Here is a 57,671-nt window from a genome sequence, read left to right as displayed (position 1 = left end):
GCGAGTGGGCGGCACGGTCAAGTTGCGCTACCACCAGTCCTCGGCCGCGTGGCGTCTCCAGCCCAACGGTCTCGGCGCGGGCTGGAAGCTCCGGGTCAAGGTCGATCTCGCCGCCCCGAAGCAGCACCAGACGGCTGTCGTCGACACCATCACCGGCGGGACCCACAGCCTCCAGCTGATCAAGCTGAACAAGAAGGGCAAGGGCAGCGTGACCGTGCCGTTCGTGTCCGGGCAGAACCAGGTGGCCTTCACCCTGGTCAACGCAGGCACCGCCTACAAGTGCTGGAAGAGGACGATCTTCGCCTGCCAGGGCAAGTCGAAGAGCAACAACATCAAGGGGAAGATCACCTTCACCACGGTGCAGTAGCACCGGGCCGCTTCAATCCCGGGCTGCCCCACGGCGAGCTGCCTTGTGACCGAGGGCCCCTCCCGACTGCGGGAGGGGCCCTCGGTCATGAGCGGACCGGCCGGCTCGAGTTCAGCGGTGCGCGATCCGGTCCAAGAAGGTGTCGACCAAAGCCTGAGCACGGGCGCACGCGGCGGCTTCCTCGGCCCAGGTGGCCTCGCGAAGCAGGTCGGGGTCGAAGCCGCTGGCCCGCGCCACGGCGTCCCCGCCGTTGTCGAGCCATCCATGCAGCATCCCGGAGGTGAGCTCGGGATGGAACTGCACCGCCAGGTTGCGACGCAGCATGAATGCCTGGGAGCTGGTCGCGTTGCGAGCCACCTCCTCGGCTCCGGGCGGCAGCGTCCAGCGATCGTAGTGCCAGGCGAACCACGGCCCGTGCGGCACCAGCTCCGGGTCGTCGGAGTCGATGGTGACCCAGCCGATCTCGGCCGCCGGCGACCGTTCGACACCACCTCCGTGGGCCTGGGCCAGCAGCTGCCCGCCGAAGCAGATGCCGAGCACAGGGATATCGGCGGCGTCGGCTTCGCGCAGCAGCTGCGCCTCGGGAACCACCCACGAGCCGATGAGCTCCTCGTCGTAGACCGACCAGGCCGAGCCCATCACCACCACCATGTCGTAGTCGGTCACTGTGGGGAAGCGAGGCGCGACGCCCGGGGCGTCGTACTGCTCCTCGGGCACCACCTGGTGCAGGTCCATGTCGACCAGTCGCTCGGTCAGCCGATCTCCGACCGGACCTGGTGGGGAGACGTGGTCGTGCTGGATCACCAGTGCCCGCATGCGGTGCGCTCCTTCTCGCCGTGTCCCTCGAGCTGTCCCTCGAGGTGTCCCTAGCCGGGTCTCGTCGCGGTCGTCGTCGTGGCAGGTTGGGACCGGTCACGGCCGAGTCGGGCCCCGACGAGTCGAGGCCACCGGGGAGGCTTGTCGTCGCACCCGGCGGCCATTATCGTTCGGATCCTAATGGTCGCGTGCCGGTCGCGCGACCATCTGCTCACCCCCGACACTCATCGGGGCCGTCGTGGACGTGGAGTGTGGAGATGAGTCAACCGACGGTCGTCAGCGAGTACGAAGCCGACGTGATCGTGTCCGGGCTGAGTCACCCGGCCGACGACGTGGTCGAGGTGACGCTCGCCCATGCCGACGGATCGCCGCTGCCGCCCTGGACACCCGGCGCGCACATCGACCTGATGCTCGCCGATGGCCTGGTCAGGCAGTACTCCCTCTGCAGCAGCCCGGCCGAGCCGACGTCGTACCGCGTCGCCGTGCTGCGCACCCCCGACAGCCGAGGCGGCTCGGCGCAGGTCCACGAGTTGGCGCAGGGCCAGACGATCCGCATCCGGGGGCCGCGCAACAACTTCCCGCTGGTCACCTCGCCTCGCTACGTCTTCATCGCGGGAGGCATCGGAATCACCCCGATGCTGCCGATGATCGAGGAGGCCGATGCCGCGGGCGCCGAGTGGCAGCTGCACTACGGCGGGCGCACCCGCGCCTCGATGGCCTACCTCGACGTCGTCGAGAAGTATGCCGACCGCGTCAGCGTCGTGCCGCAGGATCAGGCGGGGCTGCTGGATATCGGCGGCATCCTCGGCGCTCCCGACCCCCGCACCCTGGTCTACTGCTGCGGCCCGGAGCCGCTGCTGACAGTGGTCGAGCAGCAGGCCGCCGCCTGGCCCTCGGGGGCGCTGCACCTGGAGCGGTTTGCCGCGAAGGAGATCGAGCGCGACGGTGAGGACGGCTCCTTCGAGCTGGTGCTGCAGCGGACGGGCATCTCGGTGACCGTCCCCGCGGACAAGACCGTCTTCGACACCATGCGTGACGCCGGCGTCCCCGTGCTCGGCTCCTGCCTCGAGGGCATCTGCGGCACCTGCGAGACCGGTGTCCTCGAAGGCGAGGTCGACCATCGCGACTCCGTGCTGGATCCCGACGAGCAGGAAGCCCACGATTGCATGATGGTCTGCGTCTCTCGCGCCAAGGGCCCCCGGCTCGTGCTGGACGCGTGAGGAAGGAGTCACGATGACCACCCGTCCCGGCCGCGGCCGCCCCCAGATCCCCCACTCGGCCTGGTATCCCCTCGCCCTCTCCGACGAGGTCGGCCGGACACCGCTGGCGCGGCGGGTGCTCGCCACGTCGGTCGTGCTCTACCGCACCACCTCCGGCGCACCGGTCGCGCTGGAGGACCGGTGTGCGCACCGACCCGTTCCACTCAGTGGTGGACGAGTCGACGGGGACGACATCGTCTCCGGCTACACCGGCTTCCGGTACGCCCCCGACGGCCGCTGCGTCGGCGTGCGCACCCAGGTCAACGTGCCGTACGGCGTCGCCGTGCGCGCCTTCCCCAGCCACGACGACGGCTCGTTCGTCTGGGTCTGGACCGGCGATCCGAGCCTGGCCCGGCTCCGGCCCCCGCCGGACACCTCCTGGCTCCGCGATCCCGCCTGGTCCTCCTTCGGCGACGCCTGGGAGACCCGAGCGTCGGTGCGTCTGCTCATCGACAACTTCTCCGACATCACCCACGTCGTCAACGTCGATCCCGAGATCGCACCGCCGGCGTTGGATGCCGGGCCCACCCCACCGCTGAACGTCACGGTCAGCGAGACGACGATGCGCTTCACCCGGGACTTCCCTCCCGGACCGGTCTCAGGGTGGCACTCGATGGTGGCCGGCCTCGACCCTGACGTGGCCTTCGCCCAGCGCGAGGAGGGCGAGTTCTGCTCACCTGGCCTTTGGGTGGACCGCTGGCACATCGAAGCCGGGGACCAGACCCTGAGCTTCCTGTTCACCCATGCGCTCACCCCCGTCGACGAGGCCAGCACCCGCCACATCTGGCGAGTCAGCCGCAACTTCTCCCCCGGCGCCGCCGCGACCGGCACCCTGGCGCCCATGTTCGACCGCTACTACCGCCGGGTTCGCGACGTGCTGGAGACCATGCAGCAGGTCGTCGACAGGGACGGCGACCGCCCCGAGGTGAGCGTGGCCGCTGACGCAGCGGCCGCCGCCGTCCGCCGCATCCTCGACCGCCTCGTCGCCGACGAGAGCGGAGTCCGCTGACGGAGCCGTAGAGCCGTCGCCGCGCTGTCGGGTTGCGGCCCGCCCAGACTGCGACGCCGCCTGTCGCGCTGCCGTCCGGCGGCGCGTCAGGCGGCCGTGACCTTGACCGGGAACTTCTTGATCCCGTTGACGAAGTTGGAGCGGACCCGGGTGACGTCGCCGGCCAGCTCGATGTCGGCGAGGCGCGGGAGGAGCTCCTCGAACATCAGCCGGATCTCCATCCGGGCCAGGTTGTTGCCCAGGCACAGGTGCGGGCTGCCCTTGCCGAAGGTCATGTGGTCGACGTTCTTGCGGGTCACGTCGATGCTGTAGGGGTCCTCGAACATGGCGTCGTCCCGGTTGCCCGAGCCGAACCACATGACGACCTTGTCGCCCTCCTTGATCTGCTTCCCACCGAGCTCGACGTCCTTGGTCGCCGTACGCCGGAAGTGGTAGACCGGCGAGGCCCACCGCAGCAACTCCTCGACCGCGTCGGGGACCAGCGCGGGCTCCTCCTTCAGCCGAGTGAGTTGGTCGCGCTGCTCGATCAGTCCGAGCATGGAGTTCGAGATCGCGTGGCGGGTGGTCTCGTTGCCGGCGATCACCAGCAGCGAGAAGTAGTTGTTGAAGTCCTGCTGGCTGAGCGGGACGCCGTCGGCGGGCATCTGGTTGGCCAGCATCGAGACCAGGTCACCGCCGTCGCCGCCGATGCGCTTGCTCTTCAGGTCCTGCCCGTAGTCCCAGACCTCCTGCACCGTCGGCGACCGGAAGGGCAGATGGCGGTACTCGTCGGACTCCGCCAGGTCGAACCGCACCTTGGCGTAGTCCGGGTCGGTGTTGGCGACCAGCTCGTTCCCCCAGGCGATCAATTGCGCGGTGTCACCTTGCGGCACGTCGAGCAGTCGGGCCAGCACGTTGATCGGGAAGTCCGCGCTGATCTTGTCGACGAAGTCGATCTGGCCGTCGTTGTCCGCGGCTTCGGCGAACGCCGCGTCGACGGTGCGCTTGGTCAACTCGCGCAGGAACGCCTCGTAGTTCTTCATCAGGTTGCGCGGGGTGAACTCGCGCTGTACGAGCCGCCGCAGAGCGGCGTGCCGGGTGCCGTCGGTCTCCAACAGCGACCGACGGAAGTCCATCAGGTCGTCGTCGACCTCCTCGATGTTGACGAACTTCTCCGAGGTGAACGTCTCCGGGTCTCGGTCGACAGTCCAGATGTCGTCGTACTTCGTGATCGCCCAGAATCCCTTGTTCGGCGCATCCTCCCGGTTCCAATGCACCGGGTCCTCGGCGCGCAGCGTGTCGAGCTGGCTGAAGCCACGGAGGTCGGCGAAACCGTCGATGTCGGAGAGGTCGACGTCCTCGAGGGCGACAGGGACGTGTCGTGGCACAGCGACTCCTTCGGATATGGGCTCATTCGGACACCACGGACCAGCCCGCTCGGCGGCTCAGGGCGCCGAGGGGGATCGCCCAGGATGCCTCAGCGGCCTAGAGGTGATAGGTGTACTCGTGGAACTCCCAGTCGGTGATCCAGGTGTTGAAGCGCTCGATCTCGTCTCGCTTGTAGGTCAAGAACGCGTTGACGAACGTCGGACCCATGACCTCGGCGAACTCCGTGTCCGCCTCGAGCGCGTCCAGCGCCTTGCCCAGGCTGTTGGGCAACTGCGCGGACTTCGCGAGGTCGTAGCCGTAGCCGACCAGCGGCTCCGCAGGCTCGATCTTGTTCTCGATGCCGAGCAGGGCCGCGGCCAGCATCCCGGCGATGGCGAGGTAGGAGTTGGCGCTGGCATCGCCCAAGCGCAACTCCATCCGCGAGGCGGAGCCCCGCTCCGGCGGGATCCGGACCATGGCTGAGCGGTTGTCCATGCCCCAGTCGATCAGCCACGGCGCGAGGGTGTCGGGGCCGAACCGCTTGTAGGAATTGATCGTGGGGTTCGCCACCGCAGCCAGCGCGGGGGCGTGGGCAAGGATCCCCCCGACCGCGTGGCGTGCCAGCTCTGAGAGTCCGTGTGGCCCGTCGGGGTCGTCGAACAACGCGGTGGCCATATCCGGCGACCACATCGAGAAGTGCAGGTGGTAGCCAGAGCCGCCCTCGTCGTTGAATGGCTTGGGCATGAAGGTGGCCAGCCGGCCCTCCCGGAGCGCCAACTCCTTCACAGCGTGCTTGAAGCGGTGTGCTCGGTCGGCGGCGCCCAGGGCGTCACCGTGCCAGAGGTTGATCTCGAACTGGCCGGAGGAGAACTCGTGGTTGGCTGCGATCGCCTCGATGCCGTACTCGCCGAGCATGCGCAGCGAGGCCAACAGCACGTTCTGCGGGTCGCCCTTGAAGCCCGAGACGTAGACGTTGCCGGTGCCCTCGCCGTACCGCTGCCAGCCCGACGCCGACTTCTTCGACTCCTCCAGGATGTAGAACTCCAGCTCCGGTCCGACGATCGGCTGCATCTCCAGCTCGCCGAACCGCTCGATGACCGAGCGCAGCACGTAGCGGGGGCTCTCCTGCGAGGGCGACCCGTCGGGGTTGAACACGTCCGCGATGCAGTGCGCGACGCCTGGCTCCCAGGGGATCGGGAGCAGGGTGTCGACGTCCGGGAACGCCACCACGTCGGGAAGGCCCGCGGAGAGCCCGCCCTCGATGTCGACCACGCCACCGCGAGGCGTGGTCCCGAACACGGAGCGGCAGAAGGCGACGCCACTGCCCACCGTTCGGGGAAAGCGATTCACCAGGACGTCACGACCCCGGTCGGTGCCGATGATGTCGGCGTACCCGAGCCGCACGACGTCGATTCCCTGTTCGGTGAGCCGATCCGCCGCGGGTTGGAGGCCGGAGGTGTCGAAGTGCGCCATGGGCAGGCTCCTTCTGATGGAGGACATGGGCCAGATCACTCAGCATGTCGTTTGGGTCCGAACAGTACCGACGCTCCCGGGAGCGGGCAAGAGGTTCCCCGGGCACGGCGCGGCGGCTATCGTACGGACCCGAACGTCTTTCCACGGCCACCTCCGTCGCGCAGACCCCGACCTGGCAATCCGCTTCCACCTCACGATCAGGAGCACCCGGCATGACCGAACTGAAGGGCTTCTTCTTCCCCCGTACGGCGTCCGGCCAGGCTTCCCTGATCCCGTCGCCGCCGTGGTACTACTCCGGCGATCTACTCACCGTGGAGTACCGCACCGACCCGGCCCGCGTCGCCGAGCTCCTTCCGGCACCACTCGAGCTCGCCCCCGAGGACCCCGGCGCGGTCGCCCTGATCTGGGCAGATTGGCAGTCCTGTTCCGCTTCACGCGAGGAGTTGCTGGACCCGGTCCGGTCGCAGTACAAGGAGTGCTTCGTCGTGGTCCGCTGCTCCTTCCGCGGCGAGGTCTACTCCCGGTGCGTCTACATCTGGGTCGACAAAGACTTCGCGATCGCCCGCGGCATGCACCAGGGATACCCCAAGAAGCTCGGCACCATGTGGCAAACCCGGCCGCACGCCTTCCCGCACGCCTCGCCGGTGATCGGTCCCGGTGGCCAGTTCGGAGCGACGCTCGCGGCCGGCGACCGCCGCCTAGCCGACGTCGTGCTCACCTTGCGCGAGCAGTCCGACGGCAACGGCTTCGTCAACGGCCACCCGATGGCCCACCACCGCATCTACCCCGACATCGCGGGTGGCCGCGACGTCTACTCCGAGCTGATCCGCTCTGGCGGCGCCGAGTTCGAGGGTGGCCAGTCCTGGCGCGGTGACGTCGAGGTCAACCTCTACGACTCCCCTACCGAGGAGCTCTCCCGGCTCACCGTCGATGAGATCATCGGCGGCTACTACCGCCAGGTCGGCGTCGTCTGGAACGGCGGCACCACCCTCGAGCGCCTCATCTGACCTCTCCGCGACGGCCGCGCTGACGAACGTTAGCTGCGTTGCGATTGGCTCTTCTGGCCAATCGCAACGTCACCGCACTCAGTCGAAGACGACGGTGCGGGCGCCGGTGAGGAAGACCCGGTCCTCGGCGTGCAGCCGCACGGCGTGGGAGAGCACCCGACGCTCCACGTCGCGGCCGATCGAGACCAGGGTGGAGGCGTCGTCGGCATGACTGACCCGGACGACGTCCTGCTCGATGATCGGGCCCTCGTCGAGATCGGCGGTGACGTAGTGGGCAGTGGCACCGATCAGCTTGACGCCCCGCGCGTAGGCCTGGTGGTAGGGCTTGGCACCCTTGAAGCCCGGCAGGAACGAGTGGTGGATGTTGATCATCCGGCCCGACAGCGTGCGGCACAGGTCATCGGAGAGCACCTGCATGTAGCGGGCCAGCACCACGAAGTCGACGTCATGCTCCTCGACCAGCCCCAGCAACGCCGCCTCCGCCTCGGGCTTGGTCGCCCCGGTCACCGGGATGTGTTCGAAGGGCACACCCGCGCGCTCCACGATCTCTCGGCAGTCCTCGTGGTTGGAGACCACCACGGGCAGCTCGACCGGCAGCTCGCCGATCTGCCACCGGTAGAGCAGGTCGACCAGGCAGTGGTCGAACTTCGAGACCATGATCAGCGCGCGCCGTCGTACCTGCACGGGCCGGATCGTCAGCATCGGTTGGTACGCCGCCACCTGCGCGGCAAGCGCCGCGCGCACACCATCGGTGTCGTCACGGTCGGCCTCGAAGTGGGTGCGCATGCAGAAGATGCCCGTCACCGGATCGGAGAACTGTGCGTTCTCCACGATGTTGCCGCCGACCGACACGACTCCCTCGGCCAGCGCCCGCACGATGCCGGGACGGTCGGGACACGAGAGGGTGAGGACGTAGTGCACGCGAGGACGCTACCAACCCTGCGGTGACGCCCGGGCACCGCTCCGCGACGGTAGTACGGTCCCGATTGGCTGGACTTCTGTGGAGGGCCCAGCCAATCGGGACCGTACTACCTCTGACCGGGGCGCCGAGTAGGGTCGACGCATGCCGGATCAGCACACCCTCGAGGAGACCGAGAGGGCGATGAACGCGCGCGTCGCCGATCTGGCGCTGAACTTCCACGCTGCCCATGCGATCTCCAGCCTCTACCGGGCCGCCAACGCGGCACGCCAGCACCTGACGAACTCGGTCCTGCGGCCCAACGACCTGACCTGGACCGGCTTCTTGGTGCTGTGGCTGCTGTGGATCTGGGAGAGCATGCAGACCCGCCACGTCGCCGAGAACGTCGGCATCTCGAAGGCGACCCTGACCGGAGTCACCGACACCCTGGTCGGCCGTGGCCTGGTGGTCCGCATCCCCAGCACGGTCGACCGCCGACTGGTGGAGCTGACCTTGACCCCGGCCGGGAAGTCCCTGATGGCCGAGATCTACCCCCAGTTCAACCTCGCCGAGGCGGATCTGGTCGAGCAGTTCACCGCAGCCGAGGTCGACACCCTCACCCGGCTCCTCCGACAGATCGTCACCAGCAGCGAGGACTGCGCAGACGACTGACCGCGGGGCATCGCCGGCGGGCGTCACCGGGCAGGTCCGCTAGTAGCGGACCGAGATGGTGCGCTCCGCGCCGTCGAGGCGGACCAGGCCGCCGTGGGGGACGACGAGTTGAGGGTCGGTGTGGCCCAGGTCGACGTCGAAGACAGTGGGGACCTCGACATGATATTCACGCAAGACCTCCAACACGGCCTCGCGCTGGGCGGTCACGTAGCCCGCCCGTCGGGTAGGGCTGTGGCGTCGCTCCAGCGACCACGCCTTCGGTCGGCCGATCAAGATCCCCGCAAACCGCTGCAGCAGATCGCGCTCGGCCATGCACATAAGGACGCGCCAGACGTACTCCGAGGAGGGCAGCTCCTCTGAGGTCTCCAAGAACAGCACCGCGCCGTCGTACTGCTCCTCGGGCAGGACGTAGCGGCTGGCTCGCAGCTGGAAGTCGACGATCTCCAGCGAGCCTCCCCACAACCTGCCCTCGACTTGCTCGGCGGGGCCGTGCCAGATCCACTCGGTGCCCGGCATCATCTCTGGCGCGGAGCTCGCCCAACCCGGCTCGGCCCAGTCGCGCTCCATGTCGGTGTAGACGTCGGCGGGGCGCAGGTCGTACCACTCCGAGGTGAACATCGCCATCGTGAAGGCATAGGCGCTGTGGTCGTTGAGGGCACCGGGCCGACCGAGCATGGTCATCACCGTGCCGCCGTAGTAGGACACCAGACCCAGGTTGAAGAGATAGTGATGCAGGTTGGTGTTGTCGCTGATCCCGAAGAACGGCTTGGGGTTGTCACGGATCAGGTCGGCGTCGAGATAGCGCAGGATTTTGAGCTGGTCACTGCCACCGATGCTGGTCACGATCGCCTTGATCTCCGGATCGGCGAACGCCGCCATCACATCCGCGGCGCGTGCCCGCGGGCTCGACCACCGTCGGGTGGTGGGGTACTCCACCGGCCGCAGCCCGAAGTCTCGCTGGAGCCTGCGCAGGCCGAGCTCGTACGGCGCCGGGAAGACCTCCGGCAGCGCGGCCCCCGGCGACAGCACCGCCACCTGGTCCCCCGGCTGCGGCTTGGGCGGGTAGAGCGGCATGGCGGAACGGTAGACCGGTGTGTGTCGGCGGGGAACCCCGGGGCTTCGTCAACCCCGGGCGGCGTCGACGAAGGCGCGGAGCACGGCCAGCTGCTGGGGGTCGACGTCCCAGGTGTCCTCGGGATGCCACTGCACGCCGAGGAACCAGCCACGAGCCTCGGGGATCTCGACGGCCTCGACCACGCCCTCCTCGGAGCGTGCGGTGACGACCATCCCGGAGCCGAGCTCGGCCAGACACTGGTGGTGGTAGCAGGAGACCTCGACGGCATCGCCCAAGACGGTGGCCACCCGGGACCCCGAGTCGATGCTGACACGGTGGACCCGGTTGCGGTGATGGCCGATCTCCCCGCCGTGCTCGTCCATGTCCTGCACCACGGTGCCGCCGCGGACGGTGTTCACGACCTGGGTCCCGCGGCAGATCGCCAGCAGAGGCACGCCGGCGGCGAGCGCCACGCGGGCGGCCGCGAGGTCGAAGGCGTCCTGCTCGTCGTCGACGTCGTAGAGGCTCGCGTGGTCGGGCTGACCCGACCAGTGGGCGGCGATGTCGCCGCCGCCGGGCAGCAGGACACCATCGGCCCAGTGCAGGCGCTGCGCGACCTCCTCGTCGTCGACCTCGCCGCCCGGTGCTGCGGGGAACACCATCAGGGGCTCCCCGCCGGCGGCGTAGACCGCCGCGATGAGCTTGCGGGAGGCGACGACCGCGCGATAGCGCAGCGCCGAGGCGCTCTCGGAGAACCGGGCCGGGATCGCGATCAGCGGCCGCGTCACGGCGTCGGTGGGAGCGGCTTGCGGATCCCGCGGAACTCCCAGTCACCACCTTGTGCGGTCGACAGGACCTCTTCGGACTCGGTCGGCTGGGCGCCGACGTCGTCTCGGATCGGGGTGGGCCCGGTGACGATGTGGTTGCGCAGCGTGCCGAGGCCCTCGACCTCGACCTCGACCACGTCGCCGGGGTAGACCGTCCTCGAGATGGCCGGGGTGCCGGACAGCAGCAGGTCACCAGGCTGCAGGGTGATCGTCCGGGCGATGTCGGCGACGAGGTAGTGCATGTCCCACTCCATCTCGTCGGTGTTGCCGTCCTGGCGCACCTCACCGTTGACGAGGGTGCGGATCTGCTTGCCGCGGAAGTCCCAGCCCTCGACGACGCCCGGACCCACCGGGCAGAGCGTGTCGGCCCCTTTGACCCGGAGCATCGAACCGGAGTCGGTGTCGCGGAAGTCGTGCAGGCCGTAGTCGTTGGCGACGGTGAACCCGCGGATGTAGTCCCCCGCCTCCTGCGGCGAGACGTTGCGGCAGGTCCGCCCGATGACGATGGCGATCTCGCCCTCGTAGTTGAGCCACTCGCATCTCTCCGGCCGCACCACGGCCGCCTCGTGGGAGTTCAGCGCGGAGACGGGCTTGTGGAAGTACGTCGGCGCCTGCGGCAGCGAGGTCATCATCTCGGTGACCCGGGAGATGTAGTTCAGGTGCACGCAGATGATCTTCGACGGCGTCACCGGCGGCAGGTGGATCGCATCGGCGATGGCCACCTCGCGACCGTCGCCGGCCACCAGCGTGTCGTCGCGCCGGACGACCTCGACCGGGTTGCCGTCCAAGAGGATGCGGCGGGTCTCGCGGAGAGTCATGGTGCTCCTTCGGGTGGTGTCGCGGGGTGGTGTCGCTGAGGACGTCATCCTGACCGGTCGCCCGGGCGACCCGCCGCTATGACGTCCGCCGGATGCTCAACCGGCCGCGGTCAGGTCCGGGCCGGCCATCTGCCGAAGGTACTCCGGGTCCTCCGGTGTCGCATGCGCTCGAGGGAAGCCAGCGTCGGGGCGGTCGAACCACAGGTGCACCTGACCGGTGCCGATGGAGTTCTCGTAGTCGCCGTACTGCCGGGCCTTGGAGGTGTTGTCGCCCTCACCGAGCGCACCCGCCATCAGCAGGTAGTGGGCGAACATCGCCTCCGGCCGATAGGGCATGAACTCACCCATCGTGTCGAGCACCCGGGCGTGGTCGCCCTCCTTGAACCAGGCGATCCGGTCCATGTCGGCGGCGTACGCCTCCGGCGTCCGGATGTGCTCGACCCCGGCGGCCTCGTGGTCGCGCAGTTGACGCAGCTTCCAGAACGTGTGGGACAGCGCGCCCGAGGCGATCAGCAGCACCTTGCGGTCGGTCTCGGCGATCGCGTCACCGAGCACCCGGCCGCAGCGCAGGAAGTCCTCCGCCTCGCCGGTCTGCGCCACGCTGACGGAGATCCAGCGCTTGTCCAGTCCCTCGCCGAGGAACTTCCACAGGTTGAGGGTGGCGTAGTACATCGGCAGGTAGGCGTCGTCGATGGCCGTCACCCAGGTCGAGTGCGTGGCGTCCAGGCGGTCCATCGCCCAGGCCAGCTCGGGGTCCCCCTGCCAGTCGTAAGGGATGCGGCACATCCCGCGCGGCAGCTCCTCGGCCGTGAACAGTCCCGCACGGCGGTCCTGAGCGGTGACCACGAACTCCACGGTGGTGAACCAGTGTGAGTCCACGACCACGACGGTGTCGTAGTCGACGGTCTCGAAGACGTCTTTGCGGAGCTGGTGCAGCGCCTCGACCAGACTGAAGTCGGCGCCCTTGTTGAGCTCGCGCCGGGTGTCCTCCGGCAGCATGATCGTCGGGACGTGCGCCAGCAGACCGGCACCTACTACCTCGCCCATGTCACTCCTTCCAGCCCGTCGGGCCGAACACGCTGTCAATGGTCTTCCCGCGACCGGGCACGGGCGTCTTCGTCATGATCGCCACCCGGTCGGCGCGAAGACGGAGTTCTTGATATCGGTGTAGAAGTCGAAGCTCCAGATGCCGCCCTCGCGGCCGATGCCGGACTTGCCGTTGCCGCCGAACGGCGCGCCCAGGTCGCGCACGAAGAAGCAGTTGACCCACACCGTGCCCGCGTTGAGCCGGCCGGAGACCCGCTCCGCGCGAGCCGGGTCGCCGGTCACCAACGTGGCCGCCAGGCCGAACGGCGTGTCGTTGGCCATCTCCACGGCCTGGTCTTCGGTCTCGAAGGTCTCGATGGTGACCACCGGCCCGAAGACCTCCTCGGTGAGGATCTCCGAACCGGGCTCGGCGTCGACCAGGATGGTGGGCCGGAAGTAGAGACCGCCGAGGTCGTCGTTGGGACCACCACCCAACAGCGCCTTCGCGCCGTCGGCGAGAGCGCGCTCGACGAAGCCGGCCATCCTCTCGAAGTGGGTGCGGTGCACCAGTGCGGACACGTCGGTGCCCTCTTCGCGCGGGTCACCCTGGCGCAGTTGGGCCGCGTTGGCCACCACGCGCGCGGTGAACTCCCGGGCGATCGAGGACTCGACTAGCATCCGCGCCGCCTTGAGGCAGACCTGCCCGGCATTGTCGAACTGCTCGACCGCCAAGTCGACGGCCAGGTCGAGATCGGCGTCGGCGAAGACCACCAGCGGCGACTTGCCGCCGAGCTCGAAGGAGAGCGGCACGATGTTGGGCGCGGCCGCCGCGGCGATCACACCGGCGGTCGGCACCGAGCCGGTGAAGCAGAGCCGGTTGATGCCCGGGTGCGCGGTCAGCGGGGCGCCCGCCTCCCGGCCACTGCCCTGCACCACGTTGAACACCCCTGGCGGCATCCCGGCCTCCGCCATGACGTCGGCGAGCAGGCTCGCGGTCAGCGGCGCCCACTCCGGCGGCTTGACCACGACAGTGTTCCCTGCCGCCAACGCCGGTCCGATCCGCCAGGTCGCCAGCATCAGCGGCGCGTTCCACGGCGTGATGATCGCGACGACACCAGCCGGGTCGTAGCTCACCCGCTCCCGGTGGCCGCGCACGTCCATGTCGGGATGGCCCAGCTGCTCCTCGGCGTAGTCGGCGAAGAACCGGAAGTTCATCGCCACCCTGGGCATCACCCCGCGGCGGTGGGAGCGGATCAGGGAGCCGTTGTCCCGGGTCTCGACCCGGGACAGGTCCTCGACCCGCGCCTCGATCCCGTCCGCGACACGCCGCAAGATCGCCGACCGCTCGGCGACCGGCAGGCCAGCCCACGCCGGAAAGGCGGCCCGGGCGGCGGCCACGGCACGGTCGACCTCCTCGGCCCCACCCGCATGCACCTGCGCGATCTCTGCCTCGTCGATCGGCGAGATGTCGGCGAACGTGCTCGCGGAAGCGACTCGCTCGCCCCCGATCCAATGCCGAAGATCGACCTCGACCCCCTCGACCACGGCCGTGGTCGCCAGTTCGGCCATCGGTTCCCCTTCACTCGGTGCCCGTTTGCGGATCCGTCCAAGTGAGGCAACCCTCACCCAGGAATCGTTTGGGGCCAAACGTATTGGTCGGGCTGCACAGGGTCAAGAAATCCGGCGGCCCTCCGGGCGGGGGGCTTGGCAACCCCGGAGCCGACCCATATCGTACGGGGCCAAACGGCCTCGGTTGTGATCTGGCGGACAAGGACGTCTGCACGAGATCCCCGCACGAGATCACCGCAGCCCTCGGGAAGGCCCAGCACGGTCCCTGATCCCTCGCACCCGTGGAGAACCACATGACCAACGCCGAGCCTGCGCCGACCTCGGAGTCGATCGCGCGCCGCGATCAACAGCAGCTCCGACACAACCGTCTGGGTGTACTGGCCGTCGCCTTCTTCGTCATCTCGGCCGCAGCCCCGCTGACCGGAATGGCAGGCGGCGCGCCCGTCTCGATGCTGCTCGGCAACGGCCCCGGCATTCCCTCGACCTACCTCGTCGTCACGACGGTGATGTTGATCTTCGCGGTCGGCTACGTCGCGATGGCCCGTCACCACCAGTCCGCGGGTGCGTTCTACTCCTACGTGGCGCACTCGATGGGCGGCCACGCCGGCGGTGCGGCCGCCTGGGTGGCGCTGGTCGGCTACAACGCCATGCAGACCGGCCTCTACGGCCTGTGGGGCTTCGCCTCGTCGGCTTACCTGAGCACCCTCAACTCCAGCTGGAACATCCCGTGGTGGGTGATGGCGCTGCTCGCCTGGGCGATCATCTCGGTGTTGGGTTACCGCCAGATCGACCTGTCGCTGAAGGTCCTCGGCATCTTGGTGGCCTGCGAGTTCGTGATCGTGCTGATCTTCGACCTGATGGTGTTGGCCAAGGGCGGCGCCAGCGCCTCCGGCCAGGCGCTGAACGCGAGCTCATTCAGCTGGGGCTCCTTCACCACCGGGAGTCCGGCCATCGGCCTGCTGTTTGCCGCCGCGTCCTTCGTCGGCTTCGAGGCCACCACGATCTACTCCGAGGAGGCCAAGAACCCCCAGCGCACCATCCCGCGCGCCACCTATCTCGCGGTGCTGACGATCGGGCTGTTCTTCTTGTTCACCTCCTGGCTGATGGTCAATGCGTACGGCGACAACGCGACGCTGCAGCAATTCCTGGTCAGCGACGACCTCGGCGGCGACCCCACGAACTTCCTGTTCGCCATGGCGGTCCCCTACATCGGTGAGTTCCTGACCATGAAGGTGATGCTGTTCCTCTTCGCGACCTCGGTCTTCGCCGCGCTGCTGGCCTTCCACAACGCCGTCGCGCGCTATGCCTACGCGCTCGGTCGGGAGGGGCTGGTGCCCGAACGCCTCGGCAGGACCCACGAGGTTCACCTCTCCCCGCACATGGGCTCACTGAGCCAGAGCGTGCTGGCCTTCGTGGTGATCGTCGCCTTCGCCGTGACCAAGCAGGACCCGGTGCTGCACCTGTTCACCTGGCTGACCCAACTCGGCACCCTCGCGATCACCTACCTGATGGCCGTCGCGGCATTCGCGGTGCTCGCATTCTTTGCCAAGCGCCCTGGGCTGGAGAGCAACCCGTGGCGCACCAAGGTCGCCCCGATCGTCTCGGGCGTCGCCCTGGTGTTGTTGTCGGTGTTCGCGACCGCCAAGTTCAAGGATCTGACCGGTGCAAGCACTGGCCTGACCGTGACCCTGGTCGGCCTGATCCCGCTGGGCGCCGCCATCGGTGCGGTCTCGGCCGCCGTGTTGAAGAGCAGGGAGCCGGAGGCGTTCGCACAGATGGGTCGCAACCGCGCCGTCCAGTTGCACGAGCCTGGGCTCGACTGACCACCCAAGGCTGACCCGGCGCACCCGCGCGCCGGGTCAGCGACATCTCGCGGGAGGGAATCGCGACCGCGGGCGTGTATCGATCAGATTTCGGTGCCGGGACGGTCGTTGTGTCACTGAATCCTCCTGTCTTAGGGTTCAACGCACCCGGAATCGACGTAGAAGCAACCCCCGGCACCCGACGGAGCCCGGCACTCGAAGGAGCCACGACCGGCCATGGCAGACCCGATGACCGCGTCCACCAGCCCGAGCACATCCTCCGCGCCCGCCGCGATCAGCCTCGACGGGGTCTCCAAGCACTTCGGTGACGTGGTCGCCGTCGACCGGGTCGACCTGTCCATCGCCGACGGCGAGTTCTTCTCCATGCTCGGACCGTCGGGGTCCGGCAAGACCACTGTGTTGCGGATGGTCGCCGGCTTCGAGGAGCCGACCTCGGGAACGATCCGGCTCGGCGGCGAGGACGTGACCGGCCGCCCACCCAACGCGCGCGACGTCAACACCGTCTTCCAGGACTACGCGCTCTTCCCGCACATGGACGTGCTAAGCAACGTGGAATACGGCCTGCGGGTCAAGAAGGTGCCCCGACCCGAGCGACGCGAGCGCGCGGAGGCGGCCCTGGAGACGGTGCGGCTGACGGGGTACGCCGACCGCCGGCCGGGCCAGCTCTCCGGCGGACAGAGACAACGGGTCGCCCTGGCTCGGGCGCTGGTGAACCGCCCCAAGGTGCTGCTCCTCGACGAACCCCTCGGCGCTCTGGACCTGAAGCTGCGCCGCGAGATGCAGATCGAGCTCAAGCAGATCCAGCGCGACGTCGGCATCACCTTCGTGTTCGTCACCCACGACCAGGAGGAAGCGCTGACCATGAGCGACCGGATCGCGGTCTTCCACGACGGTCGCATCGAGCAGGTCGCCGCACCGGCCGAGCTCTACGAGCAGCCGGCCTCCGGCTTCGTCGCCGGGTTCGTCGGCACCTCCAACCTGTTGACGGGCGCCGCGGCCGAGCAGCTGGTCGGCCGAGCCGGCACGTTCAGCATCCGACCCGAGAAGATCCATTTCGCGGCCGCGGGCCAGCTCGGGGAGCCCGCCCGCGCCAGCGGCACCGTGGCAGCCGTGGTCTATCTCGGCTCGGTCACCCACTACGTCGTCGACCTCGACGCAGGTGGGTCGCTGACCGTGCTCCGGCAGAACCTGCAAGGCTCCGCCGACCAGGCCCTCTCCCACAGCGGCCAACGAGTCGACCTGGCCTGGGCCGACGAACACGTCATCTCCCTGGCCAGCTCAGGCTGACCTAACCACCCACGATCCTGTCCCCGACCAACCCTGGCCGTCCGGCCAAACCAGAAGGAGACACCATGAGAACCAAGCGACGCGCAGGAGTGGTGGCGGGCGCCGCCGTACTCCTGCTGGCCGTGGCAGCCTGCGGCACCTCCTCGGGAGGTGCCGAGAAGGGCAGCAGCGAGGAGGGCTCCGGTGGCTTCACCGCGCCGGACGTCCCGATGGCCAGCGAACTCGGCGACAACGAGGGCGAGATCAGCATCCTGGCCTGGCCCGGCTATGCCGAGGACGGCTCCACCGACAAGAGCGTCGACTGGGTCACGCCCTTCGAGAAGGCCACCGGCTGCAAGGCCAGCATCAAGGTCTTCAACACCTCCGACGAGGCCGTCAACCTGATGAGCTCGGGTCAGTACGACGTCGTCTCCGCCTCTGGCGACGCCTCCCTGCGGCTGATCGCCGCGAGTGAGGTCGCGCCGGTGAACACCGACCTGATCCCCAACTACGCCGACGTCTACGACTTCCTCAAGGACCGCGACTGGAACTCGGTGAACGGCCAGATGTACGGCGTCCCGCACGGCTGGGGCGCCAACCTGCTGATGTACAACACCAAGGTCGTCTCGCCTGCCCCGACGAGTTGGAGCGCGGTGTTCACCGATGCCGACAAGTATGCCGGCAAGGTGACGGCGTACGACTCGCCGATCTACATCGCCGACGCCGCGCTCTACCTGATGAACACCCAGCCCGACTTGGGCATCAAGAACCCCTACGCACTGGACCAGGACCAGCTCGCGGCAGCCGTCGACGTGCTGAAGAAGCAGCGCGAGTCGATCGGGGAGTACTGGTCGGACTACCTCAAGCAGATTCAGGCGTTCACCAACGGCGACTCGGTGATCGGCACCAGCTGGCAGGTGATCGTGAACCTCGCCCAGTCCGAGAAGGTCCCGGTCGAGGCGTTCCTGCCGGACGAGGGCTCGACCGGCTGGTCGGACACCTGGATGATCAGCTCCAAGACCGAGCACCCGAACTGCGCATACGCGTGGCTCAACCACATCATCTCCCCGGAGGCGAACGCCGCGGTGGCCGAGTGGTTCGGTGAGGCCCCGGCCAACGCCAAGGCCTGCGACCTGGCCTCGGAGGGCTTCTGCGACAGCTACCACGCCGGGGACGCCGACTACGCCAACAAGATCTGGTACTGGACGACCCCGATCGAGGAGTGCCTCGACGGTCGCACCGACGTCAAGTGCACGACGTACCAGGACTGGCAGACGGCCTGGACAGAGATCAAGGGCTGACCCTTGTCCGACGGTCAGCACTCCCAGTCACCCGCGGTGGAGCAGCCGACGCCGGGGCGATCCCGGCGCGGCTCGCGGCGGTCCGGCTTCGGCCTGGCCGCGCTGCTCGGTCCGCCGATGCTGTGGCTGGGAGTGCTGTACCTCGGCTCCCTGGCGGCGATGTTCGTCACCTCGCTGTGGACGACCGGGCCGTTCGGTCAGGGCGTCGAGCGGGTGTGGAACCTGGACAACTACCGCACCCTGTTCACCGTCGAGGTCTATCGCACCGTCACCTTCCGGACCCTGCTCACCGCGGTCTCGGTGACGATCATCGACGCACTGCTGGCCTTCCCGATCGCGCTCTACATGGCGAAGGTGGCCTCCCGGCGGACGCAGAAGATCCTGGTCATTCTCGCCATCACGCCGCTGTGGGCGTCGTACCTCGTCAAGGCGTACGCCTGGCGCGGGATGTTCTCCTCCTCCGGCCCGGTGGCCTGGCTGACCCAGCCGTTCGGGCTGGACACTCCCGGCTACGGTCTGGTCGCCACCGTGGTGACGCTGGCCTATCTCTGGTTGCCCTACATGATCTTGCCGATGTACGCCGGCCTGGAGCGGCTGCCCAACTCGCTGCTCGAGGCGTCGGCCGATCTCGGTGCCGGGGCTGGCATGACGCTGCGCCGCGTCGTCCTCCCCGTGCTCTTCCCCGCCTTCGTCGCGGGCTCGATCTTCACCTTCTCGCTGACACTCGGTGACTACATCGCGGTCAGGATCGTCGGCGGACCCAACCAGATGCTCGGCAACGTGGTCTACGACTCGTTCCTCACCGGCAACAACATGCCCTTCGCAGCGGCGGTGTCGACCATCCCGGTCGTGATCATGCTGGTCTACCTCGCCGCCATCCGACGGACCGGCGCCTTGGAGAACCTGTGAGGACGCCGCGATGAACCTCTCCAAGCCGATCCGATGGACCCTCGCGGGGCTGACCCTGCTGACGCTGCTGTTCGTCTACGCGCCGCTCGGGCTGGTCCTGTTGAACTCCTTCAACACCTCCCAGACCTTCGCCTGGCCGCCCACCGGCTTCACCACCGAGTGGTGGGGCCGCGCCTGGTCATCTCCGGGCGCCCGCGACGCCATCTGGGTCTCCGTCCAGGTGGCCGTGATCGCCACCGTGATCGCACTGGTGCTGGGCACCATGGCGGCGCTGGCCCTGACCCGCTATCGGTTCTTCGGCCGTGACGCGGTGTCCCTGCTGATCATCTTGCCGATCTCGCTGCCGGGCGTGGTCACGGGCATCGCGCTCGCCAACGCCTTCTTGACGATCTTCGGGATCCAGCTCGGCTACCTCACCCTGATCGTCTCGCACGCCACCTTCTGCATCGTCACGATCTTCAACAACGCCATCGCCCGCCTGCGCCGACTCGGCAGCAGCCTCGAGGAGGCCTCGGCCGACCTGGGCGCGGGAACGTTCACCACCTTCCGCCTGGTCACGCTCCCGATGCTCCGGTCGGCGTTGCTGGCGGGCGGTCTGCTGTCCTTCGCGTTGAGCTTCGACGAGATCATCGTGACGACCTTCACCGCCGGCCAGGGCATCGAGACCCTCCCGATCTGGATCCTGCAGAACCTCTTCCGCCCCAACCAGGCCCCGGTCGTCAACGTCGTCGCCGCCGCCCTGATCGTCGTCTCCGTCATCCCGATCTGGCTCGCCCAGCGCCTCGCCGGCACCGACGAAGGCGTCGCCGCCCCCAGCTCCGCGGCCCCGCCGAACCGCTGAGACTGTGATTCAGGATGTCGCTGCTATCAAAACGCGTCGCCGCGTGACAGAGTGTTCTTGTGACCGCCACAATAGCTTGGGATTGGATTGCGGTTGGCGCTGTGTTCATCTTCGGCGGATGCCTGACTCAGGTGATCCTGACCAGGAAGCAGAGCGTCGCAGTTGGCTGGTTCTTGTTGACTCTCGGGGCATTCCTCATGCTAGTGGGCGTGGGGCGGTTAGCCGATTGGTGGCAGGTCTAGCACGCCGTATCTCGGTCATGCAGCACGAGTTCCACCGTCACCAACAACAAAGAGAACCTGACCAGCGCGAGAAAACTACATACATGCGCCATTGCGAGCGGATTTGTCGCGATCCTGGCACTCGGTCTTTCGGCCTCGCCCCTGGCTGCAGACGCCGCTGAGACTGCGCCGAGGGTCCCTCTGAAGCTAAGCAGCACTGATTCCGATTACTCTCCGATGGCTGATGCTGTAGAGGATCTTCTAGAAGAGCCAGCACCGAGTGGTCGCGCACATGTCAGTCCGGGACCGACAGCGCAACGTGACATAAATCTGGACGGCTTCGGCAATCTCTCTGACGAAGCGCTAGCCGACGAACTTGTCCTCAACGGGGCTACAAATGTGAGGATCGTTGACGATGACGGCGATGACGACATCGTCACGAGGGATGGTGGCCTGCCACACGACTTGTTCGGCGTCAGCGGGAAATGGGCAACCTATATCGACCGCGATAAGCAGTACATTGCCTTCTACGGTCGTTGGAACTACAAGAATCAGTACATCGGCTCGGGGAACCCCTATGATGCCGCTGCACTCGCCGTCAGCAACTTCTCGCAGAATTGCTGGACCAACACGTCGACTGGGCTGAAGACCTTTGATCAGGATGGGACGAAGACGAACCTACGCTCTCGCAAAGACGCCGACCATAACAGCACCATCTGGAATGTCAATGATGACACCAGGGCGTTTCAATTGTTGACCGACATGGGTTTCGCGTGGATTGAGATGCGTCGGGACAAACTGGGATGCGACGACAACAAGCATGGAAAGTTCTACCACGAGCACAACCAGAACGGAAATGGCGGATGGAGCGCTAGCGTGAACTTGGCGATCTTTAGCATTAGCTACACAGGCGAGGACGGCCAGGCACTCCAGAAGTCGAGCAAGTACAAGACCCTGCCGTACAACGAGTGACGCTGCGTTACTAGCGGGCGAGTACCTGACTGGGGATGGCGGCTACGCTGCCATCCCCAGTTTGCGGTCGCTGGGCGACTGCTCATTCCGCGCCGTTTCGAAACCTTGCGGGAGTGCGGCGACGACCGAGGCAACCGTCCGCCGTCTACGTCGTGGCCCACACGACGAACATCGGCCCGGACTACGCCCATCACGGGACGACACGTCGGTCGTGAAGCGTCCTAGGTTCTTCGCTTGGACCATCCAGGCTAACCGAACTATGACCGGCGACCCTGGCAGGCCGGATACACCTCACCACACACGATCCGATGTTGAGGGGTTAGCACGGTTGCCGCCGCCGCAGGCCTTGCCGCGCCAGCACCCCGCTCCCGTCTGTCGCCTGCCATGGGTATGGGACCGGGTTGACCGGTTTTCTGCCAGGTTCATGGGACCACCTGGGTTGCCAGTCATGGGACCACTCGGCGCGCCTTGCCGGTGGGTCCGCGGATGGCTCGTTGACTGCCCGCGTCATGTTGGTGGACGCGGAGGTCGTTGAGCGTGGGATTCAGGGAGGTCAGCGTGGTTGAGGTGTTCGAGGTGCTCCGGGCGTGGCTGGAGGGGCTCGGGCTGCGGAAGGTGGCCGAGCGGGCGGGAGTGGACCGCAAGACCGTTCGCCGGTACGTCGAGGCGGCCCAGGCCGCGGGGCTGACCCGGGAGGCCGGTGTCGAGGCGGTGACCGACGAGCTGGTCGGCCTCGTCGTGGAGGCGGTTCGCCCGGCCCGGCCCAACGGGCACGGCGCGTCGTGGGAGCTGCTGGTCGGACGTGAGGAGCAGATCCGCTCGTGGGTGGCTGGCGGGCCGGGGGAGGACCCGCTGTCGATCGTGAAGATCGAGGAGTTGCTGGCCCGGCAAGGCTGCGTTGTCCCGTATCGGACGCTGCACCGGTTCGCGGTCGAACGATGCGGCTTCCGGGTCCGGAAGACCACGCTGCGGGTCGCCGACGGGGAGCCCGGGGTGGAGTGCCAGATCGATTTCGGCCAGATGGGCTACATCTTGGACTCCGGGACCGGGAGGCGGCGGCGGGTGCACGCGTTGATCTTTACTGCGGTGGTCAGCCGGCACATGTTCGTGTGGTTGACCTACTCCCAGACCCTGGTCGCGGTGATCGCGGGCTGCGAGGCGGCGTGGAGGTTCTTCGGTGGCTGCTTCAAGGTGCTGATCCCCGACAACCTCAAGCCGGTGGTCACCAACGCCGATGCGGTCAACCCGCAGCTGAGCGTGGGCTGGTTGGACTACGCCCAGCACGTCGGGTTCGGCACCGACCCCGCGAGGGTCCGCAAGCCTCAGGACAAGCCGCGGGTGGAGCGGGTGGTGCAGTACGTGCGCGGCAACTTCTGGGCCGGGGAGACCTTCACCGACCTGGCCGACGCCCAGGCTCGGGCCGAGATCTGGTGCGCCGAGCGGGCCGGGATGCGCATCCACGGCACCACCCAGCGACGACCTGCCGAGGCCTTCGCCGAGCTCGAGGCCGGTGCTCTGCTGCCGGCACCCGAGCCGTATGACCAGCCGGTCTTCACCCGGGTCAAGGTGCACCGCGACTACCACGTCGAGGTCGCCAAGGCGCTCTACTCGGTGCCCGAGCACCTGATCGGCAGGCATCTGGACGCGCGCGCCGACTCGGCGCTGGTCAAGCTCTACTCCGTCGGCGGCGCCGGGGCCGGGCGACTGGTCAAGACCCATCCCCGGCAGCCGCCCGGTGGCCGGTGGCCCGACCGGGAGGACCTGCCCAAGCACAAGGCCGGGTACGCGCTGCGGGACCTGTCCCGGCTCATCGCGACCTGCGCCGGGCACGGGGAGAACATCGGGATCTACGCCGAGCGGCTGCTCGACGACCCGCTCCCTTGGACCCGGATGCGCAGCGTCTACCGGCTGCAGGGACTGGTCCGCCGCTACGGACCCGACCCGGTCGATGCCGCCTGCGAGCGTTCCCTGGACCTCGAGGTCGTGTCGGTGTCGAAGATCGCCTCGATGCTCGCCAAAGCCACCGAGCAGCAAGAACCCGTGTTGCCCGCCGCGGCCGGTTCACCAGGAGGACGGTTCGCCCGCGATCCCAGCGAATACGCCGGACGCGGCAGCGTCCAACTCACCCTCATCCCCGGCGGCGCCACCGAGCCCGCCAGCAAGGAGCCAAACCGATGAGCACCGCAACCACCACCGAGGCGAGCACCCGGACAGGGCCGCTGGACCCGGTCGGGACCGACCTGATGCGCACCCTGAAGGCACTCAAGCTCGGCGGGCTCAAGGACACCCTGCCCGAGCGGCTCGCGCTGGCCCGGCAACGCAAGATGGGCCACGCCGCGTTCCTCGAACTCGTCCTGGCCGACGAGGTCACCCGGCGGGAGTCCCGCTCGGCGATGCTCCGCGCCCGCACCGCCGGACTCGACCCCACGATGCGACTCGACACCTGGGACGAACTCGACGACCTCTCCTACGACCGGGCGCTGCTCAGCGACCTGACCAGCCTGCGGTTCGCCGAGGCCGGCAACGGGGTCCTCCTCCTGGGACCGGTCGGGGTCGGCAAGACCCACCTGGCCACCGCGCTCGGCCACATCGCCATCCGACGCCGTCTGAGCGTCCATGCCGCCCGCGCCGACAAGCTGTTCACCCGACTGCGCGCCGCACGGCTGGACAACACCCTAGAGGCCGAGATCCGCAAACTCGCCCGCGTCGACGTACTCATCCTCGACGACTTCGCGCTGCGAGCCCTCGACGCCACCGAGACCAACGACTTCTACGAACTCGTCGTCGAACGGCACCACCGAGCCAGCACCATCGTGACCTCGAACCGAGAGCCCGCCGAGTGGCTGACCATGATGAGCGACGCGCTACTCGCCCAGTCCGCCGTTGACCGGCTCACATCCGGCGCGCACACCCTCATCATCGAGGGCCCCTCCTACCGCCAACGACACACCCACCCGCGTGGCGCCATTGACACCAAGGACGTGACCCCGTGATGCTCACCCACGACTCCAGGTGGTCCCATGCTCGTGGCAACGCAGTGGTCCCATCACCCTGGCAAGCGACACCGTCCGCCTCCGACCCACCCGGACAACGGGGACCAGCCACCACCATCCTCCTGGGAGGGTGACCATGGCGGTGGTATGTCATCTGTAAAGGAACCCCACTCCGACGTTACAGTTGAGCCCTTCTGTAACTAGGGGTCGCCTTGCAGTTCAGTAGCGCACACCTCGACAAGACGGATTCAGCTACTTGATCGACGTTCCCGCCGAAGGCGCTCGCTGGCTGGCACTAGCAGGTCAGCGATCGGTTGTCGGGCTAGAGCAGGCTCACCTCGACGCATAGGTCGTTGCTGTAGATGCTTCCGCTGAACTGAGATCCGGGGCGACATGTCAAGACCTTCACGTCAGCGGGCCCGGTGGCCAGGGGGTCCGGAAAGCCACGGGCGGATTCGCCGTTGGCATCGATCACGCGGAGTATCTGGTCGGGTGAAACCTCCATCGTCGCCGCGACCTGCCAGTTTTCGCCCTCGAGCGAGCGCAGGTCAGCTGCTTTGGCGACGCTGCACTCCCAGTCGGCCCGGCGATCTGACCAGACGAAGATCGTGTGGGGATCGAGCAGAGACACCACCAACGGATCCCGGGGAGAAGGCAGCGTCGGAACCTCCGCCGCGCAACTGAGCAGGGTGGCTCCGGGCTTGCGAACCACGCAGTCGTCCCAGATCACTCGGTCAGCCGACGGGGGACCCTCGTCATTCAAGGCAGCCAGTTCTTTTGGGTCCCAACCGTGCTGCGCGACTCTGGTCGCCTCTCGGTCCAGGGTATAGAACGTCAGGGTGTGGATCTCACGAGCAAGCCAGGGGTGGTCCGGGTCCGGTGGTGGCTCCAACTCGACAGTCAACTCAGGCACCCACCGACCCGGAGGCAGCGACGGCGCTCTCACCGGGTCGCCCTCCCACGTGCGCAACGCCAACGGGACCCGTGCGTGAACAACGGGGCCTAGTTCGGCGTCCTCAGGCGCGGGACCTGGCCGGATGGCCATCCGCAACAGCACCTCTTCGGCCTCGGACTCCGTGAGCAGGATCAGGCCCCCGTCGTCTAGCAGCGACATCGGGATCCGAAGCTCACCGGCGGGATAACCCGCACCCAGGTAGTACTGCCCCTCAGCGATGGGCACCGTCACCTCGAACTCCACCGACGCGTCCACGCCCGTCATCCTGACAGAACCCAGATCGCCTCCGTGACGGGCCGCATAGTCCCAGGGCGCGTCGACGCCATCGATCAATCGCGGGGCGGTGACCACGGCGGCGGGTGAGCGGAACCCCGGCTGCGGGCGGTGAGCCTGACGCGGTGGCCGGGCGGGCACAGGGGCCCCACAGCGCCGTGGATGGGACTGGCCCCCCTGCGCGACGCGTGCGAGCGCAGGGGTGGTTGGCGCGCGGGGCCCCTGTGCCGGCCCGGACGCCGCACCCGCTCACCGACCGCAACCCCAGACACCGCAAGCCCAGCCAGCCGCAGGTGATCGGGCTCAGGCGGCCGGATCCTGCAGGGTCGACATCGCCTGGAGCAGGGTGTCGTGGATGTAGGCGAGCTCGGGTGAGACCGCGCCCCAGTCCTCGGCCGGCGCATCCTCGGTCCACGCCTCCGCGTCGCCGTCCTGGTCCCACGCCATCTCGCCGTGCTGCCAGACCCACCAGATGTTTGCGCTGGGGTCCTGGATGCGGGCGAAGGTGGTGCCGAAGAAGTCCGTTGGCCGGGTGATGAGTCGCGCCCCGCGGGCAAGGGCGCGCTCGAGCGTCTGGTCGATGTCGTTGACGTAGATCTGCAGCAGGCTCGGCGTGAAGGGCCAGCCGGGCTTGCGCTCGGCGAGCATCAGGGTCGTCGTACCGACGACGACTTCGCCTTGCAGCAGCAGCCCGTCGTCGTCGACCGTGTGGGCCTCGGGCCGCTCGGCACCGTCGAAGACCTCGACGATGAACCGGGTCAGCTCCTCGGAGTTCTTGGTGATGATGAACGGGTTGACGGTGGCATAGCCCTCGGGAGCGGTGGGGATCGACATGATGACTCCTCTTGGTGTGTTGGGGGTTTCGATGCCTCAAGTCCACCAAGAGCCAGGTGTTGCGAGATTGAAGATTTCCGCCATCACCGGCCGGCGAGGATGCGCGCGGGCGTCTGCCCGTGGAAGGCACCGAGGGACCTGGTCAGGTGTGCCTGATCGGAGAACCCGCATCGCGCGGCGCACTCGGCTGGCGGCACGCCCTCCAGGAGCAGGGTGAACGCCTCTCGCGCTCGCTCCAGCTGCGAGATCTGCTTGCGGGTGAGCCCCGTCGTCTCCCGCACACGCCGCTGCCAATGCCGCTCCGAGTAGCCGGTGTCGTCCCCGGTGAGCGCGCGATGCACGTCTTCGTCGGCGCGGAGCACATCGAGCTCGAAGAGCCGCTCGACGAAGCCCACCAGGTCGTCGTACTCGGGCAGTCGCACCCGGTGTTCAGCGATCCCGATCCAGCCGTCTTCGACGGGCAGCCGCTGCTCGCCGCCGAGCACGAGCCGCTTGCTGGCCGCGGTCACGGCAACGTGCGCGCGAAGCTGGACGCCCCAGCTGTGCTCGCCGACAGCCGACCTCACCCAGCGGTGGCCGAGCGTCGGTCCGGAGAGTCCGGCCACCTCTCGGCCATCGGGTTGCCGGGCGAACCAGAGGTCCCAGTACTCGACCGCCGGCACTAGGTAGCGCTCGTCGCGCACTGCGCGGGCCTGCCACACGCTCTCGATGTGCAGTGAGTCGACCCGGTGCTCCTCGTAGAGGCCGCCCTCATGCTGCCAACCGTCGCCCGAGTCGATCGTCATGCCCTGATCCTGGCACTTCGGGCAACCCGATTGGCAGCTCAGGTGACGCGAGAGGGCACCTCGCGGTCAGTCGTCGGCGAGGAGCATCCAGACGGCGTTGGCGACGTCGCGGGCGGCAGACTCGATGGACGAGCGCTGGGTGGCGTCGCCGGTGACCCAGATGAGCAGCTGGCCGATGATCAGGTGGCGCACGGCACGGACCACGGTCACGTGGGTGCCGTGGTTGAGGCTGACCAGATCGAGCGGGTGGTCTTCGCCCTTGTCGACCACGTCGGTGACGGCGTCGGCCATCGACAGCAGGGAGCTGGTCATCGCCGAGACGCGAGAGACGTCGCCCTCGTCGAGGCCGAGCGCACACAGGTTGAAGCCGTCGGCGGTGCCGATCATGGCCGAGGTGACGGTCGGTGTCGTGGTGAGCAGCCGACGCAGGATAGGCAGCAGGGCGCGGCCGATCTGCTCGGACCAGAGATCCCAGTCGGCCGCGATCTGGAGGTCCATCTCGGTGCCGCCGCCGCGGGCCGGTGGTTCGGGCTCCGCGCGATGCAAGGTGAGGACCTCCGCTACTTGGGGAGGTGCGTCGTAGGCATGCGCGGGGGTGGGGACGACGGCCATCAGCTCACAACCTCCATGACCTGGGGGATGCGCAGCGATGTGCGCAGCACCTGGTCCACGTCGTCACGCTCGCGGGGGTCGGCGAGCAGCAGCGGAATGGCCGGGTCGACCTGGTCGACCGCTTCACGGAAGTCCTCGAGCGGAGCCTGGCTGCCGTCGAACCGCGTCAGCGCGACGGTGAGCTTGTGGGTCGGCACTTCGTTGGCGATGAACTCCAGCCACAGCTCGGTGTCGAGCAGAGCGTGCTCGTGGTGGCCGTAGAGCCACAGCACCACGCCTTGACTGCGCGGCATGGCCGACTTGCGGACCATGTCGAAGCGCTCCTGGCCCGGGGTGCCGACGATGGACACCATCGATCCGTCCGGTGCCTGCCACTGGCCGATCTCGAGCCCGACCGTGGTCGTGGTCTTCAAGTGCCGACCCGCGCGCAGCATCATCGCAGTGCTCGCCACATCGGTCGTCGCCACCGAGGACTCGGAGATCGTGCAGACCGCGGTGGTCTTGCCGACCCCGAACGGGCCCACAAATGCCACCTGACGTGTGGTGGTGCCGCCGATCACTGACTTCACTGAGTCACTCCTACTGCAAGGTTCGGCCCCGAAATGGCACTGTCCCTGAAAGGGCACGTTTTGAAATAGCGCTGTCTTGGTGACGGTAGGGGGCCGCTCGCGCCGCGCGCAGCGGAATGGCCAAGAAATGGGGAAAATCTCGGCCCGCAGCGGGCGGTCTAGGCAGGGTCCGCGCCGGGGTCGATATAGCCGTCGGCTACCCCGATCCGGTAGAGCTCGCTCTTGGTCCGGGCGGGGGTGCCGACCTGTTCGTACTTCTGCCGCACGCGATCGACGTACTGCTTCGCGGTGCTCGGCGCGACCCCCATGGCCCGGGCCACCGAGTCGAGCTTGAGGCCGCAGGCGTAGAGCCGTAGGGCGCGCAGCTCTTGGACGGACAGCTGGGGCCGGATCGCGGCCTCGTCGGCCATCATCACGCGAGCCAGCGCCGGGCTCATCCAGGCACGCCCGGCCAGGGCCGCCTCGACTGCTTCACCGAGATCGTCGAGGCGATCCGACTTCGCCACCACACCGCACACGCCCGCGGCCACCATCCGGCGTGCGTGGCGCGGGCTGGTCAGTGCCGAGACGACGAGGACGGCCACACCGTCGGAGACCAACGCAGCGACCCGGTCGACATCAGCCATGCCGTCGGCAAGATCGAGGTCGAGCAGCAGCAGGTCGATCCCGGAGGCTGGTACGGCGTCCAGGGTGTCTCCGACGGCGACGACCTCATGTCCGAACCGGCGCAGCTCGTTGACCAGGGAGTCGCGGATGAGCAGGTGGTCCTCCACCACCGCCACCCGAGCACTCATCCCTGCCACCTCATTCGCCGCCGCTTCGTTCCCGCCATCTCAATCCCACCGGCTCAATCCCGCCAGGTCATCTCCACCACGGCCAGGTCACCGTCGACGACGACCGTCGCCCCGGTGGCCAGCCCCGCGACGGCGGAGGCTGGGCAGGCCAGGACGAGTGCGGGCCGACCCTGGTCCTCGTGGACGCTGAACGACACGCTATCGCCCGGCCTCAGCCCGCTGATCAGGCCCTCGACCGCCTCGAAGACCACGACCGCTTGCTCCTCGGTCAGCTCTGGCACCTGGCTGAGCAGGGTGACCACGACCGAGCGTCGACGCGCCAGCTCGATCATCACCACGACGTGAGTGAGGACAGCGGTGGATGGGGAGCTCAGCCCGATCAGCACGCGCAGGTAGCTCTCCTCCCGGGCAGCCCGCTCTCGAACCTCCGACTCGTGCCGACTCTCCGGCGCCGCCGCCACCTCGAGCAGCACCTCTCGAGCCGAGGCCAGCACCGACTGCAGGCCCGCTCGGCGCAGCGCCTCCTGATCCACGCGGCTGTCACGCCAGCCGGCGAGGCGGATGGTCTCCTCGGTCTCCTCGGCAACGATCCGGGAGAGCCGCTCCATCTGTCGGCGCAGAAGCATCATGGCCAGGACCAGGCAGGACGCCTGGATGATCCCCGCGAACGGCGCACCCGCGCAGGCGAACAGGCCATCTCCGCGCAGCACGGCGATCACATCGATGCACAAGACGATGAAGGCGAGGGCCGGGGCGACCACCCGCCACCTGCCGTCGAGGATCACGAACATGACGGCGATCGTGGCCGCACCCTCCGGCCCCCAGGTCGCGACTCCGTCGACCGGGCAGGTGGCGCCCCAGGGGCTGGCCCACGCAAGCGCGGCAAGCATCGCGACGTAGCCGACGAGCACCGTCGGCACGGGCAACCGCCGACCCCGCCGGTGGCTCACCAGCATCAACGCCGCCGCGCCCGCGACCAAGACCCACGCCAACAGCGGCTGCGCCGAGGGGTCCACCGTGGCGGCCAGGAGAGTCTGGATCGCGAGGTTCACCACCATGACGCCGCCGATGGCCGCGGCCATCCACCGGGCAGAGGGCTCGAAGACATCGCGATCGTGGTCAGCCTGATCGTTGTCGACCAGCAGCGTCGGGTGGACCGAGACTTCCGTTCGCGCGCCCGTCGCCACCGTCACCGTCAGCCCGGCCGCACCAGTCCGCTCCCGCAGCCGCGCGGCCACCCGTCCTGGCGCGGGCGCGTCAGCAGGCCAGACGCCGTCGTCACTCACCCAGATCCTCTGCTCCGCCGGCTCAGCGCCGAGAGTGACCACCTTGCCCCTGGTGTGCTTCTCGACGTTCGTGATCGCCTCCCGCAGCACCTCCAGCACCGCTGCGCGGCGCGTCGGGTCGTGGTTGTCCAGCACGGTGCGCACGGGATCGAGATCGCCCGCGACGGTCAGACCAAGCCTCGCCGCATGGTCCACAAGGTCGGTGAGTCCACCCTCAGCAGCACCGTCGTCGTCAAGCAGAGCGTCGAGGACGGCGACATCGGCCAGGGCGCGGCGGGTGACCACCTCCGCATCCGACACCACCCGCGCGGAGGCGATCGCGGCAAGGGTGTTGACGGCCGTGTCGTGCAGCAGTCTCAGCCGCCCCCGGGTCTCGGCGAGGCGCCGCTCATCATCCTCGGCGATCGCCGCTGACGCCAGTCGAGATCCGGTTGCGTCGTCGGCCCGCGCGGCAGCCGTGCGCAACGCTCGTGCCGCGATGGCGAACCCGAATCCGAACGCGAGGGAGGCGACCACCAGCTGTCCGATCGGCGCCGACCAGATCGAGATGCCGGCTCGCCACGCGAGGAGGATCGGCAACCCCGCCGCGAGTGCGACGGTCGCCCGCACCGCGGCTCGCCACGGCAGCGCCAAGCCGACCACCACGGCCAGCCCCAGCGACATCAAGACGGCAGTCCGATAGACGTTCGGCAGCGCCGGCTCGGCCACCAGGGCATGGTGGACGATCACGAACCCGGCCCACGAACAGACCACCGGCCAGGCCGGCCAGCGTCGGACGGCGGTGAGGATCCACACCACGCCGTGCAGGCCGAACGCCGCGAAGAGCAGCCAGGCCGCGTGGTAGCCGTCGACCGCTCGGGCAGCGCTCCCGACCTCGACCGGGCCGACCACCGCCGCCCAGATCAGCACCGCCCGTCGCAGCACCTGCTCCACGCCCTGCCGGTAGGCCTCACGCATCGACGGTGCGAACCACTCCCCCGCGACGACCGAGCCGGAGTAGCTGCCTCCCAGGCCCCACCCGGTCACCGACATGAGGTCGATGCTAACGAGCGCCGTGCGGCGCCGTACTCCACCGACCGGCACCGGGCACGACCTGACCACCGAAGAGGGGACAGGCGAGTGGTACGCACCACTCGCGACTTCCATCAAAATGGGGGTCGGTATGCCGCCGGACGCAGGCCTGCGGCCATTTCTACTCGGGGAAGGCACGACAGAGATGAGCACCCCCGCGATCAGGACACCCCCACTGGTCCATGCGATCATCCCCCTGGTATCGCTGGCCGTCCTCATCGCGGGGGCGCTTGCCCTCTACGGACTCGATGCGCTCGACGGGCCGATCCAAGTCGCCCTGTTCTTGTGCTGTGCGCTCGCGGCACTCGTCGCGATGCGCAACGGACACCAGTTCAGCGCGGTGCAGGAAGCCGGCCGCGGAGCCATCGCTTCCGTGTCGAGCGCGATCTTCATCCTGTTCGCCGTCGGTGCGCTGATCGGCGTCTGGAATCTCAGCGGCACCATCCCGACGCTGGTCTACTACGGCATCCAGGTGCTGTCACCAGGGTGGTACTACACCGCCGCAGCCATCATCTGCGCCGTGGTGGCGCTCAGCATCGGCAGCTCATGGACGACCGCCGCCACCATCGGCGTCGGCCTGGTCGGCATCGCCGGGCTGATCGGGGTGTCGCCGGCGATCACCGCGGGGGCCGTCATCTGCGGGGCCTACCTCGGTGACAAGACGTCACCGCTCTCGGAGACCACCGTCCTCACCTCGCAGCTGGTCGGTGTCGACCTCTACGACCACATCAAGCGGCAGGTGTGGACCTCGGTGCCCGCCTTCGGCATTGCGCTCGTGGTGTTCTTCATCCTCGGCTTGACCGGCAACGACACTGTCACCGAGGCGGAGACTACCTCGGACCTCGACAAGCTCAACGAGGTCTTCAACATCACCCCACTCGCGCTGCTCCCACTGGCGCTGCTGGTCTTCATGTCGATCCGCAAGATCCCGGCAACCCTTTCGCTGCTTTCGGCGACTCTGTTCGCCGGCGTACTCGGCGCTTTCCTGCAGCCGGACGTGTATGCCAACTTCGTCTCCGGGAGCGGATCGGTCGTCATCGAGTCGATCAAGGCGATCTGGGGTGGGATGGCCAACGGCTTCTCCATCGACACCGGCATCGCCGATATCGATCGGCTGCTGTCTCGCGGTGGCATGGACAGCATGCTGTCCACCATCTGGCTGATCGTCGGTGCCGTCACTTTCGGCGCCATGCTCGAGGAGTTCGGCCTGATCGCTCGCCTGATCGACCCCATGGTCGCTGCCGCGAAGAGCACCGGCCGGCTCTTCCTCGCCGTATTCATCTGCGGCTTCGGGCTGAACGTGGTCGCCGGCGACCAGTACATCGCGCTGGTCTTGCCGACCAAGGTCTTCAAGGCCGAGTTCGCCCGCCGTGGTCTGGCGCCGACCAACCTATCTCGGCTGGCGGCCGACAGCGGCACGGTCACGTCGCCGTTGGTGCCCTGGAACTCCTGCGGGGCGTTCATGAGCGCCACGCTGGGAGTCTCGACGCTCCTGTACCTTCCGTACGCCATCTTCTGCTACGCCAGCCCCGCTCTCAGCTTGCTGTATGGCTTCACGGGATTCCGGATCGAGCACGTCGAGCCCACACCCGAGCTGCCAGTTGAATCCGAGGAGACCCCGTGAGTTCCACCGAAGCCGCAAGCGCCCGTCAGACGGAGGACAGCTCGGGCAAGATGTCGCTGCCCACGCTGACCGCGATGGTGGTCGGCGGCATGGTTGGTGCGGGCGTCTTCTCGCTCCCGGCCCGATTCGGCGTCGCAACCGGGATCCTCGGCTCGCTGATCGCCTGGGCGATCGCCGGTGCCGGCATGCTCATGCTCGCCTTCGTCTTCCAGAATCTCGCGATCCGCAAACCCGACCTCGACTCCGGTGTGTTCATCTACGCCAAGGCCGGATTCGGGGACTACGCCGGCTTCAACTCCGCGATCGGCTTCTGGGCCAGCGCGATTGCGGGCAACACGTTCTACTGGGTGTTCATCACCGCCACCCTGGGCGCCTTCTTCCCGGCCTTCGGCGACGGCGACACCGTGCTCGCGGCAGCCGTGGGGTCGGCAGGAGTCTGGCTCTTCCACACCCTGATCGCGCAGGGCGTGCGGGATGCTGCGGTCATCAACCGGATCGTGACGGTCTTCAAGATCCTGCCGATCCTGGTGTTCGTCGTCGTGCTGTTCGCCAGCTTCGACTCGGGGGTCTTCGCCGACAACTGGACCGCCTACGGCTACGGCGATCTGGGCAATCTCAACGAGCAGGTCCGCAGCACGATGATCATCACGACCTTCGTGTTCCTCGGCATCGAGGGAGCCAGCGTCTACTCGCGCTATGCCAAGAAACGCTCCGATGTCGGCAAGGCGACCGTGCTGGGCTTCTTGAGCGTGCTCTCGATCTTCGCACTGGTGACGCTGTCGAGCTACTCCGTCATGCCGCAGCCCGACATCGCCGGGACTCGTCAGCCGTCGATGGTCGGACTCTTCGAGCACGTCGTCGGCGACTGGGGCGAGTGGTTCATCAGCGCGGCCGTCATCATCTCCGTGCTGGGCGCCTACTTGGCGTGGACGCTGATGGCAGCCGAGGTGATGTTCATCCCGGCACGCAACGAGGACTTCCCCGCCTTCCTCGGCCGGGAGAACGAGAACGGCACCCCGATCACCGCCCTGGTGGTGAGTTCGCTCGCGGTGCAGGGACTGTTGGCTGCCACGCTGATCCTCACCGACGCGCTGAACTTCATGCTCGACCTGTGCACCAGCTTGGCGTTGATCCCCTACCTTCTCGCGGCCGCATATGCCCTCAAGCTGGGCCTGACCGGCGAAGCCTACGAGGACGTCACCTCCGGGGTGCGTCGGCGAGAGACGATCATCGCCGGCGTCGCGACGGCGTACACCCTGTTCCTCTTCGACGCCGCCGGCCTGAAGTTCCTCTTGCTGTGCACGATCATCCTGGCCCCGCTGACCCTGCTCTACGTCAAGGCCCGAAGCGAGCAGGGGCGGCGGATCTTCAGTCCCACCGAGTTGGCCCTCTTCGTGGTCATTCTCGCCGGGGCGGTTTTCGGGGTCTTCGGACTCTGGTCTGGCAGCATCACCATCTGAGCCCGGACAAACTCCCCTTCAGAAAGGCAGTCGTGATGACCGAGTCCGCTACCGTCGGCGTCTCCTCGACCTACGGCGTCCACTCCGAGGTCGGCAAACTGAGGAAGGTGCTGGTCTGCTCGCCCGGGCTCGCCCACCGCCGGCTGACCCCGAGCAACAACGACGACCTCCTCTTCGACGACGTGATGTGGGTGGAGAACGCCCAGCGCGACCACGCAGACTTCGTCAACAAGATGACCCAGCGCGACGTCGAGGTCGTCGAGCTGCACGACCTGCTGGCGCAGACGATGGCGATCCCCGAGGCTCGCACCTGGCTGCTGGACCGCAAGGTGGTGCCCAACCAGGTCGGTCTCGGTCTGGTCGACGGGAGCCGCGCCTTCTTGGAGTCGCTGGCACCCAAGCAGCTCGCCGAGTTCCTCATCGGCGGGATGGCCACCAACGACCTGCCCGAGGACTACCGGTCGGACTACATCTCGTTGGTGCGGGAGTCGACCGGCGTGCGGGAGTATCTCCTGCCGCCGCTGCCCAACACGCTCTACACCCGTGACACCACCTGTTGGCTCTACGGCGGGCTCACCATGAACCCGCTCTTCTGGCCGGCGCGCAAGGACGAGACGATCATCTACCAGGCGATCTACTCCTTCCACCCCGACTACGTCGGCTCGACGGTGTGGTGGGGCGACCCCGAGCAGGACTGGGGTCAGGCCAGCTTCGAGGGCGGCGACATCATGCCGGTCGGCAACGGTGTCGTGCTGATGGGGATGAGCGAGCGGACCTCGCGGCAGGCGATCACCCAGGTCGCCGGTGCCCTCTTCGCCCAGGGCGCAGCCGAGCGCGTGGTGATCGCGGGCATGCCGAAGCTGCGCGCTGCCATGCACCTCGACACCGTCTTCACCTTCGCCGACCGCGACGTCGTCACGCTCTATCCGACGATCATGAACGCGGTGCACACCTTCACGCTGCTGCCCTCGGACAAAGCCCCTGGGGTCGAGGTCGTCGACGAGGGGTCCACCCCATTCGTCGACGTGGTGGCCCGCTCCCTCGGGCTGCCCGAGCTGCGGGTGATCGAGACCGGCGGCGACGTCTACCAGTCCGAGCGGCAGCAGTGGGACAGCGGCAACAACGCGGTCGCACTCGAGCCCGGCGTCGTCTTCACCTACGACCGGAACACGCTCACCAACACCCTGCTCCGCAAGGCCGGCATCGAGGTGATCACCATCGTCGGCGCCGAGCTCGGCCGAGGCCGCGGCGGCGGCCACTGCATGACCTGCCCGATCATCCGCGACGCCGTCGACTTCTAGGCGAATCTCCCCGAGGACGCCATAGGGATCGGTCACCCCGGCGACCTGCCCCGGCGACCGCAGAGCTCGACGTCCCGCGGACGGATCAGAGGGCGTAGGGCGCCAGCTCGCCGGCCAGGTCGGCGTGTGCGCGACCGCGGACGACGGTGCCGTCGCCGGTGTGCTCCAGCGAGTCGATCTCGGCGTTCTGGTGGAGCCGGTTGACCAGGTCGCCGCGGGCGTAGGGCAGCAGCGCGGCGAACTCCACGCCTGGCCGAGGCAGCTCTCCCTCGAGCATCGAGAGCAGCGCCGGGATCCCCTCGCCGGTGCGCGCCGAGACGACAACGGAGTGCGGCTCGCGCTGGGTCAGTCGGGCCAGCACCATCGGGTCGGCAGCGTCGGCCTTGTTGATCACGATGATCTCGGCGACCTTGTCGGCGCCGATCTCGGCGAACACCTCGCGGACAGCAGCGATCTGGCCCTCGGGGTCCGGGTGAGAGCCGTCGACCACGTGCAGGATCAGGTCGGCGTCGGCGACCTCCTCCAGCGTCGAGCGGAACGCCTCCACCAGCTGGTGGGGCAGGTGTCGCACGAAGCCGACGGTGTCGGTGACGGTGTAGACCCGGCCGTCCTCGGTGGTCGTACGTCGTGTGGTGGGGTCCAACGTCGCGAAGAGGGCGTCCTCGATCAGCACCCCGGCGTCGGTGACCCGGTTGAGCAGCGAGGACTTGCCGGCGTTGGTGTAGCCCGCGATCGCGACGCTCGGGACGTGGTGGCGCCGTCGCTCCTGACGCTTGACGTCGCGGGTGCCCTTCATCTCCGCGAGCTCGCGGCGCAGCTTGGCGATCTTGGTGTTGATCCGACGTCGGTCGGTCTCGATCTTCGTCTCACCGGGACCACGACCGCCGATGCCGGCGCCGCCGGCCGCCCGGCCACCGACCTGGCGCGAGAGGTTGCCGCCCCAGCCACGCAGCCGCTGTTTGAGGTAGTTCAGCTGGGCCAGCTCGACCTGCGCCTGCCCCTCCTTGGACTTCGCGTGCTGGGCGAAGATGTCCAAGATCAGCGCGGTCCGGTCGACGACCTTGACCTTGAGCCGGTCCTCCAGGTTGCGCAGCTGACTGGGCGCCAGCTCGCCGTCGCAGATCACCGTGTCCGCGCCGCTGGCCTGCACGATCTCGCGGAGCCCGTCGACCTTGCCGCGACCGACGTACGTCGCCGGGTCAGGCTTGCCGCGCCGCTGGTAGATCGCGTCCAGCACCTCGGAGCCGGCCGTCTCCGCCAGGAGAGCGAGCTCGGCCATGGAGTTCTCGGCGTCCTCGACGGTGCCTTCGGTCCACACGCCCACCAGGACGACCCGCTCGAGGCGGAGCTGGCGGTACTCCACCTCGGTGATGTCGTGGAGCTCGGTGGACAGGCCGGCCACCCGGCGCAGCGCATAGCGCTCGGCCAGGTCTTGGTCGCCGGTGGTCAGCTCGGGGTCGTCGCCGTCAACGGTGGACTCGGTGTCCTCGGCGTCGGCGTAGCCGCTGACCCAGGAGTCCTCGTCCTCCCAGTCAGCGGTCGCCTCGAGCTCGTCGGCGAGTGAGAAGTCGGGATTGTTCGTCATACCGCTTCCCAGCCTAGGCGCCTCCCCTCGGGAGCGCGATCCGTTATCGGCGCGGGCAGGGCTACTCTGCCGAGGTGGGCATCCCCGGCGACCCGGCGTACCTCGCCAAGCAGCGGGCCGAGCTGCTGCGCTTCGCCCGCGGCGCCCAGCATCCGCTGGGATTCGGTTGGCTCACCGGCGACGGCACCCTCGACCCGACGCGGCCCGTGGAGCTCTGGATCACCTGCCGGATGACGCACATCTTCGCATTGGGTGCTCTGGTCGACGAGCCCCCTCTGGTCGGCGGAGCGGACCGACGTGACCTGCTCGCCCTGACCGCCCACGGTGTCCGGTCGATCAAGGGGCCGCTGCGCGATCAGGAGTACGGCGGCTGGTTCTCCGCCGTGGACGCCGAGGGCCCGGTCGATGCGTCGAAGCGGGCCTACGCCCATGCGTTCGTCGTGCTCGCTGCTGCGTCGGCGGTGCAAGCCGGTGCTGCGGGCGGGGATGCTCTGCTTGAGGCTGCGCTAGACGTCTCGCTGCGCCACTTCTGGGACGAGGAAACAGGCCTGTCGGTGGAGGACTGGGATCGCAGCTGGATCGCACTCGATCCCTACCGAGGCGTCAACGCCAACATGCACACGGTCGAGGCCTACCTCGCGGCCGGCGACGTCACCGGTGATCCGGCCTGGCATCAGCGCGCCGGCCGCATCGCACGTCATGTCGTCGCGTGGGCGGCCGGCAACGACTGGCGGATCCCCGAGCACTTCGACGAGTCCTGGACCCCTCTCTTGGACTTCAACCGCGATCGGCCGGCCGATCCGTTCCGGCCCTACGGCGCCACCGTCGGCCACGGACTGGAGTGGGCGCGCCTCCTGCTGGCGGTCGAGGACGCGCTCGGCGCGGAGTCTGCTTCGGCAGCGGCGAACTTTCGTGAGGCTGCGATCGCGCTCTACGACCGGGCGATCACCGACGGCTGGGCGGTCGACGGTGCGGACGGCTTCGTCTACACCACCGACTGGGCCGGGAACCCCGTCGTACGCGAGCGGATGCACTGGGTGGCCGCCGAGGCGGCCAACATCGCGACCGTCCTGCACCGGGTCAGCGGCGACGAGCGGTACACCGCCGATGCGGCTGCCTGGTGGGCCTACATCGACCGCTATCTGGTCGATCACCAGCACGGGTCGTGGCATCACGAGCTGGACCCGCAGAACCATCCGTCGACCACGGTGTGGTCCGGCAAGCCGGACGTCTACCACGCCTACCAGGCCGCCCTCCTGCCCGAGCTTCCGCTCGCGCCGTCGTTCGCCGGGGCACTGTCCAGTCGCCCTTGACTGGTCAGCCCATCTCCTCTCTCGAAGAGGCCCGTCCCGAGCCGAACCGACGCGCTGACCTCACAAGACGCCACCAGGCTCACTGGCAGCTGCCTTCGGCCGAGATCCGGATGGCGAATCGACATCCGCAGGGCGGATCGAGCCGCCACCCTCAATCCTCAATCCAACTCGCCTCGTCCAGCCGAGATCGCCCGTCCATCAAAGCCCTCCAGGACGGCTGATGGGTTGCTGCCACCGTCCCAACCGGGCGTCCGCCAAACGCACTCACAACACCAGCGAGTCGACATGCCTTCGCACAATGCAACGACTTCACCTCTTGACGCGATCACGCTCGCGGAGTAGGAAGACATGAGAAGCGCAACTCAGGGGCAGAGATGGCAAGATCTCAGCAAGGTTCCAGTGGCCCGTACGCCACCGGTTGGGGTGCAAGCGCTCAACTCCTCGGGCGTGATTTTGCTCAACCGCCAAGTCTAGTGTGTTCGCACGTGAGCCAAGAGCAGTGCGCTCACTCTCACTACGAGCAGATGGCCGAGTCCTGGAATGGGCCTAGCCCAGGGATTGACCACGACGCGCCCTTCTACGGACCGCCGCTGGCCAGATTCTCGACCTCTGTTGAATACGGCTTCGGTGCTGGCAGACTTCTGACCAAACTGAAGCCAACCTTTGGGGTCGACAGCTCACCGGCAATGATTGAGCGCTGCATTCAAGCCAACCCTGACGTCAAGCTCTTGTCGGGGAATATCTCCACAGTTACATTGCCCCGTCCGGTAGGCTATTCTTACGCGGCCGGTGGAACAATGAACGGATTTTCGGAACTTCCAGAACTCACGGAAGCATTGTCCAACATCCGCAGGAACTCGACAGCAACCAGTGAGTTCCGATTTGACCTTATCGCCGGCCAGATGTATGAGGATCTACAGAGCATCCTTGGCATTTGGTTTACATTCGACGCGGGCGACGAGATTGCTACATGCGAGCGCTATTCACAGGTCGGGCCAAGGAACTACTTGCATGAATATATGCTAGACGCGGGAACTAGCGTCCAGCAGCACGTTCACATTCACGAACAGTGGTTCGAACCAGCCGAGGTCACTGAAGCACTTTCTCATGTAGGTTACTCGGCGAATTGGGTACAAACGCGACCAGGCACGCGCGTGTTCTCGCCGAGAGCTCACCTCCACTTCTTCGTAGCACGCCAGGAGGAATGGTGAAGATCGTCACAGCACCTACTGGGGCATATCTGATTGGGCGTACCAAGGTGGCACGCATTCCCTCCACGTTGTACTCCAATCAGGATGAACTCTTAAGCCTCGCAGAGAGTTATCGCCATAGCGTCGACACTGCAGCACATGGCATTCAGCCGTATCACGTGACGGTGTTAACGTCGACTAGTTGCAACCTCGCCTGCCCCTATTGTTTCCAGAACACAGACAGCCTCGATCCCGGGCGTCCTCCCGCGCGGATCCCCGCTCTGCAGTTGACTATGGGTCGAGTCGAAATGATCGCCGCATTTATTCGGAGCCAAATCGAGCGTCTCGAAAAAGATGGTGCAACAGTCTTGCTTTTCGGAGGTGAGCCGCTACTTCGATACAGAGAGTGTGTCGATCTTCTTACGGCCTTTGCGAAGCTTCCGTTGAAACATGCCGGACTCCAGACTAACGCTACGCTCCTAACTTCGGAGCGCCTTGAGGAATTGCATGACCTCGGCGTCATTCGCGTCCATGTCACATTCGATGGCGATAGGGCGACTCACGACCAGTCTAGGAAGTATCGCGATGGCCGAGGCTCCTTCGACCGTATTATGACCAACCTTGAGCAGTGTTCGAGCGAACCTGACATTAGATGGCATATCCGATTTAATGTTACGAGAGACTCCATTGACGACATTGTGCCAGTGTTTGAGTCGCTCGCCGAAGTGCTTCCCACTGAGCGAAGCACTATCTCGCTTGCGCCAATTCTTGACTACGGCCAGGGCGCGGAGGGCCTGATTCAACGATCAGACCGCGTGGCGACAATGCTGAAGAGGTGCTACGAACATATTCTGAAGCTTGGCTTCCAGCCGCTACCAGTACTCGAGTCTTCGTGTGCGTATTGCTCGATTGAAGGCGGGGACGGCGGTGCAGTCGTAACGCCCGATGGAACGTTGTACAGTTGTTGGGATATTGCTGGTCGTCGCGAGTTCGCGGTTGGAGACGTGGAGACGGGCTACGACAAGGAACTGGTCTCGGCGAACTGGCATCACTGCTTGGAGGGGGTTGAAGTCGACCAAGGGTTTGGAAACGATCTTTATGCAGATATCGAAAGTGAGCTACTACTATTCTGGCTCGACGTATGGGAAGCAAGACATCGAACGATCGCCAACCAGTCGCAGAAAGGAGGTGGGACTCAATGATCCTCGAAGATACGGCCAAGACGCAGAACGAAGACAGCGTCATCGTGTTCGACGGCTCCGAGAGGTCTGAGCTATTCATGTGTGGCTTCCTGTGTCTTTCGCTTGATTGACGCCTGGAGCCAGCAAGGTGGCCTAGTTCTCGGAATTGGGCCACCTTGCCATACGCGGGAGGGGATGGTGCCAGCAGTGGGGCGCAGGCTCGGTTGTCTGACGGTGGGACAGGCAATCAATGCCCTCGGCAGTGGCGGCGCCCCCATTGCGGTGGCATTCGCGGTCCTCAAGGCGACCGACTCGGCGTCGGCGCTGGGCATCGTCATGGCGAGCCGTGAACTGGCTGCCCTGCTGTTGTCCACCGCGGGTGGCCTCGTTGTCGCTCGGTTCGCGGCGGCGTGGAGCCTGCTGCTGACGAACGTCATCGCTGGTGGAGCACAGGTAGGTTTCGCCCTCACCGCCCATCACGGCGTCGCCAGCGTGCCCGTGTTCGCCGGCTTCGCGCTCGTCAACGGAGCCATGTCGTCATTGGCTTCGCCTGCCGCCTTCTCAGTCTTCGGGCAGTTGGCTGCAGCCACGTCAAGACGTACCGGCGCCACGGCATTGTTCAGGGCGGCCAGCACCGGCGGGCTTCTGGCCGGCGCGGCGCTCGCCGGACTGCTCGTCTCACTCTGGGGGCCGTATGCGGTCCTCCTCGCTGATGGGGTGAGCTACTGGCTCGCCGCTGCCCTCTTCTTCGCCTCCTCTCGGCCGTCGCGGTTCCCGCGGAGCGGACAGGGCGCGACGGGCAACTGGCGGGGTCAGTTGGCTCGCGGGCTGTCGTTGCTCAGATCCACCCCGTGGGCGTGGCGGGTGATCCTCGCCAGCGCTGGCGCCAACGGCATCTCGACAGCCGTGCTCAGCGTGCTCGGTCCTGTCATCGCTGTGACAACACCTGCGATCGGGTCAGTCGCCTGGGGGATCGTGCTGGCGAGTTCCGGATTGGGAGCACTGGTCGGGGCAGCACTGGCACCGTTCCTCACATCCGCCAACCCGTTGCGAGCCAGCCTGATCGCGTGTCTCGGCGAGTCACTGCCGCTCTTCTGCCTGGCGCTCTTCCCGAACAGCGTGGCGTTGTGCCTTGCCCAATTCGTGGCTGGCATTGGCTTCGGGATGTTCGAGGTGGTCTGGCTCACCGTCCTCCAAGAGCGCTTCGACGAGACCGACCAATCCCATGTTTTCGGGTGGGATCAGTTCCTGTCTGGGGCTCTGCTGCCACCAGGGCAACTGCTCATCGCGCCTGCTGCGCAGCTTCTCGGGCTCAGGCCAGTGCTGCTTGCCGGGGCAAGCCTGGTCGCCTTGTCGGTTCCTTGGACCTTGTCACAACCTGATGTCCGCCGTATGTGACGGCAGCGCCCTAGGGTGATTGGATCCTGGAGCCGTCCATGCGCCGGGCAACCCTCGGGCAGTAGGTTGAGCGCCGTGACTGTCGAACTCCCTGCCCGTGCCCGCGTCGTCGTCATCGGAGGAGGGGTGATCGGCTGCTCGGTCGCCTACCACCTCGCCCATGCCGGCTGGACCGACGTGGTGGTGCTGGAGCGAGATCGGCTGACGTCCGGGACGACCTGGCATGCGGCGGGGCTGATGACCTGCTTCGGTTCGACCTCGGAGACCAACACCGGGATCCGGCTCTACTCGCGCGACCTCTACGCCCGCCTCGAAGAGGAGACCGGGCAGTCCACCGGCTTCCGGCCGGTCGGCCTGATCGAAGCCGCGGCCGACACCGACCGGCTGGAGGAGTATCGCCGCGTCGCCGCGTTCCAGCGCTACCTCGGGTTGGAGGTCGAGGAGGTCTCTCCCGCCGAGATGTCGGCGCTCTTCCCGTGGGCGAAGACCGACGACCTGGTCGCCGGCTTCCACGTCCCCGGCGACGGCCGGGTCAACCCGGTCGACCTCACCACGGCGCTGGCGAAGGGTGCGCGGCAGCTCGGCGCGCGGGTGATCGAAAGCGTCCGGGTGACCGACGTCCTCCTCTCCGACGATCGGGTGCCCCAGGTGACCGGCGTGCGGACCGAGAGCGGCGAGATCGAGTGCGAGTACGTCGTCAACTGCACCGGCATGTGGGCCCGGGAGCTCGCGGCGCGGAGCGGGCTGGTGATCCCCAACCAGGCGGCCGAGCACTACTACCTGATCACCGACACCATCGAGGGGATCGACCCCAACGGGCCGATCTTCGAGGATCCGTCGTCTCACGGCTACTACCGCGAGGAGGGCGGCGGCATGATGGTCGGCCTCTTCGAGCCGCGCGCCGCGGCGTGGCGGGTCGAGGGCATCCCCGCCGACTTCTCCTTCGGCACCCTGCAGCCCGACTGGGACCGGATGACCCCGTTCCTCGAGACGGCGATGTCGCGGGTGCCGATCACCCTCGAGGTGGGTGTGCGGACGTTCTTCTGTGGGCCGGAGTCGTTCACTCCGGACCTCGCCCCGGCTGTCGGCGAGGCGCCGGGCCTGCGTGGCTACTTCGTGGCCGCCGGGATGAACTCCGTCGGCGTGCTGTCCGCCGGCGGTCTCGGCCGGGTGCTGGCGGAGTGGATCACCGCCGGTCGGCCCGATGTCGACGTGACCGGCTTCGACGTACGCCGCTTCCAGGCCTATCAGGCCGACGACGACTACCGCGCGGCACGGACCACCGAGATCCTCGGCACCGTCTATGCCGCGCACACCCCCGGCAAGCAGCTCCACACCGCCCGCGAGGCGCTGCTCTCCCCCGTCCACGAGAGGCTGGTCGCACAGGGCGGCTACCTGCGCGAGGTGTCCGGCTGGGAAGGCGCCGACTGGTTCGCCGGAGTCGGCGTAGCGCCCGAGGCGGAGCCGACCTGGGGTCGTGCCCCGTGGTTCGAGCACTGGAAGGTCGAGCATCGCGCCGTCCGCGAGGGTGTCGGGCTGATGGACATGAGCTTCATGGCGAAGTTCGCGGTCGGGTCCGGGCCCACCGAGTCGGCCGAGGAGGTGCTCTCGCGGCTGTGCGCGGGCCCGGTGACCGCCGAGCGGGGGCGGATCACCTACACCCAGATGCTGAACGACGACGGTCGGATCCTGGCCGACATCACCGTCACGTTCACCGAGGACGGGGACTTCTTCGTGGTCGCCTCCGACACCGCTCATGGCGCGGTCCACGACCTGTTGATCCGCGGTGGCCTCGACGTGCGGGACGTCACCGCCGACTACGCCCAGCTCAACCCGCAGGGCCCGCTCTCTCGCGAGGTGCTGGCGAGCCTGACCTCCGCCGACCTCTCCACCGAGGCGTTCCCCTTCCGCACCGCCCGTCGGATCGAGGTGGCCGGAGTCGAGTTGCTCTGTGCTCGAATCACCTACCTGGGCGAGCTGGGCTACGAGCTCTATGTGCCGGCTGACGCAGCGCTGAAGGTGTACGACGCCCTGTCCGACGCCGGCGCCCCGCACGGGCTGCGGCCGGTCGGCCTCAAGGCGCTGTCGTCGCTGCGGATGGAGAAGGCCTACCGCGACTACGGCCACGACATCGACAACACCGACTGTCCCTTGGAGGTGGGCCTCGGCTTCGCCCTCGACTGGGACAAGGAGTTCGTCGGCAAAGCCGCCGTGCTCGCGCGCCGAGAGGCCAACAAGGCTGCCGGTGGGATGTCGCAACGGCTGGTGCAGATCCGGCTCACCGATCCCGACCCGCTGCTCCATCACGCGGAGGTGGTCTATCGCTCCGGTGTGCCGGTCGGCTACGTCCGCGCGGCGTCGTACGGCTGGACCCTCGGCGCATCCGTCGGCCTCGCCTTCGTCTCCGGCGGCGGCGAACCGGTCACGCCGGCCTGGCTCGCCGAGGGCGACTGGACCGTCGACGTCGCGGGCGTCCAGCACGCCGCCGAGGTCTCGCTGCGGCCGATGTACGACCCCACCTCGGCTCGGGTGCGCGACTGACCCAACTCCCGCGGGTCTGCGGCACTCAGCACCCACAAGGAAGAGCCCACCGAGCTCATCGGCCAGCGCGCTGCCCTTGTCCTCCTGCAGGTCGGCCACCACGACTCGCGCACCGCGCTCGGTGAGTGCTCGCGCGACAGCCGCGCAGATGCCTGACGCGCCTCCGGTGACGACCGCCGATGCTCCCGTGAGATCCATGGTCGCGAGCACAGGCCGCGTCCGTGCCGGGGCCGTCAGAGGTCGGTCTGGCCCTCGGCGACCAGCACCGCCGGCCCGGTGAGCAACAGCCGGTCGCCCTCGGTCCAGGTGACCGACAGTTCGCCGCCAGGGACGTCGACGCGGTACGTCGATCCGGGGCCGACGCCGTCCGCGACGGCCGAGGCGACCATCACCGCGCACGCACCGGTGCCGCAGGAACGGGTCTCACCGGAGCCGCGCTCGTGCACGCGCATCGCGACATGCCGCGGGCCGCGGCGTACGACGAACTCCACGTTGACACCGTCGGGATACTCCGCCGGATCGAAGCCCGGCTCGACCACCAGCGCGCCTGCATCGGCGAGGTCATCGACGAAGGCGACGGCATGGGGGTTGCCCGTCGAGACGTGCTGAGCCTGCCAGCTGCGCTCTCCCACCCTGATCGTGGTCGCACCGAGCACCGTAGGCGCGCCAAGGTCGACCGTGATCGCGGCGCCGTCGACGTGGACAGCCTTGTCCCCGTCCCGGGTCGCGATCAGGAGGTCACCGGCCGGCGCCAGCCCGGCGTCGACCAGATGCCGGGCGAGCACCCGGATGCCGTTGCCGCACATCTCCGACAGCGAGCCGTCGGCGTTGCGGTAGTCCATGAACCACTCCGCACCGCTCGCCGGCAATCCCGGCACGGCCGCCGTCCGGATCACCCGGATCACGCCATCGCCTCCGATCCCCGCGCGACGGTCGCACAGCGCGCGCACCCGGCTCGACGAGAGGTCGCCATGCACTGAGCCGTCACGATCCGGGAGCAGCACGAAGTCGTTCTCCGTGCCGTGGCCCTTGACGAACGGGTAGCTCACCGGCCCAGTCTCTCATCGGGTCGGTCCTTCGAGCCGGATCAAAGCGCACTAGACAGCATCTCGCTCACTGCGGCCATAGCCAGCTCAGCGCGGTCGCGGGCGTCGTACGGCGCCCAGACGATGCGCGGGTCCTTGCCGAACCAGGATCCCTGGCGCCGCGCGAACCGTCTGGTCGCACGCACCGTCTGATCGCGCGCTTCGGCCAGGGTGATCTCGCCGCGCAGATGGGCCAGCACCTGCTTGTAGCCGATCGCCTCCCGCGCCGTCCGCCCCTCCGCCAACCCGGGGAGCAGCCCGCGGACCTCGTCGACCAGCCCGGCCTCGAACATCGTCGCGACGCGCTCCTCGATCCGACTGTCCAGGGTTGGTCGGTCGATCTCGACGCCCACCTGGAGGGTGAGCGGGTCGACGTACTCCAACCGGGGCAGCGTCGCGGTGAACGAACGGCCGGTGATCTCGACGATCTCCAACGCCCGGACGATCCGGCGACCGTTGTCGGGACGGATCTGCTCGGCCGCAACCGGATCGCGCTCGCGCAGCCGCGTGTGCAGCGCGGCCGGCCCGGTCGCGGCAAGCTCGGCCTCGAGCCGACGGCGTACCTCCGGATCGGTGCCGGGGAACTCGAAGCGGTCGAGAATCGCCCTGGTGTAGAGCGCCGAGCCGCCCACCAAGATCGGTGTGCGGCCGCGACCGCGGATCGCGGCGATGGCGGTGCGCGCCCAGCCCTGGAACTCCGCGACGGTGAGCGGCTGGTCGGGGTCGAGCAGGTCGAGCAAGTGGTGGGGTACGCCGCGGCGCGCGGCGACGGCCGGCTTGGCGGTGCCGATGTCCATGCCCCGATAGACGGCCATCGCGTCGGTGTTGACGATCTCGCCGTCGAGCCGGTCCGCCAGGTCTAGGGACAGGTCGGTCTTGCCGGAAGCGGTCGGGCCGACGACAGCGACGATCGGCGGCGTGGACACGGGGGTAGTCTCTCAGGGTGCGGCGTTGCCAGCAGGCGACCGCCGCCCTACCGAGAACGTGCGAAGGAGTGGTCATGGGGTTCCTGGACGACGCCAAGGACAAGGTCAGCGACCTGGTCGACAGTCAGGGTGACAAGATCTCCGAGGGCCTGGACAAGGCCGCCGACCTCGTCGAGGAGAAGACCGGCGGCAAGTTCGACGGCCAGATCGAGCAGGGTGTCGACAAGGCCAAGGACGCGCTCGACGGCCTCGACGGCAAGAACGACGACATCTCCTGACCGAGCCGTCGGGCCAGTCGTTGGAGGGGCGCTTCGTCGTCGTCCCCGCGGCCTACGTCTTCCTCCTCCGCGAGGGTGAGCGCGGGACCGAGGTGCTGCTGCAGCTGCGACAGCACACCGGCTACATGGACGAGCATTGGGCCGCTGCCGCTGCCGGTCACGTGGAGAAGGGCGAGACCGCCCACGACGCCGCCCACCGGGAGGCCGACGAGGAGATCGGCCTCACCGGGGTGGCGCTGGACTTCCTGACCTCGATGCAGCGCACCCAGCGCGGGGCCGCGATCGACGAGCGGATCGACTTCTTCTTCACTGCTCGCTCCTGGTCTGGCACCCCGGTGATCCGGGAGCCCGCGAAGTGCGCCGACCTGCGCTGGTTCCCCCTGGCCGCGCTCCCTGACCCTGTGGTCCCACATGAGCTCTTCGCCCTCGGCTTCGTGGTCGCCGGCACCGCACCGCCGTACACCACGTTTGGCTTCACGGAGCGCTAGTACGGTCCCGATTGGGGGTTGAGACTGGGTCAGGCGAGGGCCCCCAATCTGGTCCGAATCGGCACCAGCTAACGGGGTGCGGCCGGGACGCCGACGGTGGGCATCCCGAGGCCGACCGACGTCGTCGGGGCGACGGTGCGGGCGGCCCAAGCATCCCCGGCACGAGTACGACGTATGGCGAGGACCGGCCCATCGGCGACCAGATGGTGCGGCGCGGCGTAGGTGACCTCGACGGTGACCATGTCGCCGGGCCGGACCGGGTCGCCGACCCCGTCCTCGGCAGGGGTGAAGTGCACCAGCCGGTTGTCGGGGCCACGGCCGGAGAGCCGATGAGTGGCGGAGTCCTTGCGACCCTCACCTTCGGCGACCATCAGCTCGACCTGGGTGCCGATCAGCCGCTTGTTCTCCTCCCAGGCGATGTCGTCGACCAGGGCCACCAGCCGCTCGTAGCGCTCCTGGACGACCTCGTGCGGAACCTGGTCGGCCAAGGTGGCGGCAGGGGTGCCGGGACGCTTGGAGTACTGGAAGGTGAAGGCGCCGGAGAACCGCGCTTCCCGCACCACGTCCAAGGTGGCCTGGAAGTCCTCCTCGGTCTCACCGGGGAAGCCGACGATGATGTCGGTGGTGATCGCAGCATCGGGCATCGCCGCGCGGACCCGATCGATGATGCCGAGATACTTCGCTCGCCGGTAGGAGCGCCGCATCGCCTTGAGCACCGCGTCCGACCCCGACTGCAGCGGCATGTGCAACTGGTGCATCACGTTCGGCGTCTCGGCCATCGCCTCGATCACGTCGTCGGTGAACTCCGCCGGATGCGGCGAGGTGAACCGCACCCGCTCCAGACCCTCGACATCCCCACAGGAGCGGAGCAGCTTGGAGAAGGCCTGCCGATCACCGAACTCCACCCCGTAGGAGTTGACGTTCTGCCCCAGCAGCGTGATCTCGGTGACCCCCTCCGCGACCAGCGCCTCGATCTCGGCGAGGATCTCGCCGGGCCGACGGTCCTTCTCCTTGCCGCGCAGGCTCGGCACGATGCAGAACGTGCAGGTGTTGTTGCAGCCGACGGAGACCGAGACCCAGGCGGCGTACGCCGACTCGCGCCGGGTCGGGAGCGTCGAGGGGAACACCTCGAGCGACTCCAGGATCTCGACCTGCGCCTCCTCCTGCACCCGGGCCCGCTCGAGCAGCACCGGCAGCGAGCCGATGTTGTGGGTCCCGAAGACGACGTCGACCCAGGGCGCCTTCCGAGTGACCTGGTCGCGATCCTTCTGCGCCAGGCAGCCACCGACCGCGATCTGCATCCCCGGTCGCTTCGCCTTCACCGGCGCCAGGTGGCCGAGGTTGCCGTAGAGCCGGTTGTCGGCGTTCTCCCGCACCGCGCAGGTGTTGAACACGACCACGTCGGCCTGCTCACCAGCGGGCGCGGCGACGTAGCCCGCCTCCTCCAACACCCCACTGAGCCGCTCGGAGTCGTGCACGTTCATCTGACAGCCGTACGTGCGGACCTGGTAGGTGCGGGGTGGGGCGTGTGGATTCATCAAAGACAAAGGCTACGTCTGGTGAACACCCGATGCGAATCACGCGGGTGAGTTGGAGCCAGCGTCCGTGTGGCGGGCAATCCTCGCCAACAACTTCCACCAACGCGACGGATTGTCGCGCGTCGCACTATGTCGCGCCAGGACTGCGCAGAACGTCGAGCCATGGGTGGCCGGGCGAGACCGTGGCGAGTGCCCGTGCCAGCCATGCGCGTTGTTCTCCGTCCAACGCTGGGATGACCGACTCGAAGTCCAGCTCGTCTTTGGCGCGCGGGGCCTCGCTCTTGTAGAGAAGTTGAATCTCCGGTGAGAGCACCGGCAGTAGTGGCGTGCTCGCTGGACCCAGCAACTCCACGATGGGGCGGCGGATGCGGGAGTCGCGCCGATAGACCCATGCGCCGTTCTCAGTCTCGTTCAGCATGAGTTGGAGGCTCCATGGCGCCGTGCGCGAGCGACGGCACCAGATGTCGTGCACACCGAACGGAAGCACTTCTCCGGGCAACCATCGGCGCAGCGAACCGGGCGGGTCAGCGGCATACAGGTCCCAGCCTGATAGGTGCCGCTGAACGCGTAGATGGTCCTCGCGAAGAAGGAGAACATCCTTGTCGTCATGGTCGCGCGTCATGCGCCCGATGTGTAGGTCGATTGCCCACCCGCCTGCGACCCACCAGGGACAGTCGACGCCACCCATCACGGCCGACACCTCACCCAGTGACAGAGGGTCCCACGAGCCAAGGCCGTCGTCGCTCACCTGGCGCAGTATGCCGGGCGGTTGCCGCCCGGCGGCCGGCCCACTCGGGGACTGGGGAGATCCCTGGCGCGCCATGGCAGGGTGGGGGATGTGGTCGTGGCGTTCGAAGGCTCGGTGCTCTCGGCGCTCGCCTGGCGCCGGCGGATCGCCGATCGGCATTGATGGCGCCCCATCCGCCACAAGTCCGCCCACCGACCTTGCATCAGGGGGCAAAGGGGACAAGGCTAGGCTCTATCGGATTCGCGGCATCGCCTCCGGGAGCGGCGCCGGTGACGCCGGAGCCACCACCCAGATCGTCATCTCAGAACGAGGAGCCCGTGAGCGCCTCCGCCAAGCCTCCCGTGCGCAGCCGGATGACCGCTGCCGCGCGCCGAGAGCAACTCCTCGACGTGGCGCGCGAGGTGTTCGCCGAGCGCGGATTCGGTGGCACCTCGATCGAGGAGATCGCCTCCCGCGCGGATGTGTCGAAGCCGGTCGTCTACGAGCACTTCGGTGGCAAGGAGGGGCTCTACACCGTCGTTGTCGAGCGGGAGATCAACGACCTCGTCGCCACGGTGCAGCGGGCCCTGGTCGGCAGTTCGGCACGACAGCTCCTGGAGCAGGCCACCCTGTCGGTGCTGCAGTACGTCGAGGAGCGGCCGGCCGGATTCCGGATCCTGGTCCGCGACGCCCCCGTCGGTGCCGACGTCGCCTGTCACCAGTCGATCGTGGGCGATCTGGCTACCCGGGTCGAGGACCCGATCCGGGCCGTGTTCGCCCGGGAACGGATGGACCTGAAGACGGTGCCGATGTATGCCCAGATGCTGGCCGGCGCCGTCACCCAGGTGGGCCGCTGGTGGCTGGACACCGACGCACCGGACCGCCGTACTCTCGCCACGCACGTGGTCAACCTGACCTGGTATGGCCTCTCCCGGCTCGAGCACGACCCGCTGCTGGTCACCGAGCTGCCACCCCGGGCCCGCAGCGAGTCCTAACCCGGCGATCGGAGGGCTATCGCGTGACAACCGCCGGATGGGCGGGGTCGAAGCCCAGCGCGATCGCCTGCTTGAGGATCTTGGCCCACTCATCCTGTGTTGCAGCCAGGTCCGCAGCGTGCTCCTGCTCGAACTCAGTCAGTCGCGGGGCCAGGATGGCCAGTCCCTCGGCGTACTTGTCCGCTCGACAGTCCGCGTCCTCCTCGCCGAACCTGATGCCCTCGTCCGCCATGCATTTGTCGTACTCCTCGACGTCACCCAACCCGTCTTCGACATCAGCCAGAAGGCTGTCGTACTCGTCATCCAGCTCAGCAACGCCGGGCGGCGAATCCCATCGACTGGGATCACCCATCTCGCCCTCACAATCCATCGCTGCAGAGCGGTATCGATCCGTCATGACCCAATCGGGTGCCTCGGGTTCGTCAACCGCTGCTGGCAGCACCTCCGCTTGCGCGAGGCCTCGATCGGACTGCTTCAGATGGTGTGGCGCAGTCCACGTATCCCCGAGACCGTCAGGTTGGTAGCCACCCCAAACGGGTTCGAAGCGTCTGTAATAGTCCATCCCTCGATCGGCCATACAGTCTGCGATCGGGTCAGTCATTGCTCGCCAGCCGAGATAGTGCGCAGCCTCCTTCTCGGCCTCATTACCCCAGATCTGGCGCTGAATGGCGTTCGCCGTCACTTCAGTCTCGTGGCTAGCGGCAGACCCCTGCGGTTCTACCGCGGCGCCAGGTTGCGCGTCGCCGCATCCGGCGAGCAGGAACAGAGGCGGGCAGACAGACGCCACGAGCAGGACGGACCAACTGGATCGCTTGCCCCCAATCCGGTGGGCGTTTTCACGAGCGTCACCAGATGCACACCAAGGCAGTGCGTCTAGCGAGGACCCAGTCTGGCTGGCCGGGACATGTCGACTACGTAACCGGAGCCAAACCGTCGTGCGCACTGGATGAGCCTCGGTGGGTCCGGGTCTAGTCGTTCGGATCATCAACGTCTCCCCCAGAGTTGTAGTCGATAGTGGCGTCCTCGCGTCGAAGCCACGTCCGCGATGCCGTGTCATTCCACGCGAGCGCGGTGAACGGGCAGCCACTCGCTCCAGGCAGTGTGCGCGGTGGATTGGTCAGCTGTCTACGACTTGGGGGCAAGCCTCACAAGACCTTCACCAAAGACGCCACTGACACACTGGTCTGGCGGGCCCGCGGATCCGGATCAAGTCGGATCGCAGACTGTTAGGTTCGCCAAGAACACACCGGCGCCCCCCGTGAGTCGGGGGGCGCCGGGCCTGGAAGAACCCACCAGTTCCTCAGGTCAAGGTGACGGGTCAGATGAACAACAACTGGGCCCCGTCGGTGAGCTCGATGAAGTCGGAGGCAGAGATGATGCCCTCGACGCCGTCGTAGAGGTCCTCCTCGTGCAGCTTCATCATGTCCGCGGACATCCGGCACGCCCACAGGTGGCCGCCGGAGGCGGTGATGAGCTCGAGGAACTCCGGGACCTCCGGCACGTCGAGGTCGGCGATCTGCTTCTTCATCATCTTCGTGGTCATCGCCGTGACGCCGGGCATGCCGGCCATCCCCTGCGGCATGGACACCCCGAACATGCCCGGTGGGTGCATGGCGGTGTTGCCGAGGTAGGAGAACTTCAAGTCGTCCATGGTCAACTTGTTGATCATGTCGAAGCCCCAGAAGGTGAAGAACAGGTGCGTCTCGATGCCTTCACCGAGGGCAGCGTTGGCCAAGATGAGCCCGGGGTAGGCCATGTCGAGGTTGCCCTTGGAGCAGATGATCGCGAGCTTGCGGTCGGTGGCGACGTCGTCGTCGAACGACGGGACGATCTGGGTGGTGGTCATGGTGGTCTCCTGGTGAGAGGTACGGCGAGCCCTGCCGTAGCTGGTGGGTCGGGCGTGGCTGGCTCAGACGCAGCCCTTGGGCTTGGGCAGCCCGGCGACGTAGGCCATCTTCTTGGCGGGCTTGCCGGGGAAGAGCGTGAACAGCTCCTTGACGCCGATCCCGGTCTGGGTGCTGACCCGACGCAGGGTGGGCGTCTCGCCCATGGCGGCGTAGTCCTCACGCAGGAAGTGGATCGCCTGCCAGTGCGCTTCGGTCATCTCGATGCCGATCAGCTTGGCCAGCTCGGAGCCGAGCTCCTCGCTCCAAGCGCCGGGGTCGGTCAGGAAGCCTTCGTCGTTGACGTCGTACGTCGTCCCGGCGATCGTGGTGGTGGCCATGATGATTCTCCTTCGTGAGGTTCGGCTGGTGGGTTCACTCGGCGTGCTTGCCGGCCATCTGCATGTCCGCCGGCAGCGGGATCGGCCGACCTGGCAGCAGCGCGTGCCAGTAGAGGTGGCGGAAGGCGAGCTTGCCGAGGTGGTTGGTCCGGGACTCCTTGAGCAGGGTCATCGGGCCTACCTTGGGCAGCGGGAAGGTCCCGGTCAGGGGCTCGGTGTCGTAGTTGAAGTCGAGCAGCAGCGCCTTGCCGTTGCCGGATTCGACGAAGCAGTTCGCGTGCCCGTCGAAGGCGTGCGTCATCGGCTTCCCGGCAGCGAGTTCGAGGAAGTTCTCCGTCCACACGTCGATGGAGAAGTGGGCGACCGAGCCGGCCTTGGAGGTCGGCAGGTTGGCGGCGTCACCCAGAGCGAAGATGGTGTCGTAGGCCGTCGACTGCATCGTGTGCTTGTCGACCGGGACGTAGTTGAGCTCGTCACCGAGGCCGGACCGACCGACGAAGTCCGCGCCCATGTTGAGCGGAATGGTCACGAGCAGGTCGTAGCTGATCTCGCGCTCGTCGTAGGAGCGGATCAGCTTGGCCTCCTGGTCGACCGCCTCGATCATGAAGTCGGTCTCCAGCTTCACGCCGCGGTCCGCTAACGCGTGGCCGAGCTCGCGGCTGGCCACCGGCTTGGTGAACGCACCGTCCAGCGGAGTCACATAGACGATCTCGACCCGATCGCGGATGCCGCGTCCGGTGAAGTAGTCGTCGGCGAGGAAGGTGAACTCCAGCGGCGCGACCGGGCACTTGATCGGCATCTCGGTGATGTGCACGACCAGCCGGCCCTCGGTGAACCGCTCGAGTGCGTCGCGGGTCGCCAGCGCGCCGTCGTAGGTGTAGAACTCCGTAACACTCCGGTGCCATTCGGGTCCCAGCATCCCCTCGGTCTGGTCCGGCCGGGGCGTGGTGCCGGTGGCGATGACCAGGTAGTCGTAGTCGAGCGTGCGCCCGTCGACCAGGCGCACCGACTGTCCCTCGGGGTCGACCAGGTCGATCTCACCGGTGACGACCTCGACGCCGTCGGCCAGGAAGGTGCGCCGGCTCTTGCGGATCTGGTCGGGGCGGTTCACGCCGAACGGGATGAACAGGTAGCCCGGCTGGTAGTCATGCACGTCGTTGCGATCGACGACGGTGACCTTCCAGTCCGGCAGCCGCTTGTGGATCTTGTTGGCGACGATGGTCCCGGCTGTGCCTGCGCCGAGGACCAACAGTGACTTCGGAGCTAGTGGGTTCATACTTCTGGTGTACCCCCGGGGGTATCTCATCCACCAGGGTTCGCGCCTGTCTGCTCCATCACGCAGGGCGCCCTAACTGGGCGTCTCCGTCAGGGCTCTGCCAACACCTCGACTCGGTTGCCGTGACCGTCGAAGGTGTGGAAACGCTGGTGAGGCGGCAGCGTGTGCCGCTCACTCCAGTCGACCAGGAAGCCGAGCTCGTCGAGCCGGGCGGCCAGTCCGTCCAGCTCCTCGACGGCGTCCACCACAACAGCAGGATGGGCCTTGCGGGCCGGCACGAACGGGTCCTCGACGCCGACGTGGATCTCGGTAACGACGCGGCCCCTGTCGTCGTACGCCCTGAACCAGGCGCCGCCCCGGGACCGCAGGGCCTCCGGCTTGACCACCTCGGTCAGGCCGAGTCCGTCGGCGTAGAACCGCCGGGCGGCGGCCTCGCCACCGCGCGGCATGGCGACCTGGACGTGATGGAGCCTCATCGCGATCCTCCCGCGTCCGTGCCGAAGGGGCGCTGGGCCACCATGAAGATGCGCCGGAAGGGCAGCACCACTCCGAAGTCGCGAGCCGGGTAGGCCGCGCGCAGCCGCGACCGGAACTCGGCCTCGAACTGTTCGCGCAGTCCACACGGGAGTGCTTGCAGCGTGGGTCGCGCACCGGTGGCGGACACCCAGGTGAACACCGGGTCGTCACCGCCGAGCACGTGGAGGTAAGTGGTCTCCCAGACATCCGCGCGCAGGCCCAGCCCGGCGAGGCGGTCGAGGTAGGTCTCCGGCGGGTGGCTGGCTGGCACTGCCACGTCGCGGGTGTGCTGGGCGTACGGCGCCTGCGCGGCGAGGTCGCGACGGATGGTGTGGCTCGGCTCGTCGAGGTTGCCCGGGACTCCGCACGCGAACCAGCCGCCGGGCGTGACCTTCTCGACCAGCTGCGGCAGCAGGTCGAGGTGGTCGGGGAGCCACTGCAGGGTCGCATTGGAGATCAGCACGTCGACCGGCTCACTCGGCCCGTTCACCCACGCGCGCAGGTCGCCGACCTCGAAGCGCAGGCGTCCGCTCGCGGTGGCTCGAGTGACCATCTCCGCACTGCTGTCGACGCCGAGCACGTCGGCGTCCGGCCAGCGCTGCGCAAGCAGGGCAGTGAGGTCACCCGTGCCGCAGCCGAGGTCGACCACGGCGCGGGGATGCTCGGCATCCACCCGGACGAGCAGCTCGCGGAACGGTCGTGATCGCTCATCGGCGAAGGTCAGGTAGCGGTCCGGGTCCCAGGTGTGGCGAGTGTCGGGCGCCATATCCCTCCTAGATATCTTGACATCAAGATACCCACAGACTGGCCGGGATTCATCTTGATGTCAAGATTCTCGACCGATCGGCTACGACCGGACGCCTCTGTGGTGAGACCAGACGGATGTCGGCCGTGAGGTGGTGCATGTCACCCGCTGCGATGGGGTGTCCCGCCGACCTCCACCGGGGGTTGTGCCGCACGCCCCTCTCTTGCCTCGATGAGTGGCTGAATCACCACCGTTCGGGCCCCCACCCATCATCCGCCGCCGAATAGCATCGCAACCACTGCGCCGACGAAGCGGGCGCGCAACGGTGTCGTGAGACGGCGAACGAGGAAGGGATCATCGGAGGATGAACCGGGTCGGTGTCGAGTGCGGGGGGACGTTCACCGATCTGATCGTCTTCGACGACCAGGGCGGCCTTCTCGCCACCCACAAGGTGTTCTCGACGCCGCTCGACCCCTCCGAGGCGGTCGTTGACGGCCTGCGTGGCCTTGGCCCCGAACTCCTCCGGGGCGCGGTGCTCTACCACGGTTCCACCGTCGCCACCAACGCCCTGATCGAGCGTAAGGGTGCCAGGGTGGGCTTCCTCACCACCGCCGGCTTCGAGGACGTCCCCTTCCTCCAGCGGCAAGATCGCGAGGAGATGTACGACCTCGGCGTCGTCGTGCCCCAGCCCCTGACCGGGCGCGAGATGATCCGCGGTGTTGTGGAACGGGTGACCGCCCGGGGCAAGATCAGCCGACACCTCGACGAGCAGCGGGCCAGGGCCGCGATCCGCGAACTGGCGGAGGCCGGTGCCGAGTCGTTCGCGGTCAGCACGTTGCACTCATACGCGAACACCGAGAACGAGGATGCGGTTGCCCGGCTGATCGAGGAGATCGCGCCAGGCATCCCGGTATCGCGCTCTAGTGCCGTCTCCGCGGAGTTCCGCGAGTTCGAACGGGCAACGACCACGATCGCCGACGCATTCCTCAAGCCTCGGATCGCCGGCTACCTGGAGCGACTGGAGCAGCGCCTGGGCGAGTTCGGTGTCGAGACCATGTACGTGATGCTCTCCAACGGCGGCATCGTGCCTGCCCGCACCGCGGCGAACGCTCCGATCTCGATGCTGCGCTCCGGCCCCGCCGCGGGCGTCGCTGGCGCTATCGAGGTCGCCGGCGCGAAGGGCATCGGAGACATCGTGACCATGGACATGGGCGGCACCAGCACCGATGTCGCCGTGGTGCGGCAGGGCAGCGCTGAAATGGCCACCCAGCTGCGCGACGGCGGCCTCCCCATCAACGTCGCGCACGTCGACATCGTCGCCGTCGGAGCCGGCGGGGGGAGCATCGTCGACGTCGACCAGTGGGGTCTGCTCAACGTCGGCCCGGAGTCGGCGGGCGCGGACCCTGGCCCGATCAGCTACGGACGGGGCGGCGAGCGAATCACCGTGACCGACATCGACATCATGCGCGAGTTCCTCCGTCCAGAAATGTTCCTGGGCGGCAGCGAGCGTTTGCACCCTGAAGGAGCGTGGACGCGGCTCGCAGAGCTCGCGGAGCGAACGGGCCGCCCAGTGCCTGATCTGCTCGAGGACGTCTACACACTTGTCAACGTGAACATGGCGAACGCGGTGCGG

52 protein-coding genes and 1 pseudogene (2 of these 53 only partly in view) are annotated in these 57,671 nt (G+C 67.6%); 25 read left to right on the top strand and 28 right to left on the bottom strand.

Annotation, left to right across the window (positions count from 1 at the left end; genetic code table 11):
- Positions 1–367: the end of an MXAN_6640 family putative metalloprotease gene (locus QM714_RS16820; protein ID WP_415102491.1), read on the top strand. It extends 1,175 nt beyond the left edge of the window; the window shows 367 of its 1,542 coding nt (coding positions 1,176–1,542); the start codon falls outside the window, past its left edge; its stop codon occupies positions 365–367.
- Between the two features lie 111 nt (positions 368–478).
- Here the strand turns inward: QM714_RS16820 and QM714_RS16815 are convergent, their stop codons facing one another.
- On the bottom strand, positions 479–1,183 hold the full coding sequence (locus QM714_RS16815) for a type 1 glutamine amidotransferase (RefSeq protein ID WP_415102490.1): 705 nt from the start codon (positions 1,181–1,183) through the stop codon (positions 479–481).
- Between the two features lie 257 nt (positions 1,184–1,440).
- Here QM714_RS16815 and QM714_RS16810 point away from each other — a divergent pair, with 257 nt between their 5' ends.
- Both QM714_RS16810 and QM714_RS16805 read left to right on the top strand, forming a co-directional pair.
- Positions 1,441–2,403 carry a PDR/VanB family oxidoreductase gene (locus QM714_RS16810; protein WP_415102489.1) on the top strand — a complete coding sequence of 321 codons (963 nt, stop codon included), beginning with the start codon at positions 1,441–1,443 and terminating at the stop codon, positions 2,401–2,403.
- Between the two features lie 13 nt (positions 2,404–2,416).
- Positions 2,417–3,451: a Rieske 2Fe-2S domain-containing protein gene (locus tag QM714_RS16805; RefSeq protein WP_415102488.1), complete on the top strand. Its 1,035-nt coding sequence runs from the start codon at positions 2,417–2,419 to the stop codon at positions 3,449–3,451.
- A gap of 86 nt (positions 3,452–3,537) precedes the next feature.
- Here QM714_RS16805 and QM714_RS16800 read toward each other — a convergent pair whose 3' ends face one another.
- Positions 3,538–4,818 carry a cytochrome P450 gene (locus QM714_RS16800; RefSeq protein WP_415102487.1) on the bottom strand — a complete coding sequence of 427 codons (1,281 nt, stop codon included), beginning with the start codon at positions 4,816–4,818 and terminating at the stop codon, positions 3,538–3,540.
- Between the two features lie 97 nt (positions 4,819–4,915).
- Positions 4,916–6,271, bottom strand: coding sequence for a glutamine synthetase family protein (locus QM714_RS16795; protein ID WP_415102486.1), 1,356 nt, complete (start codon positions 6,269–6,271; stop codon positions 4,916–4,918).
- 212 nt (positions 6,272–6,483) lie between these two features.
- Here QM714_RS16795 and QM714_RS16790 point away from each other — a divergent pair, with 212 nt between their 5' ends.
- Complete coding sequence (locus QM714_RS16790) at positions 6,484–7,278, top strand: acetoacetate decarboxylase family protein (protein WP_415102485.1); 795 nt, start codon at positions 6,484–6,486, stop codon at positions 7,276–7,278.
- Between the two features lie 78 nt (positions 7,279–7,356).
- Here QM714_RS16790 and purU read toward each other — a convergent pair whose 3' ends face one another.
- Positions 7,357–8,199 carry a formyltetrahydrofolate deformylase gene (purU, locus tag QM714_RS16785; protein WP_415102484.1) on the bottom strand — a complete coding sequence of 281 codons (843 nt, stop codon included), beginning with the start codon at positions 8,197–8,199 and terminating at the stop codon, positions 7,357–7,359.
- Positions 8,200–8,341: 142 nt separating this feature from the next.
- On the opposite strand from purU, the gene QM714_RS16780 reads away from it, so the two are divergent.
- Positions 8,342–8,848 (top strand): MarR family winged helix-turn-helix transcriptional regulator, encoded by a 507-nt coding sequence (locus QM714_RS16780; protein WP_415102483.1) that lies wholly within the window; start codon positions 8,342–8,344, stop codon positions 8,846–8,848.
- Positions 8,849–8,887: 39 nt separating this feature from the next.
- Here the strand turns inward: QM714_RS16780 and QM714_RS16775 are convergent, their stop codons facing one another.
- The 5 genes from QM714_RS16775 to QM714_RS16755 all read right to left on the bottom strand — a co-directional run bounded on the left by QM714_RS16775 (position 8,888) and on the right by QM714_RS16755 (position 14,142).
- Positions 8,888–9,922, bottom strand: a complete 1,035-nt coding sequence (locus tag QM714_RS16775; protein ID WP_415102482.1) for a S66 family peptidase — start codon at positions 9,920–9,922, stop codon at positions 8,888–8,890.
- Between the two features lie 48 nt (positions 9,923–9,970).
- Positions 9,971–10,690: a gamma-glutamyl-gamma-aminobutyrate hydrolase family protein gene (locus QM714_RS16770; RefSeq protein WP_415102481.1), complete on the bottom strand. Its 720-nt coding sequence runs from the start codon at positions 10,688–10,690 to the stop codon at positions 9,971–9,973.
- Entirely contained in the window at positions 10,687–11,547 is an 861-nt protein-coding gene (locus QM714_RS16765) for a fumarylacetoacetate hydrolase family protein (RefSeq protein ID WP_415102480.1), read from the bottom strand. Before QM714_RS16765 ends, QM714_RS16770 begins: the two co-directional genes overlap by 4 nt.
- Before the next feature lie 96 nt (positions 11,548–11,643).
- On the bottom strand, positions 11,644–12,594 hold the full coding sequence (locus QM714_RS16760; protein WP_415102479.1) for a catechol 1,2-dioxygenase: 951 nt from the start codon (positions 12,592–12,594) through the stop codon (positions 11,644–11,646).
- A 72-nt stretch (positions 12,595–12,666) separates the two neighbouring features.
- Complete coding sequence (locus QM714_RS16755; RefSeq protein WP_415102478.1) at positions 12,667–14,142, bottom strand: aldehyde dehydrogenase; 1,476 nt, start codon at positions 14,140–14,142, stop codon at positions 12,667–12,669.
- 293 nt (positions 14,143–14,435) lie between these two features.
- Between QM714_RS16755 and QM714_RS16750 the strand changes: the two genes are divergently transcribed.
- The 8 genes from QM714_RS16750 (at position 14,436) to istB (ending at position 24,468) form a co-directional block, all read left to right on the top strand.
- A complete protein-coding gene (locus QM714_RS16750) occupies positions 14,436–15,965 on the top strand; it encodes an APC family permease (protein ID WP_415102477.1) in 1,530 nt (509 codons plus the stop codon).
- Positions 15,966–16,181: 216 nt separating this feature from the next.
- A complete protein-coding gene (locus QM714_RS16745) occupies positions 16,182–17,252 on the top strand; it encodes an ABC transporter ATP-binding protein (protein WP_415102476.1) in 1,071 nt (356 codons plus the stop codon).
- Between the two features lie 65 nt (positions 17,253–17,317).
- Complete coding sequence (locus tag QM714_RS16740) at positions 17,318–18,532, top strand: ABC transporter substrate-binding protein (RefSeq protein ID WP_415102475.1); 1,215 nt, start codon at positions 17,318–17,320, stop codon at positions 18,530–18,532.
- A 36-nt stretch (positions 18,533–18,568) separates the two neighbouring features.
- A complete protein-coding gene (locus QM714_RS16735; protein ID WP_415102474.1) occupies positions 18,569–19,441 on the top strand; it encodes an ABC transporter permease in 873 nt (290 codons plus the stop codon).
- 10 nt (positions 19,442–19,451) lie between these two features.
- Complete coding sequence (locus QM714_RS16730) at positions 19,452–20,282, top strand: ABC transporter permease (RefSeq protein ID WP_415102473.1); 831 nt, start codon at positions 19,452–19,454, stop codon at positions 20,280–20,282.
- Between the two features lie 458 nt (positions 20,283–20,740).
- Positions 20,741–21,475 carry a hypothetical protein gene (locus QM714_RS16725; protein ID WP_415102472.1) on the top strand — a complete coding sequence of 245 codons (735 nt, stop codon included), beginning with the start codon at positions 20,741–20,743 and terminating at the stop codon, positions 21,473–21,475.
- 558 nt (positions 21,476–22,033) lie between these two features.
- Entirely contained in the window at positions 22,034–23,653 is a 1,620-nt protein-coding gene (istA, locus tag QM714_RS16720; protein ID WP_415102471.1) for an IS21 family transposase, read from the top strand.
- Positions 23,650–24,468, top strand: a complete 819-nt coding sequence (gene istB, locus QM714_RS16715) for an IS21-like element helper ATPase IstB (RefSeq protein WP_415102470.1) — start codon at positions 23,650–23,652, stop codon at positions 24,466–24,468. Before istA ends, istB begins: the two co-directional genes overlap by 4 nt.
- 322 nt (positions 24,469–24,790) lie before the next feature.
- Here istB and QM714_RS16710 read toward each other — a convergent pair whose 3' ends face one another.
- The 7 genes from QM714_RS16710 to QM714_RS16680 form a co-directional block, all read right to left on the bottom strand.
- Positions 24,791–25,678, bottom strand: coding sequence for a hypothetical protein (locus tag QM714_RS16710; protein WP_415102469.1), 888 nt, complete (start codon positions 25,676–25,678; stop codon positions 24,791–24,793).
- A gap of 321 nt (positions 25,679–25,999) precedes the next feature.
- Positions 26,000–26,530 (bottom strand): VOC family protein, encoded by a 531-nt coding sequence (locus QM714_RS16705; RefSeq protein ID WP_415102468.1) that lies wholly within the window; start codon positions 26,528–26,530, stop codon positions 26,000–26,002.
- 83 nt (positions 26,531–26,613) lie between these two features.
- Positions 26,614–27,315, bottom strand: a complete 702-nt coding sequence (locus QM714_RS16700) for a helix-turn-helix domain-containing protein (RefSeq protein ID WP_415102467.1) — start codon at positions 27,313–27,315, stop codon at positions 26,614–26,616.
- Between the two features lie 66 nt (positions 27,316–27,381).
- A complete protein-coding gene (locus QM714_RS16695) occupies positions 27,382–27,927 on the bottom strand; it encodes a roadblock/LC7 domain-containing protein (protein WP_415102466.1) in 546 nt (181 codons plus the stop codon).
- Positions 27,927–28,496 (bottom strand): GTP-binding protein, encoded by a 570-nt coding sequence (locus QM714_RS16690; RefSeq protein ID WP_415102465.1) that lies wholly within the window; start codon positions 28,494–28,496, stop codon positions 27,927–27,929. The genes QM714_RS16695 and QM714_RS16690 overlap by 1 nt, the downstream gene beginning before the upstream one ends.
- A gap of 158 nt (positions 28,497–28,654) precedes the next feature.
- Positions 28,655–29,290 carry a response regulator gene (locus QM714_RS16685; RefSeq protein ID WP_415102464.1) on the bottom strand — a complete coding sequence of 212 codons (636 nt, stop codon included), beginning with the start codon at positions 29,288–29,290 and terminating at the stop codon, positions 28,655–28,657.
- Between the two features lie 53 nt (positions 29,291–29,343).
- A complete protein-coding gene (locus QM714_RS16680; RefSeq protein WP_415102463.1) occupies positions 29,344–31,608 on the bottom strand; it encodes a hypothetical protein in 2,265 nt (754 codons plus the stop codon).
- A gap of 184 nt (positions 31,609–31,792) precedes the next feature.
- On the opposite strand from QM714_RS16680, the gene nhaC reads away from it, so the two are divergent.
- From nhaC to QM714_RS16665, 3 genes are read left to right on the top strand one after another with little or no spacing between them, the layout of a single operon-like run.
- A complete protein-coding gene (nhaC, locus tag QM714_RS16675; protein WP_415102462.1) occupies positions 31,793–33,271 on the top strand; it encodes a Na+/H+ antiporter NhaC in 1,479 nt (492 codons plus the stop codon).
- Positions 33,268–34,731, top strand: coding sequence for a basic amino acid/polyamine antiporter (locus tag QM714_RS16670; protein ID WP_415102461.1), 1,464 nt, complete (start codon positions 33,268–33,270; stop codon positions 34,729–34,731). The genes nhaC and QM714_RS16670 overlap by 4 nt, the downstream gene beginning before the upstream one ends.
- Before the next feature lie 35 nt (positions 34,732–34,766).
- Complete coding sequence (locus tag QM714_RS16665) at positions 34,767–36,032, top strand: arginine deiminase (protein ID WP_415102460.1); 1,266 nt, start codon at positions 34,767–34,769, stop codon at positions 36,030–36,032.
- An 85-nt stretch (positions 36,033–36,117) separates the two neighbouring features.
- Here QM714_RS16665 and hflX read toward each other — a convergent pair whose 3' ends face one another.
- The gene (hflX, locus tag QM714_RS16660; protein WP_415102459.1) at positions 36,118–37,617 is read right to left on the bottom strand and encodes a GTPase HflX; all 1,500 of its coding nucleotides are present in this window, start codon (positions 37,615–37,617) and stop codon (positions 36,118–36,120) included.
- Between the two features lie 74 nt (positions 37,618–37,691).
- On the opposite strand from hflX, the gene QM714_RS16655 reads away from it, so the two are divergent.
- The 5 genes from QM714_RS16655 to QM714_RS16635 all read left to right on the top strand — a co-directional run bounded on the left by QM714_RS16655 (position 37,692) and on the right by QM714_RS16635 (position 45,240).
- The gene (locus QM714_RS16655; protein ID WP_415102458.1) at positions 37,692–38,930 is read left to right on the top strand and encodes an AGE family epimerase/isomerase; all 1,239 of its coding nucleotides are present in this window, start codon (positions 37,692–37,694) and stop codon (positions 38,928–38,930) included.
- 485 nt (positions 38,931–39,415) lie between these two features.
- Entirely contained in the window at positions 39,416–40,141 is a 726-nt protein-coding gene (locus tag QM714_RS16650) for a class I SAM-dependent methyltransferase (protein ID WP_415102457.1), read from the top strand.
- The gene (locus QM714_RS16645) at positions 40,138–41,322 is read left to right on the top strand and encodes a radical SAM protein (protein ID WP_415102456.1); all 1,185 of its coding nucleotides are present in this window, start codon (positions 40,138–40,140) and stop codon (positions 41,320–41,322) included. Before QM714_RS16650 ends, QM714_RS16645 begins: the two co-directional genes overlap by 4 nt.
- Positions 41,323–41,535: 213 nt before the next feature.
- Positions 41,536–42,699, top strand: a complete 1,164-nt coding sequence (locus tag QM714_RS16640) for an MFS transporter (RefSeq protein ID WP_415102455.1) — start codon at positions 41,536–41,538, stop codon at positions 42,697–42,699.
- 75 nt (positions 42,700–42,774) lie between these two features.
- Positions 42,775–45,240, top strand: coding sequence for a GcvT family protein (locus QM714_RS16635; RefSeq protein ID WP_415102454.1), 2,466 nt, complete (start codon positions 42,775–42,777; stop codon positions 45,238–45,240).
- 57 nt (positions 45,241–45,297) lie between these two features.
- Here QM714_RS16635 and QM714_RS16630 read toward each other — a convergent pair.
- From QM714_RS16630 to miaA, 3 genes and pseudogenes are all read right to left on the bottom strand, one after another.
- A pseudogene (locus QM714_RS16630) lies at positions 45,298–45,438 on the bottom strand (SDR family NAD(P)-dependent oxidoreductase); the annotation flags it as partial.
- A 35-nt stretch (positions 45,439–45,473) separates the two neighbouring features.
- The gene (gene dapF, locus QM714_RS16625; protein WP_415102453.1) at positions 45,474–46,289 is read right to left on the bottom strand and encodes a diaminopimelate epimerase; all 816 of its coding nucleotides are present in this window, start codon (positions 46,287–46,289) and stop codon (positions 45,474–45,476) included.
- 38 nt (positions 46,290–46,327) lie between these two features.
- A complete protein-coding gene (miaA, locus tag QM714_RS16620) occupies positions 46,328–47,251 on the bottom strand; it encodes a tRNA (adenosine(37)-N6)-dimethylallyltransferase MiaA (protein WP_415102452.1) in 924 nt (307 codons plus the stop codon).
- A 74-nt stretch (positions 47,252–47,325) separates the two neighbouring features.
- On the opposite strand from miaA, the gene QM714_RS16615 reads away from it, so the two are divergent.
- On the top strand, positions 47,326–47,529 hold the full coding sequence (locus tag QM714_RS16615) for an antitoxin (RefSeq protein WP_415102451.1): 204 nt from the start codon (positions 47,326–47,328) through the stop codon (positions 47,527–47,529).
- Between the two features lie 20 nt (positions 47,530–47,549).
- A complete protein-coding gene (locus QM714_RS16610) occupies positions 47,550–48,017 on the top strand; it encodes an NUDIX domain-containing protein (RefSeq protein ID WP_415102450.1) in 468 nt (155 codons plus the stop codon).
- Between the two features lie 68 nt (positions 48,018–48,085).
- On the opposite strand, the gene miaB is transcribed toward QM714_RS16610, so the two are convergent.
- Together miaB and QM714_RS16600 are read right to left on the bottom strand one after the other, a co-directional pair.
- Positions 48,086–49,555 carry a tRNA (N6-isopentenyl adenosine(37)-C2)-methylthiotransferase MiaB gene (gene miaB, locus QM714_RS16605; protein ID WP_415102449.1) on the bottom strand — a complete coding sequence of 490 codons (1,470 nt, stop codon included), beginning with the start codon at positions 49,553–49,555 and terminating at the stop codon, positions 48,086–48,088.
- A gap of 127 nt (positions 49,556–49,682) precedes the next feature.
- Positions 49,683–50,303, bottom strand: a complete 621-nt coding sequence (locus tag QM714_RS16600; protein WP_415102448.1) for a nucleotidyltransferase domain-containing protein — start codon at positions 50,301–50,303, stop codon at positions 49,683–49,685.
- A 317-nt stretch (positions 50,304–50,620) separates the two neighbouring features.
- On the opposite strand from QM714_RS16600, the gene QM714_RS16595 reads away from it, so the two are divergent.
- Positions 50,621–51,277 carry a TetR/AcrR family transcriptional regulator gene (locus QM714_RS16595; protein WP_415102447.1) on the top strand — a complete coding sequence of 219 codons (657 nt, stop codon included), beginning with the start codon at positions 50,621–50,623 and terminating at the stop codon, positions 51,275–51,277.
- A gap of 16 nt (positions 51,278–51,293) precedes the next feature.
- Here the strand turns inward: QM714_RS16595 and QM714_RS16590 are convergent, their stop codons facing one another.
- The 6 genes from QM714_RS16590 to QM714_RS16565 all read right to left on the bottom strand — a co-directional run bounded on the left by QM714_RS16590 (position 51,294) and on the right by QM714_RS16565 (position 56,059).
- A complete protein-coding gene (locus QM714_RS16590; RefSeq protein WP_415102446.1) occupies positions 51,294–51,959 on the bottom strand; it encodes a hypothetical protein in 666 nt (221 codons plus the stop codon).
- 636 nt (positions 51,960–52,595) lie between these two features.
- Positions 52,596–53,123, bottom strand: a complete 528-nt coding sequence (locus tag QM714_RS16585) for a DsrE/DsrF/DrsH-like family protein (protein ID WP_415102445.1) — start codon at positions 53,121–53,123, stop codon at positions 52,596–52,598.
- A gap of 63 nt (positions 53,124–53,186) precedes the next feature.
- Entirely contained in the window at positions 53,187–53,501 is a 315-nt protein-coding gene (locus QM714_RS16580) for a TusE/DsrC/DsvC family sulfur relay protein (protein WP_415102444.1), read from the bottom strand.
- Between the two features lie 34 nt (positions 53,502–53,535).
- Positions 53,536–54,777, bottom strand: a complete 1,242-nt coding sequence (locus QM714_RS16575) for an NAD(P)/FAD-dependent oxidoreductase (RefSeq protein ID WP_415102443.1) — start codon at positions 54,775–54,777, stop codon at positions 53,536–53,538.
- 89 nt (positions 54,778–54,866) lie between these two features.
- A complete protein-coding gene (locus QM714_RS16570) occupies positions 54,867–55,253 on the bottom strand; it encodes a VOC family protein (protein ID WP_415102442.1) in 387 nt (128 codons plus the stop codon).
- A complete protein-coding gene (locus QM714_RS16565) occupies positions 55,250–56,059 on the bottom strand; it encodes a methyltransferase domain-containing protein (protein WP_415102441.1) in 810 nt (269 codons plus the stop codon). The genes QM714_RS16570 and QM714_RS16565 overlap by 4 nt, the downstream gene beginning before the upstream one ends.
- Positions 56,060–56,402: 343 nt before the next feature.
- Between QM714_RS16565 and QM714_RS16560 the strand changes: the two genes are divergently transcribed.
- Positions 56,403–57,671: the 5' portion of a hydantoinase/oxoprolinase family protein gene (locus tag QM714_RS16560; RefSeq protein WP_415102440.1), read on the top strand. The gene runs 735 nt beyond the window's last position; 1,269 of the gene's 2,004 nt are visible here — the first part of the coding sequence; it begins with the start codon at positions 56,403–56,405; the stop codon falls past the right edge of the window.

This window comes from Nocardioides sp., assembly GCF_047602075.1.
GTDB lineage: Bacteria > Actinomycetota > Actinomycetes > Propionibacteriales > Nocardioidaceae > Nocardioides.
This window is presented reverse-complemented; position numbering and strand designations above follow the sequence as displayed.

Coding starts and splice junctions, on each gene's coding strand:
- QM714_RS16815 (WP_415102490.1), bottom strand. CDS start 1,183: ATGCGGGCACTGGTGATCCAGCACGACCACGTCTCCCCACCAGGTCCG.
- QM714_RS16810 (WP_415102489.1), top strand. CDS start 1,441: ATGAGTCAACCGACGGTCGTCAGCGAGTACGAAGCCGACGTGATCGTG.
- QM714_RS16805 (WP_415102488.1), top strand. CDS start 2,417: ATGACCACCCGTCCCGGCCGCGGCCGCCCCCAGATCCCCCACTCGGCC.
- QM714_RS16795 (WP_415102486.1), bottom strand. CDS start 6,271: ATGGCGCACTTCGACACCTCCGGCCTCCAACCCGCGGCGGATCGGCTC.
- QM714_RS16790 (WP_415102485.1), top strand. CDS start 6,484: ATGACCGAACTGAAGGGCTTCTTCTTCCCCCGTACGGCGTCCGGCCAG.
- QM714_RS16780 (WP_415102483.1), top strand. CDS start 8,342: ATGCCGGATCAGCACACCCTCGAGGAGACCGAGAGGGCGATGAACGCG.
- QM714_RS16775 (WP_415102482.1), bottom strand. CDS start 9,922: ATGCCGCTCTACCCGCCCAAGCCGCAGCCGGGGGACCAGGTGGCGGTG.
- QM714_RS16765 (WP_415102480.1), bottom strand. CDS start 11,547: ATGACTCTCCGCGAGACCCGCCGCATCCTCTTGGACGGCAACCCGGTC.
- QM714_RS16760 (WP_415102479.1), bottom strand. CDS start 12,594: ATGGGCGAGGTAGTAGGTGCCGGTCTGCTGGCGCACGTCCCGACGATC.
- QM714_RS16755 (WP_415102478.1), bottom strand. CDS start 14,142: ATGGCCGAACTGGCGACCACGGCCGTGGTCGAGGGGGTCGAGGTCGAT.
- QM714_RS16750 (WP_415102477.1), top strand. CDS start 14,436: ATGACCAACGCCGAGCCTGCGCCGACCTCGGAGTCGATCGCGCGCCGC.
- QM714_RS16745 (WP_415102476.1), top strand. CDS start 16,182: ATGGCAGACCCGATGACCGCGTCCACCAGCCCGAGCACATCCTCCGCG.
- QM714_RS16740 (WP_415102475.1), top strand. CDS start 17,318: ATGAGAACCAAGCGACGCGCAGGAGTGGTGGCGGGCGCCGCCGTACTC.
- QM714_RS16730 (WP_415102473.1), top strand. CDS start 19,452: ATGAACCTCTCCAAGCCGATCCGATGGACCCTCGCGGGGCTGACCCTG.
- QM714_RS16725 (WP_415102472.1), top strand. CDS start 20,741: ATGGCTGATGCTGTAGAGGATCTTCTAGAAGAGCCAGCACCGAGTGGT.
- istB (WP_415102470.1), top strand. CDS start 23,650: ATGAGCACCGCAACCACCACCGAGGCGAGCACCCGGACAGGGCCGCTG.
- QM714_RS16705 (WP_415102468.1), bottom strand. CDS start 26,530: ATGTCGATCCCCACCGCTCCCGAGGGCTATGCCACCGTCAACCCGTTC.
- QM714_RS16700 (WP_415102467.1), bottom strand. CDS start 27,315: ATGACGATCGACTCGGGCGACGGTTGGCAGCATGAGGGCGGCCTCTAC.
- QM714_RS16695 (WP_415102466.1), bottom strand. CDS start 27,927: ATGGCCGTCGTCCCCACCCCCGCGCATGCCTACGACGCACCTCCCCAA.
- QM714_RS16685 (WP_415102464.1), bottom strand. CDS start 29,290: ATGAGTGCTCGGGTGGCGGTGGTGGAGGACCACCTGCTCATCCGCGAC.
- QM714_RS16680 (WP_415102463.1), bottom strand. CDS start 31,608: ATGTCGGTGACCGGGTGGGGCCTGGGAGGCAGCTACTCCGGCTCGGTC.
- nhaC (WP_415102462.1), top strand. CDS start 31,793: ATGAGCACCCCCGCGATCAGGACACCCCCACTGGTCCATGCGATCATC.
- QM714_RS16665 (WP_415102460.1), top strand. CDS start 34,767: ATGACCGAGTCCGCTACCGTCGGCGTCTCCTCGACCTACGGCGTCCAC.
- hflX (WP_415102459.1), bottom strand. CDS start 37,617: ATGACGAACAATCCCGACTTCTCACTCGCCGACGAGCTCGAGGCGACC.
- QM714_RS16615 (WP_415102451.1), top strand. CDS start 47,326: ATGGGGTTCCTGGACGACGCCAAGGACAAGGTCAGCGACCTGGTCGAC.
- miaB (WP_415102449.1), bottom strand. CDS start 49,555: ATGAATCCACACGCCCCACCCCGCACCTACCAGGTCCGCACGTACGGC.
- QM714_RS16585 (WP_415102445.1), bottom strand. CDS start 53,123: ATGACCACCACCCAGATCGTCCCGTCGTTCGACGACGACGTCGCCACC.
- QM714_RS16580 (WP_415102444.1), bottom strand. CDS start 53,501: ATGGCCACCACCACGATCGCCGGGACGACGTACGACGTCAACGACGAA.
- QM714_RS16575 (WP_415102443.1), bottom strand. CDS start 54,777: ATGAACCCACTAGCTCCGAAGTCACTGTTGGTCCTCGGCGCAGGCACA.
- QM714_RS16570 (WP_415102442.1), bottom strand. CDS start 55,253: ATGAGGCTCCATCACGTCCAGGTCGCCATGCCGCGCGGTGGCGAGGCC.
- QM714_RS16565 (WP_415102441.1), bottom strand. CDS start 56,059: ATGGCGCCCGACACTCGCCACACCTGGGACCCGGACCGCTACCTGACC.